Consider the following 56,619-nt stretch of genomic DNA (forward strand, 5'->3'; position numbering starts at 1 on the left):
GACGTTCGACTGCCAGAATGCATGCTCGTCGGGCCGGAGTTGCTTATGGGTGGTGTCGGGCATCGGCATAGTCATGGAGCAGGGAGATAGCTGCGCGTCCGGGCGTGGGTGTCAGAGTTCCAGCAGGAGGAGGGCGGCGATGTGGGCGCCTGGGTGTTCGACGCAGTCGAGGCCTGCTGTTTGGATGTAGAACTCACGGGTTTGGCCTGTGGTGGGGTTGCGGAGGGATTGGGTTCGGGTGGGTGGGGTGAAGTCGACTTCGTGGGCGGACCACATGTGGCGGAATTCGGGGTAGGCGGCGAGGGAGTGGATCAGGTCGGTGTAGACGGTGGGGGTGTCGGTTCGGCCTAGGGCGGCTCGGAGCCATTGGACGTATTGGCGGGCTTCGGAGTGCCAGTCGGTTTGGACTTGGCGGGCTTGGGGGGAGCCGAAGAGCCAGTGGAAGAGGTTGCCTGTTTCGGAGAGGCCGGGGAGGACCTCGGTCCAGGCGTTGTTGGCGGCCAGGATGTTTGCGCGGACGTCCAGGTAGGCGGCGGGGTTGGGGTCGTGCAACTCGAGGGCGTGGAGTTGGTCGGGGGTGAGGGCGGCGCGTAGTTCTTCGGTGGTTGGCACGGCGGCGGACGGGGATAGGCCGGCCAGGTCGAGGAGGTAGCGGCGTTCGGTGGCGGTCAGCGGTTGCAATCGGTCCAGGCAGCGGACCAGGGCGTCGACGACGGGGGCCGCGGGGTTGGCGCGGTCACCCTTTTCCAAAAGGGTTACGTAGCTGGCGCTTACGCCGGCGGCATAGGCCAGGCGTTCGCGGGAGATGGCGCGGTCGTCGCGCAGGCGGCGGAGGGCGTGGCCGAAGGTTGGGATCGCGATCTGCCATGCGGCGTGCGCGAGTTCCGGCTCCGTTGACACGTCCGACAGCTCCTCCCCGAATGGCCGTCGTGTCCGCCCTGCAACGCAGGACACGAACCAGCCGATCCGGATAGCGATGCTGCCACAAGATTGCGGAGGCGTTCGCTATTCGGGTGTCACGGGCTCGAATTCGCCATGAGGCCGAGAGTGAACACGTCGACTCCGAGGAGTTCACCGGCATCGGCTTCGGACAGACCCTGGGCGATCATCGCCCGGGCGGCGCGCAACAGGGTGGCATACTCGTGGGCCGTGGCGCGGGCGCGAGCGTCCCGGGCGAGTTCCACCGCCCCGACCAGCTCGCCGACGGATTCGACGTACACCTCGATATCCCCGGTATCGCACGGGATTCCGGTGACGGTGGCCGCCAGCTCCGCGACGGCGGCGCGCGCGGCCGACAGGGTGGCGGAATGGAAGGGGTCGACCTCGACGGGTAGGCCGATGACGGCGATCGTCCACCCGCCCCGCACCGGCGTAGCGGACGCGATACATGTGGTCATCGCAGGTAACTCCTTTGTTTCCGGCGGTCTGACAAGGGCCGGCGGATACGGAGTGTCCATGGCGCGACCGACTTGACGTGTCATAGCAGTGTTACCCCGGTCGCACGGCTGGACGCTCACGCCGTGCGTGATTTCGCTCATAGCCGGACCGCGGTGCGGCCGAAGGGGTCGGCCGCACCGCGGGATTCGGATGCTGTCGGTCAGGGAGCGATCGGCAGATCCAGGTGGGCCGCGCCGTTGGCGTCGGAAAGGGTGATGGTGGAGCGGGTATCGACCTGGTCGGAATAGAAGGGGTCGGCGCTGTCTATGACCAGGACCAGTTTGTGGAAGGGATCGACCTCGTAATCGGTGGCCTGGAGCGGGAACCGGAGCGGGGTCGGTTGGGCGGGATCGCGGTTGGCGACGGTGGCCGCCGCGTGGGTGATGATGCGGAGGGTGCCGGTGAAGGGCTCGAGGTCGAAGAGATAGGCGATCAGGGTGACCGTCGTGCCGGAAGGGGTGACCGTCAGCTCGAGTTCGGGTGTGCCCGCGATGTGGTGGCGTTTCAGGAATACCCGCGGGGTGGTCCAGACCGCGGCGCGGTTGCGTCCGATGTCGGCGAAACTCTGGCGATTCGGCATGAGGAGGCGCTCGAACATGCCGTCGAAGACCAGGGTTTTCGCGACCACGACCTGCTCGGGGCCCGACTGGAAGGTCTGGCTGACGGCCGCGGGCTTCTCGAGCGTCAGTGTGCCGTCGGGGGATCCGGTGGCGGGGGCCTGAAGGTGATAGCGGCGCACGGCTTTCGGCCAGGACGCCAGATCGGGGGAGGCCGTCAGGGTGAAGTTGTGCATGGATTCGGTGTGCACCTCGCCGTCCCGGTCGATGCCGTTGTCCACGCCGAGGAGGTAATGGTCGAACCAGTCGTAGGCGGCCTCGGTGGTGCGGGTGTAGACGCCGAGCAGCAGCCCGGGGATCTCGACCGCGCCGTGGTCGCCGATCGCCATGTCCAGGCGCTTGGGGCCGGGGTAGCGCTCGAAATATCTCAGCAGCTGATTCTGCGGGAAGATGGTCTCGTGCCAGAAACTGGTGAAAAAGGTTGGCACGGGACGGATCTCGGTGGGGTCCAGCTGCGCGGGTGACCTGGGTTTCGCGTAGTCGAGGACGCCCTCGATATTGGTGTTCGCGTTGAACCATTCGAGCACCTTCACCAGCTCGTCACTGGGATGCTCACTGACCTTGGCCAGCGCCGCCGCGGCCGCAATGTGCCGGGTGCCGTTGTCGTAGAGGGCCTCGCCGAGATCGGCCCAGGTGCTCAGCGCGACAACGGCTTTGACCTTGGGATGAGCGTTCGCGACCAGCTGGCTGATACCGGAGCCGTAGGAGATTCCCGCCATGCCGACGCGTTCGGGATCGGCGCGCATCTCGTGGTGCCGCAGCGCCCATTCGATGACCTCGTACCCGTCGGCGACATCCTCGGGACCGGCGACGGTCAGGTCGCCGTCGGATCCGGGCAGACCGCGTTCGGTGTAGGCGACGACCGCGTAGCCACGCATGAGCAGCCGGATCACGGCTCCGCCGTACATCTTCCATCCGGTCTTGTCGAGACCGGCCGGCATGACGATCATCGGATGCGGCTCGTCCGTACGCGGGTAGGCGATGAGCGCATCGAGCGAAACATTCTGGTGGCCGGGAATTTTCACGTTCTGGATAACGCATCTGCCGCGCACCGCGTCGACGTCGGTGGTGGCGTAGGTGGACACGCCCGTGGCATCACCGGTGAGCAGGTCGTTCACCAAGGCGAGCGCACTGGCTTCCTGATCCGGAGTCAAGAGGCGCAACTGACCCGGAATTGCTTGCGACATGTCAGATTCCCTTCATTGCATAAAGGGAATTCGCGAATTCACCAGGGGTGGAAGGCTTTTGCCGATCCTGTTGTATGTCAGATCGTACAACGGCCGCAGGGTGGTTGTGGGTGAATTCGGAATGCGCGAGTTCCTTTGCCTGCCAGCGCTTTTGGCAAAACGACTTGTCGGTATTCCAGATTCATCGAGGTGAAACGCGTCAAATGTGATCGGCCGGTTGCTGAATTTCACCGAGGATTTCGAGGATGGCCGGGCGGTCCGGCGCGCCGAGCAGGCGTTCGCGGAAGGCCGGATCCATGAGCTTGCGGGCCAGCAGGGCGAGGATGCGCAGATGCTCGTCGCCCGCGGCGGCCGGCGGGACCGCGATCATGAAGATGAGTTTGGCAACATTGCCGTCGGGGGAGTCCCAGTCGATGCCCTGCGGCGCGCGGGCGAAGGCCACCACGGGTGCGGTGACGGCGTCGGTTTTGGCGTGGGGGATGGCGATTTCGTCGCCCAGGCCGGTGACGCCCTCGGCCTCGCGGCGCAGGGCGGCGGCGAGGAGCTCGGCCTCGTCGGTCACCTTGCCGCTGCGGGCAAGGAGCGCCACCATTTCGCGGATGGCGGACGGCTTGTCGGTGGCCTCCAGGACCGGTTTCACCGTGCGCTCGGTGAGAGCGCCGTCGAGGATCTCCGGTTCGGTTGTTCCGGAGGCGGTTTCGGTGCCGGCGCCGGCTTCGGTGACGGCCGCGGCGGTTTCGTGCTGCGACGGTGCTTTCCGCCGCGCCCGGAACTCGATCAGCACGATCGTGAGCACAGCGGTCACCACGGTCCCCGCCACCACGGCGACGAAGAACATCGGAATCCCCTTGATCGCACCCAGCAACGCCACGATCGGCCCGCCGTGCGGCACCGCGTCCCCGACCCCGGCCAGCCCGGCGATCGCGCCCGCCACCGCGCCGCCGATCATGTTGGCCGGAATCACCTGCGCTGGACGGGAAGCCGCGAATGGGATCGCGCCCTCGGAGATGCCGAAGAACCCCATGAACATCGACGCCAGCCCGGCCTCGCGCTCCTGCTCGTCGTAGAGCGGACGCCGCAGCAGCGTGGCCAGGCCCTGACCCAGCGGCATGACCGGGATCGCGGCGGCCGCCATGCCCATGACCGACAGATTGCCGGTGGCGATGAGGCCCGCGCCGAACAGGAAGGCGGTCTTGTTGACCGGCCCGCCCATGTCGAAGGCGATCATCAACCCCACGATCGCGCCGAGGGCGATGGCGCTGGTGCCGGTCATCCCGCCCAGCCAGCTGGTGAGGTGCTCGAAGATGTAGGAGATCGGCCGCCCGATGGCGTAAATGAAGAACAGCCCCACCGCCAGCGTCGACACGATCGGCACCACGATGATCGGCATGATCGGCTGCGCGAACTTGGGGACCTTCACCTTCTTGATCCCCAGCACCAGATATCCGGCCAGGAACCCGGTCACGATCGCGCCCAGGAAGCCCGCACCCGCCTTGGAGTCGTAGAGCGACCCGGTATTGGCGATCCACCCGCCGATCATGCCCGGCACCAGCGCGGGCCGGTCGCCGATGGCGTAGGCGATATAGCCCGACAGGATCGGCACCATGAGGGTGAACCCGATACTGCCGATCTGATTGACGCTGTACCAGATCGAATCCTTCGGAATGACCAGCCCGCCCGAGGGATCGGTGTGCCCGCCCAGCGACAGCGAGATGGCGATGAGCAGACCGCCCACGGCCACGAACGGGATCATGTAGCTGACGCCGTTCATCAGCGCCTTGAGGGCCACGCTGCGTTCACTGTCACCCGGGCCCGAGTCCTCGGCCGTGCCTTCGTGAATGGGTGCGGAACGCACGTCCTCGATGAGCTTCTCGGGATGCCGGATGCCCTCCGACACCGGCACGATCAGCACCCGCTTGCCCGCGAATCGCCCCAGATCCACATCCTTGTCCGCGGCGATGATGACCCCGTCGGCGGCGGCCACATCGGCGCGGGTGATCGCGTTCTCGACGCCGATCGAGCCCTGCGTCTCGACCTTCATCTCGACCCCGAGCGCCGCGGCGGCCTGCCCGAGTTTCTCGGCGGCCATATACGTGTGCGCGATCCCCGCCGGGCACGCGGTCACGGCCACCAATTTCCGGTGCCGCGATTCGCCATTCACTTCGGATTCAGCCTCGACAGCACCGCCCACGCCGCGATCTCCTTTGAACGCACGCACAACGCTCCGACGCCTTGCATTCTGCTCGACCTACCACACGGGCATCGAATCGGGTACTGGGAAGCTGCTGGGTATCGGCATACAGTCCGCCCAGAATCCGGTTCCGGACCTCGCCGAAGGATATTGCGCGGCAGTACTTTTCGATTCGTCTCCGACAAACGAAATTCGAAAGGTCCTGAAATGTTTGCTCTCATCCTCGCCGCGGTCGGACTGATGACGGGAAGCGCGGTCGCCGCGGGCGCGACCGGTAGCGCGGCCATGGGGGCCGGGAATATCTGAACTATTGCTGCGGGTCCGCGGCCATCGCGTCGCGGACCGAACTTTCCTGCCTGCCACGGAAAGTGGGCTCGGGACGGAACAGAATGGAATAGACGGCCTTGGTATCGGCCAGCTGTTCGCGCAGCCAATTCTTTCGATAGACGTCGCCGTGAACCTGCGTGTCGTCGCCGACCGCGGTGGCGTCGATGCCCGCCGCGCGGCACAGGGCGATGGTGCGGGGCAGGCTGAAATCCTGGGTGACGGCGATGGCCGAGGTGACGCCGAAGATGTCGTGGGCGCGCACGCAGGACTCGTAGGTGCTGAAACCGGCGTAGTCCAGGGCGATCTTGGCGGCGGGGACGCCGTGGTCGATCAGGTAGGCGCGCATGGCGGTCGGCTCGTCGTAGCTGGCGCGGCCGTTGTCGCCGGTGAGGAGCAGGGCCTTCACCTTGCCCGCCTCCAGCAGTTTGCGGCCGAGGTCGAGGCGCGCGGCGAGATAGCTGGACGGCTTGCCATTGGCCCAGACCTCCGCGCCGAACACGATCGCGACATCCGCGGGCGGGGCGGTCTCGACGCTGTACTCGTACTTGCGGTGGGCCATCCGGATCCACAGGTCCGAGCCGATGCCGACGACCAGGCCCAGCACGATCACCGCGAGACAGATCTTCACCACGCGGCGTGCGGGAAACCAGGTGGCGACCCGTTTGCGGGCGGAGCGGAGGGCGGCGCGGTACTGCATGATCGCCAGTCTGCCGGACCCGCTCGGATTATCCGAAGACGTTTTCGTGGAGATCCTGTGTGATTCAGACCGTCTGCACGCCGATCATCGGCAGCACCGTCCGGCGCGCGAACTCCCGTGCCGCGGTCTCATCGGTCAGCGGGATCAGCCCGTCCGGCGTCAGCACCAGCGACTGCCCCAGCCGCGCCAGCACCTCCGCCACCAGATCCGCGTCGAAGGCGGGCACATCGCCGGATTCCTGTAGCGTGCGCAGCTTTTCGGCCAGATAGGTGCGCCCGACCGCGAGCACCGGACCGGCCTCGGTGGTCAGCCGCGGCAGGATGGTCTCGGGCTCGGTGCGCAGGAGTCGTTGCAGCAGTTTGTTGTTCGCCAGCTGGGTGATGAATGCGACGAAGATCTCGACCAGCTGATCGTTGGCCGCCGAGCCGCTGCTGGTGGCCTCCTGCACCCGCTTGTCGATCTCGGCGATGAACCGCTGCGCCTCGCGCACGCCGACCGCGGCGACCAGATCGTTCTTGGATTCGAAGCGCCGGTAGAGCGTGGCCGGGCTGATGCCGGCGCGACGCGCTATCTCCCCCATACTGGTTCGGCGAATCCCGAAGTCGAGGAAGGCCGACAGCGCACTCTCGAGTAGCTGTTCGCCTTCGGTCCGCGGCTTCTCCAGAATGCGTTGCAGGATGGTGGGCACGGACGGCATCGAGTCTCCAGTCGATCGGGTGGCGACCGCGACATTGCGGCGAACGGCCTTGGCGCTCTTGTGGAGTACCGGCCGTGCCGCATTATCGCAAAGACGGATCCTAGCGATACGCCCCGCATCCGATCAGTGGACGTTGAGCGCCGCCATTTCCCATTCGATGGCATTGGCCGCGAAATCCCGGCCGTTGGAACGTAACTCGTGGACCCGGCGCTGCAGCGCCTCCATCCCTCCGGGTTGCGCGGCGATGTCGGCCACGCTGATCCGGCGTCGGTGCATACTGTCGTGCTCGTACAACACCGTGGAAAACCTCCTGCTAGCCCCGAGCGCGCACCCGGCTTGCGGCGGCACAGCCCGGGCCGCCGGGAACGCTTCGCACGATGCTAACAGCGGCCTTTATGGTCGCTTGTTCAGTGTGGGGATTCTCACACACCCCGTTCAGTCACGCCTCTTGACCCTGGCGGTGCAGCGCCGTGTTGTGCAGGTACGCAGCGGCATTCAAGCGAATGTGATCACGCTCCGCCTCACTCAGCTCCCGCCGCACCTTGCCGGGCACTCCGGCCACCAGCGAACCCGGCGGAATCTGCGCGCCCTCGGGCACCAGCGCATTCGCGGCGATCAAGCTCCCCGCCCCGATCACCGCGCCGTTCAGCACCGTCGCGCCCATGCCGATCAGCACATCGTCGCCGACCGTGCAGCCGTGCAGGATCGCATTGTGGCCCACCGAGACTCCCTCGCCCACCGTGCACGGGAAGCCCGGATCGGCATGCAGCACACACCCGTCCTGGATATTGCTGCGCGCCCCGACGCTGATCTCGTCCATGTCCCCGCGCAGCACCGCCGAATACCAGACGCTCACTTCGGCTTCCAGCCGCACCCGCCCCACCACGGTGGCATTCGGCGCGATCCACGCGTTCTCATCGACCTGCGGCGCATGCTCACCCAGCTGAATCCTCATGGCCCGAACCTAGCGCCGGAACTGGGCGCGGTGAGCGGCGGGGGTGGTGCCGAGCAGGCGGTGGAAGTGATGGCGCAGATTGATGCTGGTGCCCAGGCCCGCGTCGGTGGCGATGCGATCCATGGTGTCGTCGGTGGATTCCAGCAGCAGGCGGGCGTGGTCGACGCGCTGCTGCAGCAGCCACTGCTGCGGGCTGGTGCCGGTGCGGTCGCGGAAGCGGCGGGTGAAGGTGCGCCGCGACATGAGGGCGGTGCGGGCCCAGCCGTCCAGATCCACCGGTTCGTCGAGATGCGTTCGCGCCCAGACCATCGCCTGTTCGATCGGGTCGTGATCGATGGATTCGGGGACGGCGACCGGGATGTACTGGGCCTGAGAGCCGCTGCGATGCGGGGCCAGCACCAGGCGGCGGGCTAGCTCGGCGGCGACGCGGCTGCCCTGATCGGAGCGGACCAGATGCAGGCAGCAGTCCAGGGCGGCGGCGACGCCCGCGGAGGTGATGAGGTCGCCGTCATCGGACCACAGGGAATCGGCGCGGACGCGGACGGCCGGATACGCGCGGCCGATCTCGGCGGCGGCAGACCAGTGCGTGGTGATCTCGCGGCCGTCGGCCAGACCGCTGGCGGCGATCGCCCACGCGCCCAGGCACAGGCCGACGATGCGGGCGCCGCGGGCGTGGGCGCGGTGCAGCGCGTCGCGAATGGGTTCGGGCAGTGGGCGATCGCGCTCCCAGCTGGGGATGACGACGGTGTCGGCAATCTCGGTCGCCTCCAGGCCGTGGTGGATGACGAGGTCGAAACCCGCCGGGGTGGAGACGGTTCCGGGGTTTTCGGCGCAGACGATCACGCGGTAGGGGTTGCCGTCCGCGCCGCCCGCGCCGATGCGGCCGAAGACCAGGGTCGGGACGGAGAGGTGGAACGGGCTGATGCCGTCGAAGGCGAGGACGGCCACGGTGTGCGTGGCTGCCACTGCGTGCGGGGCGGCTGCGACGGAATCGACCATGGCCCGATCTTATCGATAAGCGGCCTTCGGGCCACTGTCGGGAGCGCGTCGAGATCGCGAAACTCATTGGCATGACGAACACGATCGACACCGCAGCAGCCGCCACCACCCTCGAGGTGCTCCACATCGGCGGGCCCACAGTCCGATTCGCTTACGGCGACCTGACCTGGCTGACCGATCCCACGTTCGATGAGCCCGGCAATTACCCCGGCCCGGTGACCCTCTACAAGCTGACCGGTCCCGCCGTCTCGGCCGCCGAGGTCGGCCCGATCGACGTGGTGCTGCTGTCCCACGACCAGCACAAGGACAACCTCGACGCCGCCGGGCGCGCCCTGCTGCCGAGCGTCGAGCACGTGCTGTCCACCCCGGATGCCGCCGAGCGCATCGAAGGCGTTCGCGGACTGGCGAACTGGGAATCGGTTCGGATCGGCGCGGTGACCGTCACCGGCGTCCCCGCTCAGCATGGGCCGGACGGGTGCGAGCCGTTCACCGGCGTGGTGACCGGATTCGTGCTGCAGGCCGACGGTCTGCCGACCGTGTACGTCTCCGGCGACAACGCCTCGGTGCCGATCGTCGAGCGGATCGCGGAACGCTTCGGCCGCATCGACATCGCCATCCTGAATGTCGGCGCCGCCAACACCGACCGCTTCGGCGACGCCGACCTGACCCTCAACGGCCGCACCGCCACCCAGGCCTCCGCCGCCCTCGGCGACGCCCTGATCGTCCCGGTCCACGCCGAGGGCTGGGCCCACTTCTCCGAGCACCTCGACTACCTGACCCACCGCTTCACCGTCACCGGCCGCGACCACCTCCTCCGCATCCCTGTCCCCGGCGAGGTCCTGTCCCTCGCCGCCGCGTCCTGACCGCCGCGCTGAGTGGCACACCGGTGAGGGGATTTGCCCGATTCCCCCTCGCTGGTGTGCCACTCAACGGTTTTGCTGAGGCGTAGCCGGACGGGAAATCGGGTCGTGGCGGTCGTGGCGGCGGCCGCCGTGCGGGGCCACGATGGCGGTATGAGAATCGGGGTTCCGCGGGAGGTCAAGGAGCAGGAGTATCGGGTCGCACTGACCCCGGCCGGTGCCGGGGAACTGGCGCGGCACGGGCACGAGGTGCTGATGGAGGTGGGGGCGGGGGTCGGATCCGGGTTCGTGGATGCCGACTACGTCGCCGTCGGGGCGCGGATCGTGCCGACGCCGGAGGAGGTGTGGGCCGCGGCCGAACTGGTGCTGAAGGTGAAAGAGCCCATCGCCGAGGAATATTCGCGGATGCGGGACGGGCAGGTACTGTTTACCTTCTTGCATCTGGCGGCCTCGCGGGAGTGCACCGACGCGATATTGCGGTCCGGGATCACCGCCATCGCCTATGAGACCGTGCGCGCCGGCGACGGATCGCTGCCGCTGCTCGCGCCCATGAGCGAGGTGGCGGGCAAGCTCGGCAGCCAGGTGGGCGCGTATCACCTGATGTCGCCGCAGGGCGGGGCGGGCGTGCTACTGGGTGGGGTGCCCGGCGTGCGGCCCGCGGATGTGGTGGTGCTCGGCGGCGGGGTGGCGGGCAGCAACGCCGCGGTCGTCGCCATGGGGATGGGGGCGCGAGTCACGGTGCTGGACACCAATATCGCGCGCTTGCGGGAGCTCGACGCGCGGTTCGGCGGGCGGGTGGCGACCATCGGATCCAATGCGGCCGAGGTCGAAAAGGCGGTGCTGGCAGCGGATCTGGTGATCGGGTCGGTGCTGGTTCCCGGGGCGCGAGCGCCGAAACTGGTGCCCGACAGCCTGGTCGCGCACATGCGGCCCGGCTCGGTGCTGGTGGATATCGCCATCGATCAGGGCGGATGCTTCCAGAGCTCGCATCCGACCACGCACGCCGAACCGACGTTCCGCGTGGCGGATTCGCTGTTCTACTGCGTGGCGAACATGCCGGGAGCGGTGCCGCACACCTCGACGGTGGCGCTCACCAATGTGACGCTGCCGTATGCGCGCGCCATCGCGGATCTCGGGTGGCGGGACGCGTGTGCCGCCGATCATGGTCTGGCGCAGGGCCTTACGGCGCACGCCGGTCAGCTGTATTCACCCGAGGTCGCAGCCGCCCACGGACTCCGGCCGGTAACCCGCGTCGCCTCCTGAAAACGCGACGGGCCCGCACTCACCCCCCCGTCATCCCAGCATGCTTTTGGCTGGGATCCATTGGTGGATTCCGGCCAAAAGCACGCCGGAATGACGAAGGCGATTGTGGGCCCGTAGCTTTCGTGGTTCAGGCGTTGTCGCTGCCCTGCTCGCCCAGCGGCCAATCCGGCTCGCGGTCGTCGGGCAGGTGGATCTTGTCGGGGTTGCGCACCACGTCGATCTTGGTGATGCGGCCCTCGTCGATGGTGAACGAGAAGACGCCGGTGTTCTTGCCGTCGAACACCACCAGCCCCGGGCGGCCGTTGACCAGCACCGAACGACCCCACGCGCCACCGACCTTGGATGCGAACCCGAGGAAGCCGAGCAGCGTCTCGGCCACCTTCTCCGCGCCGTGCATGGGATGCAGGAACGCCTGCACCTTGCCGCCGCCGTCGGAGGTGAAGGTGACATTCGCGTCGAGCAGGCCCAGCAGGGCGCTCAGATCACCCGAACGCCAGGCGACCGCGAAGGCGGAGACCACCTTCTCGTGCTCGTCCGGGCTGGCCGGGAAGCGGGGCGTGCCGTTCTCCACGTGTTTGCGGGCGCGCGAAGCCAATTGGCGTACGGCGGCCGGGGTGCGGCCGACCACCTCGGCGACCTCCGGGCCGGACATGCCGAAGACCTCCTGCAGCACGAAGGCGGTGCGCTCGGCCGGGGACAGCGACTCCAGCACCACCAGCAGGGCGGTGGTGACGCGCTCGTCCTGGGAGACACGGTCGGCCGGATCGTCCCAGGTGGTGATCTCCGGCTCCGGAAGCCATTCGCCCACATACTGTTCGCGCCGCGCCCGCGCCGAGCCGAGGTAATCGAGCGCGAGCCGCCCGGTGACGGTGGTCAGCCAGGCGCGCAGATTCTCGATATCCGCACCTTCCGGACTGGTCTCGTAGTACCGCACCAGCCGCAGCCAAGCCTCCTGCACCACATCATCGGCATCGCTCAAACTGCCGAGCGTGCTGTAGGCGACCCGCCGCAGATACCCGCGATGCTCCTCGAACTGCCGCGCCAACTCCGCCTGATCGGGCCCGCCGCGCCGCTCTCCACCACTCATCGCACCCTCACTGCTCGCTCACGCCCGCCCGATCGGGCAGGCCGTCCACAGAACCGACGAAACCGATCGCCGGACTGTGACATTCCCGCCGAATCTACCGGTCAGCGTCGCGGCGTCCGCGTCGCAGCAGCCAGGCGGCCGCCGCGGCGGCGAGGGCCGTGGCGATCTGAACGGCTTCGGAGAGGCGAACCGCGCGGCGCAGGTCGGGGACGCGCGGGACCGGGCCGTCGCCGAGGGTGGGCCGCATCTCCACGCCGTGGCGGTATTCGGTCTTGCCGCCGAGCATCACGCCGAGCGCACCCGCCATCGACGCTTCCGCCACACCGGCATTGGGACTCGGATGCTTCGCCGCATCGCGCCGCCAGGCCCGCCACGCATCCGCGGGCCGCCCGCCTACCACGGGAGCCAATGCGACGGTGATCAATCCGCTGACCCGCGCCGGAACCAGATTCGCCACATCATCGGTCCGCGCGGCCGCCCACCCGAACCGCCCGTACCGCTCGTTCCGATACCCCACCATCGCATCCAACGTGTTCACCGCCCGATACGCCAACAACCCCGGCACCCCCGCAACCGCCCCCCAAACCAGCGGCGCCACAGTCGCATCCGAGGTGTTCTCCGCAATCGACTCCACCGCGGCCCGCGCCAGCCCATCCGCATCCAGCAAATTCGGATCCCGCCCACACAACGACGGCAACAACTCCCGCGCCCCCTCGATATCCCCCGCCTCCAACCGATCCGCCATCTCCCGCCCGGTCCGCGCCAGCGTCGTCCCACCGAGCACGGTCCAGGTAGCCGCAGCCGTCAACACCACGTCGCCCAGCCTCAGGCCGACTGCGCCGGGCCCCCGGCCGATCGCGCGATCGCCCTCGATCCCCGTGCACCGCCGCGCGGTCCGCCCGCTCGTACTCCGCCGCCCCACCATTCGCCGAGCCGCGATCCCGAGCCCTGCCACCGCTCCAACCAGTACGACTTCGTGAACCACCCCGGCGGCCCGGCTGTCGCGATAGGTGAACTCCTCCACCTTCATCGCCGCCGACCCGAATCCAGCCACCGGATGCCCGCGCCGTGGATCCCCGAACACCCGGTCCATCGCGAACCCGAGCACCAGTCCAGCCGCCGCAGCAGTCCCCATACGCACCCGCCGAGGCTATCCGACCCGCATGTTTCGCCGAGTGGCACATCTTGGAGGCGAGATTAGGGAGCTTTCGGACATTTCCCCTCCAGGATGTGCCACTCGATGGAGCTGGCGTCGTGGTGGCGGGTCGCGTCAGCGGCGGGTGCCGCCGTAGCGGTCGGCCAAGCGGGCCTCATTGGCGGTCGGCTTGCGGGTGGGGGCGGGGTCGTTGGGCCTCGTTGTGGTTGCGGGGGAGGCGGATTCGGGGGTGGCCGGGCCGTTCGGGGTGGGTGTGCTGTCTGGTCGGTCGGAGGCAACCGGCGTGACAGAGCTGTCGGGCTGAGGTGTGCTCGGCTCGGTGTCGGCGGCCGGGTTGGTGGCCGAGGCTGGTTCGGGTGTGGCTTCGGCCTTTTCGCGGCGGCGGGCTCGGATTTCGGCCCAGACGAAGTAGCCGAGGCCCAAGGGGGCCATTACGCCGAAGGCGAGCCATTGGAGGCCGTAGGAGAGGTAGGGGCCTGCGTCGAGTTGGGGGAGGGGGTCGGGGGTGAAGGCGCCGGGCTGGTTGGCCTCCAGCTGCAGGTAGCCGCCCAGGCCGTCGGTGGGGATGGGGGTGAGGGGGAGGCCGAGGACCGTGGATTCCTGCTGGGTGTCGGTCGAATAGACCTGGCGGTAGCCGTCTTCCGTGGTGGGGGGTTTCTTCTCGATGATGCCTTCGGACGCGCGGACTCGGGCCTCGAGGTGTTGGGGGCCGGTCGGGGGCGCGGGGATGGCGGGCGGGTGGGTGCCGCCCTCGGCGGCGGCGATCTGGCCGCGGTCGACGAGCAGGGTCTGACCGTCGTCGAGGCGGAAGGCGGCGAGGACGGTGTAGGCGGGCTGGCCGTCGAGGTGGCGCAGGCGCACGAGGACGGTCGAGTCGGGGACGTAGGTGCCGTTCGCGGTGACGCGTCGCCATTCGGTGTTCTTGCCGGTGCCAGACAGCATGGTGGTGACGTCGACCGGGTCGGCCTTCACCGAATTGCTGATCCGGTCATTGCGTTCGGAGGTGCGGGTGTTCTTGCCCAGCTGCCAGGGGGCCAGGATCGAGAAACACAGGTACGCGAATCCTGCCACCACGACAGCGAGGATCACCCAGCTCGGCCGCAGCAAGAACGTCAGGCGCCGCAGCCACGAAGTCTTCGAGCTCATGCGGTGCGGCCCCCGGTCTCCTCGGTCTCCCCGAGTTGCTCGCGCACCCAGTCCAGCAGTCCCGGCATGGCGGCCTCGATCTGCTCGCGCACCAATGCGAAATCGGACTGATCCCCGTAGTACGGATCCGGCACCGACCGCCCGGTGGCGTGCGGATCGAAACTCCGCAACAGCCGCCGCCGATCCGACGGCACCCCCATCCGCGCCAGATCCCGCTCATGCCCGGTATCGAGCGCGACGAGCAGATCGGCATCCCGATGGTCGGGCCCGATCACCGCCGCCGCATGCCCGGTCGAATACCCGTGCGCCCGCAGCTCCTTGTTGGTCCGAGAGTCGGCCTCGTCCCCGACATGCCAACTTCCGGTCCCAGCGCTGCTCACCCGCACCCGATCCGCCAACCCCGCGCGCTCCAGATGCGCGGCGAAGATCTTCTCGGCCATCGGGGACCGGCAGATATTGCCGGTGCAGATGAAGGTCACATGCAGGTCGCCCACGACAGCCATTCTGGCCGGTGGCCGAGTGCGGCGGCCACGTAGGGTGGACGGCTGTGCTGGATGACACCGGGTTCGAGGGTTTCGACCATGCCAGGCTGCGGCATCACGGGGACGTGGAGGCGCGGCCGGGGATGGTCGACTTCGCGGTGAACGTTCAGGGGAGTGCGCCGCCGGAGTGGTTGCGGGAGCGGTTGGCGGGGCGGCTGGGGGAGCTCGGGCGGTATCCGGGGGAAGCGGATGTGCGGGCCGCGCGGGCGGCGGTGGCGGCTCGGCACGGGCGGTCGATCGACGAGGTGCTGTTGCTGGCGGGGGTCGCGGAGGGGTTCGCGATGCTGCCGCGGCTGGGGTCGGAGCTGGCGGCGGTGATCCATCCGTCCTTCACCGAGCCGGAGCTGGCGTTGCGGGAGGGCAGGGTGCCGGTGACGCGGGTGATTCTGGAGCCGCCGTACACGCTGGATGGGGTTCGGATTCCCGAGCGGGCCGATCTGGTGGTGGTGGGCAATCCCACCAATCCGACGTCGGTTCTGCATGGGGCCGAGAGCATTCGGGCGCTGCGGCGGCCGGGGCGGATCGTGGTGGTGGACGAGGCGTTCGCGGATGCGGTGCCTGGGGAGGCGGAATCGCTTGCGGGGGAGAGTCTTCCGGACGTGCTGGTGTTCCGGAGTCTCACCAAGACGTGGGCGCTGGCCGGATTGCGGTGCGGGTATGTGCTGGGTGCGCCCGAGGTGCTGGCGCGGCTGAATCACGGTCGCGCGCACTGGCCGTTGGGGACGTTGCAGCTGGAAGCCATTGCGGCGGTGAGTGAACCGGCGGCCGTCGCCGAGGCGCGGCGCAAGGCCGAGGTCATCGCGGCCGATCGCGCGGCCATGATTCCGCGGCTGCGGGATCTCGGCATCGAGGTGCACGAGCCCGCTCACGGGCCGTTCCTGCTGATCCGGGTGCCGGATGCCGAATTGTTGCGAAAGAAGCTCGCCGACAAGGGGATCGCGGTGCGGCGCGGTGATACGTTCCCCGGATTGGAGACGGGCTTCCTGCGCGTGGCGGTGCGTCCGGCGGCGGAGGTTGATCGGCTCGTCGAGGCGGTGCGCGAGGTCGGGTTGTGACGCGGTCTGGACGGCTGTGACGTGGTTGGGGTTTCAGGGGCAACGCCCTGAGAGCTCCGAGAGTTGGTAACTCAGGCGAGGAGGTTGGGTTGTGGTGACGACGGTGCGGTTGGCGGATCTCATCGCGGCGATGGATGCGGCGTACCCGCCCAAGCTGGCCGAATCCTGGGATTCGGTCGGGCTCGTATGCGGTGACCCCGACGAGAAGGTGTCGCGGGTGCTGTTCGCGGTCGACGCCACCGAGGCGGTCGTGACCGAGGCCATCGAATGGGGTGCGCAGGCGCTGATCGTGCACCACCCGTTGCTGCTGCGCGGCGTGGATACCGTCGCGGCCAGCACGCCGAAAGGCGCTCTGCTGCACCGGCTCATCCGCTCCGGCTGCGCCTTGTTCACCGCACACACCAACGCCGACTCCGCCGATCCCGGCGTCTCGGATGCGCTGGCGCACACCATCGGACTGACCGTCACCGGCCCGCTGGACCCGAAACCCCTGACCGCACTGGACAAGTGGGTAGTGGCGGTCCCGATCACGCACAGCGGTGAGGTCCTCGACGCTCTGTTCGCGGCCGGAGCCGGAACCAGCGCGAACTACTCCGACGCCGCCTGGACGGTCGCGGGCACCTCCCAATTCCGCCCGCTCGACGGCGCGAACCCGGCCCTCGGCGCACCCGGTGAACTGCACGAGGTCGCGGAGGACCGCCTCGAAGTAGTCGCCCCGCCCTCCCGCCGCGCCGCGATCCTGGCCGCCCTGCGCGCCTCCCACCCCTACGAGGAACCCGCCTACCACGTCACCGAACGCGCGACCCTGCCCTCGGCCCTGGGCATCGGCCGCGTCGGCGAACTCCCCGCCCCGGAATCCTTGCGCGCGTTCACCGCCCGCGTCCGCGCCGCCCTCCCCACCACCACCTGGGGCGTCCGCGCCGCGGGTGATCCCGACCGCGTCATCCGCACCGTCGCCGTCTGCGGCGGCGCGGGAGATTCCTTCCTGGGCAAGGTCTCCCGCCTAGGTGTCGACGCCTACGTCACCTCCGACCTGCGCCACCACCCCGCCGACGAACACCTCCGCGCGGGTGGCCCGGCCCTCATCGACGCCGCCCACTGGGCCACCGAGTTCCCCTGGTGTGGCCAGGCCGACATTGTGGTCCGCACCGCACTTCCCGGCCTCGAAACCCGCGTCTCCACCCTGCGAACCGACCCCTGGACCCTCGGCGCGGCCGACGGCCACTGACCATCGCGAGCGAATGCCCAGCTCGACGCCGCGTTGGCAAATTGCGCCCGCCGATGCGGGTACGGTGGGAGTCTTGAGTGCTCTCCCTGCCACTAGGGGTTCCAGGGCTTGCCCTGACGAGTCTCGAGAGTTTGAACCGTCCATAGCGTCCAGGAGACCCTCGCGTTGAATGCCGAACCATCGATCCAGGCCAAGCTGCTCGACCTCGCCGCCGTCGACGCCGAGCTGACGCGGATCGAGCATCGCCGCAAGGTGCTGCCCGAGCAGCAGGAGGTGGCGCGGCTGGAGGGCGAGCGCACCACTCGCAAGGACGCGGCGGTGAAGGTCGAGATCCAGATGGACGATCTGGACCGCGACATCCGCAAGCTGGAATCCGAGATCGAGGCCGTCCGCAAGCGTGAGGAACGCGACCGCGGCATGCTCACCTCCGGCTCGGTCGGCGCCAAGCAGCTCTCCGAACTGCAGCACGAGCTGGGCAGCCTGGAACGCCGCCGCAAGGTGCTCGAGGATGATCTGCTCGAGGTGATGGAGCGCCGCGAGGCCGCCGCCGCCGACCACGATCACGCCGGCGCCAACCTGGACAAGGCCGAGGCCGACCTGGTCGACGCCGAACGCCGCCGCGACGAGGCCCTGGCCGATCTGGCCGTCGCCCAGCAGCGCTGCGAATCCGATCGCAAGGCCCTGTCCAACGCCTTCCCCGCCGACCTGCTCGCCGCCTACGACAAGCAGCGCACCCAGTACGGCGTCGGCGCGGCGTTGCTGCAGGCCCGCCGCTGCGGCGCCTGCCGCATCGAACTGGACCGCGGCGAGATCTCCCGCATCACCCAGACCGCCCCCGACGTGGTCGTGCGCTGCCCGGAATGCAGCGCGATCCTGGTGCGCACCAAGCACTCCGGGCTCTGACCGCACGGCGGGCAGACAGAGCGGACCCGGCGGGCCGAAAAGGGTGGCCGCGGCGGGCCGATACGGCGGCCGTGCGGCCGTGGTGCACGATAAGGCTGGCGTTTGGCCATGCCGCGGCGACGGCCGGGCTACGAGCGGCGTTCCGGATGAACACGGAAGGTGAACAGCGTTGGTGGACATGGTGATCGTCGAGGCTGACGGTGGCTCCCGGGGGAATCCGGGGCCGGCCGGATACGGTGCGGTGGTTTATGACGCCGACCATGTGCGGGTGCTGGCGGAGCGGCGTGAGTATCTTGGGGTCACCACCAACAATGTCGCCGAATACCGTGGTTTGATCGCGGGGTTGGAGGCGGCGGCCGAGCTGGGGGCGCGCGAGGTCGCGGTGCGGATGGACTCCAAGCTGGTGGTGGAGCAGATGTCCGGGCGCTGGAAGGTCAAGCACGAGAGCATGATTCCGCTCGCCGATCGGGCGCGGCGGCTGGTGGCCGGATTCGATCGGGTGAGCTTCACCTGGATTCCGCGCAAGGAGAACAAGCACGCGGACAAGCTCGCCAACGAGGCCATGGATGACGCGGGCACGGTGGCCGAGGTGCGCGACGCGCTCGCGGCGGAGACCGCGGCGATGGAGGCGGAGTTGGCCGGATCGACCGGCACGCCCGACCTGCGCGGTGTGCTGGCGCCGGAGATCGCGGCGATGGAGGTGGAGCTGACCGGATCCGTCGAGGAGCCCGGGTCCGTCGAGGAGCTGCCCGGGTCCGGTGAGAGCCCGGCCGAATCCGACGAGGCGATCGAGCCGACCGAAGCCGCTGCGGCCGAGACCGTTTCGGCCGCGCCCGGGTGGACCGGGGCGGTGGGGCGGCCGACTCGGTTGCTACTGCTACGGCACGGGCAGACGGAACTTTCTGTGCAGCGCCGCTATTCGGGGCGGGGTAACCCGGCGCTCACCGAACTCGGGCGTGAGCAGGCCGCGAAGGCCGCGAAAATGCTTGCGGCCAAGGGCGGTATCCAGGCCATCGTGTGTTCGCCGCTAGGCCGGGCGAAGGAGACCGCCGAGGCGGCGGGCAAGGCGCTGGGGCTGCCGGTGCGGGTACTGGACGGCCTGATCGAGACGGATTTCGGTGCGTGGGAAGGGATGACCTTCCTGGAGGCCCGCGAGCAGGATCCCGAACTGCACGCGCGCTGGCTGGGTGACCCGTCGGTGCCCGCACCCGGCGGCGAGAGCTTCGATCAGGTGCGGGAGCGCGTCGAGGCCGTGCGCCGGGACCTGGTGGCGCTGTACCCGGGCGCGAATGTGCTTGTGGTCAGCCATGTGACGCCGATCAAGACGATGCTGCAACTGGCGCTGGGCGTGGGTCCGTCGCTGCTGTACCGGCTGCACCTCGATCTCGCCGCGCTGTCCATCGCGGAGTTCTACCCCGACGGGGGCTCCTCGGTGCGCCTGGTGAACGACACCTCCTACCTCTGAGCGACCTCGTCATCCCGGCGTGCTTTTGGCCGGGATCCACTGCCACAGGGTGGATTCCGGCCAAAAGCACGCCGGAATGACGGGCGGGCTGTCAGGGGCGCAGCGTCGCCATCAGGAATTCGGTCTGGTCGTAGACGGCCTTCTCGAACCAGTCGTCGAAGTAGATGTCGAAGTGCCCGATCGGGTAGCGCTTCACCGTGGCGTGCTTGGTGCGCTCGGCGGCCTTCAAAGTCGGGCCGGCCGGGGCCACCGTGTCGTTGTCGCAGATCGCGTACAGCACAGGCGCTTTGATGTCCTTGACATGCCGGACCGGATTGTCGAACAGCGTCGACAGCCCGACGCGCGCGGCCACCTTCGGCCGGTACTGGGTGCTCTCCTCGGCCAGCCGTCCGAATCCGGCGGGGACGTCGGCGGCGCTCATGAGGGCGGAGGAGTGCTTCTTGCCAGCCAGCCGGGCATTGATCGGACGGCGGATGATCGGACCCAGCAACTGGTCGGTGACCGCGATGGTGCCGGTCTTGAACAGGCTCAGCGGCCCCTTCGCCAGGGCGGAGGCGCGGCCGCTGGTGAACGGGCACTGCGCCACCACCGCCGCGATGTAATGGTCGTCGGGCGCGACCGCCAGTACATGGCCGCCGCCGAAGGAACTGCCCCACAACGCGATCCGCGTGGCATCGATACCGCGAATGGTGCGCGCGAACGCGATCGCGGAATGCCAGTCCTCGCGCTGCTTGGCGATATTGATCACCTGTCGCGGCTCACCGCCGCTGGCCCCGAAATGCCGGTAATCGAAGGCCAGCGCCGCCATCCCGGCCGACGCGAACCGCCGGGCATAGCGATCCAATCCCATTTCCCGGTCCGCCCCCAGCCCGTGACCCATGACCACCAGCGGGCGCGGCTTGGGCGGTCCATCCGGGAGATACAGCCATGCGGCACACTGCTCGCCACCCGAAGGGAACCCCACCTCGACACGCTCCATGGCCCATTACCGTACCCTGGTGGCCGCGGACGAGTCGGTCGGGCGGCCGCGGCGAAGGGAACGGGGCACGGATGTGCCGCAGCCCGTCGCCGAGGAAAGTCCGGACTCCGGAGAGCAGGGCGGTTGTTAACGGCAACCCGGGGTGACCCGCGGGACAGTGCCACAGAAAACAAACCGCCGGTGGGCCGCACTTCGCGAGAAGTGCACCGCCGGTAAGGGTGAAACGGTGCGGTAAGAGCGCACCAGCGCGCCGGGTGACCGGTGCGGCTAGGTAAACCCCGCCCGGAGCAAGGTCGAAGGTCGGACTCGTGAGAGTGCGACTGCGCAGGTGTCCGAGGGCTGCTCGCCCGAGCCTGCGGGTGGACCGCTCGAGGCACCCGGCAACGGTGTGTCCAGATGGATGGTCGCCACCCCGCGTTTCGACGCCGGGGACAGGATCCGGCTTACAGACCGACTCGTCCGCCCAGTACGCCTGGAGAGTTGCTCAACTCTCGAAACTCTCAGGGGCGAGCCCCTGAAACCCCAATGGGGAGGGGGCACAGGGGCAAGCCCCTGAAACCCAAGGGGCGTGGCACGGGGCAAGCCATGAACCCCCAAAGCTCTGCGACGTGGCCCGTCGCGCTAATCGATGTTGCGGGGTTGTTATCTCGCCGCAGGGGCGATCTTTCGGGTGCATGATGGAGCTACACCATCGGATTTCCGGTGGCGCGGAAATACTTTCGCGGAGTGAACAATGGATGTTCTGTATCTGTTGATCGGCTGGCTGGCGGCGATTGTCGTGATCGCCGGGGTGGCGCTGGCTTCGGGGGTTCGGGTGGTCGCCCAGTACGAGCGCGGGGTGGTTTTGCGGCTCGGGAGAGTGCGGGCGGTGCGGGAGCCGGGGATGCGGGTGCTGATCCCGGGGGTGGACAAGATGCAGAAGGTGTCCATGCGGGTGGTCACCATGCCGGTGCCGGCGCAGGAGGGGATCACGCGGGACAACGTCACCGTTCGAGTGGATGCCGTGGTGTACTTCCGGGTCGTCGATCCGGTGCGGGCCATCATCGAGGTGCAGGATTATCTGTTCGCGGTGGCGCAGGTGGCGCAGACTTCGTTGCGGTCCATCATCGGTAAGAGCGAACTCGATGATCTGCTGTCGAATCGCGAGCAGCTCAACAAGGGCCTCGAATTGATGATCGACAGCCCGGCGTTGAACTGGGGCGTGCACATCGATCGCGTGGAGATCAAGGATGTGGCGCTGCCGGATGCGTTGAAGCGCTCCATGTCTCGCCAGGCCGAGGCCGAGCGGGAGCGGCGGGCGCGCGTCATCTCCGCCGAGGGCGAACTGCAGGCCTCGGCGAAACTGGCTCAGGCGGCGGCGAATATGTCCGAGGCCCCGGCGGCATTGCAGCTGCGATTCCTCGAGACTGTGGTTCAGGTTGCGGCGGAGAAGAATTCGACGCTGGTGCTGCCGTTCCCGGTGGAGCTGCTCAGATTCCTGGAGCGCGGCGGCAACCATCCGCAGGCCGGGCAGACGACCTTCGGGCAGCCCGCGAATTCCGGTGACGCTGCGAGTTCCGAGCCGGCCGCGCTGACCGGGCAGGCCGCGATGCCGGATCAGCCCGCCACCCTCGACCCCAAGGCCGTCCATGAACTCATGGCGACTCTGGCACAGCCCGCCATCCAGGAGGCGCTCGCCGAACTGGAGCGGCGCGGCGGCGAGCAGGCGCTGCCGGATTCCGGCAAGCGCGATGCGCTCACCGCGCCCGAGAACCCGACTGCGGCCGGGACGCAAGGGGCGCAACGAAAGACGAACGCGTCGGGAGAGCTCGGCGCGGGCTAGGAGTCGGCGCGGCGCGGGCACCGGGCCCGGGCGCGACCGGCGGATTGAAGATGAGGAAGAAAGTCATGGCGGGTCTGGTTCAGCCGGCGGCGATCGTGGTCCTGTTCGCGATCGCGTACGGATTCAAGTTCTTCAGCGCCAAGTTCCCGGGCGGCTTGCGCGGCGAGTAGGAACGAGACCGGGGCGGACGAGCGGCGTGACAGACACCGCTCGTCCTACCCGTGCGTAGACCCCGCGGTTGGATGAGAATTGCGGCGCGCCACCTTGCGTGTATCGGCGCGGCTCGGCGTGTCGAGCGGGTTATCTGCTCCGAACTGGCACCGAACGTGATCGACGTCATAAAGTGTTGCGCGTTGGAAAGTTCCGTTGCGGTCCGCAACGGGCGAAGGGCTCAACAAACGTCGGAAAGCAGGTCTCGTCTAAATGCGAATTGCTCGCAAACTGGCAGTGGGTGCGCTTCTTGCCGCTGCCGCTTCCGTTTCGGTTGTGCTGGGTTCCGGGTCCGCCTCCGCGGTCGCGGTGACCCCGCTGCCGGGTGGGGTGCAGGTGGATCTCACTCCGGCGGATACCGCTTGGGTGGCTCAGAACCATTTCGGTCAGGTCATCGCGGGCCTGCCGCACCCCTCGGCCGCTTCCTTCGGTGAAGCGCTGGATTCGGCGGCGGCGTTGTCGTCGCAGTATCCGGATGGCCGGGTGGTGTTCACCGTGTACGGTCCGTTCAACGAGCTGAACGGAACCATGCTGGCCCTCCAGTAGGGCTAGCCTTTCGCGGTGGAACTGCATCAGCGGATCGTCTCGGCGCCGGTGGACTTCGGCGCTGTCCGAACCGAATTCGGATTGGCCTCGGACTATCCCTCCGAGGCCGTCTCGGAAGCCCGCGACGCGGCGGACGCGTTCGCGGGTGCCCGAGTCGACCGGCGTGAGATTCCGCTGGTCACCATCGATCCCCCGGGCGCCATGGATCTGGATCAGGCCTTGTGCCTGACGCGCACCGAGAGTGGATTCCTCCTCTACTACGCCATCGCCGATGTGGCCGCCCTCGTCGTCCCCGACAGCGCGCTGGCCCGCGAATCCCTGGCCCGCGGCCAGACCTTCTACTTTCCCGACGGCACGGTCCCGCTGCACCCGCCGGTGCTGTCCGAGGACCGTGCGAGCCTGCTGCCCGACGTGGATCGGCCCGCCGCGCTGTGGACCATCGAATGCGATGCGAACGCGGTGCCGCTGCGCTACTCGGTGACCCGCGCCCTGGTCCGCTCCCGCGCCCGACTCGACTACTCCGGTGTGCAGGCCGATACCGACGCCGGTCGCCTGCACCCCTCCATTGCGGCACTGCCCGACTTCGGTCGCCTGCGCATCGAGGCCGGAATTCGACGTGGCGCGATCACCTTGCGTCTGCCCGCCCAGACCGTTATCCGTGACGACGAGCAAACGGGTATCGATCATTGGCAATTGGCGATCGAACCGCGCACCGAAGCCGACGATTGGAATGAACAGGTCTCCCTGCTGACCGGCATGTGCGCGGCCCGAATCATGCTCGATGGCAATAACTCGAACGGCTCCGGCAACCATGCGCACGGCGGCGAGAATCCCGCGCATGTGGGTTTGCTGCGCACCATGCCGCCGCCCGCACCCGCCGCCATCGAGTCCATGCGCCGCACCGCCACGGCTGTCGGCGTGACGTGGCCCGCCGATGAATCCGCGGGCCGCATGCTCGCGGCGCTGGACTGCAACACACCTGCCGCACTGGTCCTCATGTCCGAGGCGACCGGCCTGCTGCGCGGCGCCTCCTACACCATCCTCGACGGCCAGGCGCCGGATACCTTGCAGCACAGCGCGATCGGCGCTCCCTACGCGCACGTCACCGCGCCGCTGCGCCGCCTGGCCGACCGCTACGCCACCGAGATCTGCCTGGCCCACTGCGCGAACACCGAAGTCCCGCAATGGGTTCGCGACGGCCTCGTCCCCGTGGTCGACACCATGCGCCGCACCGACGCCCTCGCCGGCAAGGTGGAACGCGCCTGCGTGGACCTCACCGAGGCCACCATCCTGTCCCCGCGCGTGGGCACCGACTTCGACGCGGTCGTCCTGCGCGAGGCCAATGGCACCCGCCCGGCCGAGATCTTCATCGACACCCCGCCGGTCCTGGCCAAATGCACGGGTGGCCCGCCCGAGGGCCAGCACGTCAAGGTCCGCCTCGATGTCTCCGACCCCGCCACCCGTACAGTCACTTTCAGCTATCCGCCGGAGCAGCAGTAGGGGAGTCATGGCGATTCAGCGAATGGACAACGTCCTCATCGTGGTCGAGGACCTCGACGCGGTCATCGCCTTCTTCGTCGAACTGGGCATGGAACTGGAAGGACGGAGCCCCGCCGAGGGCGCCTGGGTGGAACGCATCATCGCCCTCGACGACGTCCGCCAGGAGATCGCCATGCTCCGCACCCCGGACGGGCACGGCAAGATCGAACTGGCGATGTTCCACAACCCCAAGCCGATCCGGCCGGACCCCGCGCCCGCCCCGGTGAACACCCTCGGCCTCCGCCGAATCATGTTCGCCGTCGACGACATCGACGACACCATCGCGCGTCTGCGTTCCCACGGCGCCGAATTGGTCGGCGAGGTCGAGCAATACGAGCACCTCTTCCGCCTCTGTTACCTGCGCGGCCCGGAAGACATCATCGTCGGCCTTGCGGAACAGCTCAGCTGAGGGCCCGCCCGCAATCAGTGCTCGCAGAGGGAGAATTCGCGTTCGTAGAGGGCTTCGTTGTGTTCGGTGATGAAGAACTTGCGTTCGTGCATCAGTTCTTCGCGGAAGGATTTGGCCTGGTCGAGGGTCATGGTGGAGGCGGGGGACCAGGGCTGCTGGGGTGGGATGTCGGAGGTGGAGGGGATTCTCACCGACGGGTCGATCAGGAAGAAGGCCAGGATCTTTCGATGGCCCGGACGCGTCGGGTCGGCCAGGCGGAAGGGGGAGACGCGGTGCTGGAGGATATTCGGGAAGGCGAGGCAGCGGCCCGCGGAGGTTCGGACCGAACCCAGTACCTGGTTCAAGGGGTCCTCGTCTGATATCCCGTAGACGTCCCGCATGCCGGTGCTGTCGTTCTGTTCGTAGTCGGGGTCGTCGATGGCGGCGCGGAAACTCAGTTGGCTGTCGGTGATGTTGTCGGTGTCCCAGTAGTAGATCGCGGTGGACACGATGCGTTCGTTCATCATTCCCTCGACATGCCAGCTGCCGCCCGGATATTCGGGGTTGTCGGGGGTGAGGTGGATGTTGGCCAGTTTGACGATCACCTGGAGAGGTCGGGCGCGGAGGTCGACGCGGGTGGAGTCGTCGGGACCGGGCGGCGGAGTGAAGTCGGGGGCGTCGGGGACCACGGGTCGGCGGTTCTCCCACCAGTCGTCGAGGGCTTCCTCGTAGGCGTCCTGGGCCGCCTGGGCGGCTTCTTCATCCTCATCGCCGTCCTCGTCGGTGGGCTCCTGCGGCTCGTCGACGTACCAGGAGTAGGGATCGGGCGTGATTCGCAGGGGGCGTGGGTGGCGCAGATCGGTGAGTACGTTCTCGAACAGCGGCCGCATACGGGTGAAGAGCAGCGGGAGGAGAGCTTCCAGGTCGCGGTGGATCTCGGGGTGGACGTTGTTTACGTAGGAAAGGAAAGCGGCATTGCCGTCGGCGTCGACCTCGACATCGGTGGGCAGCCACTGGAACTTCTCCGAAACCGCATACCGCGCATCGTCTTTGCCCGCCTGCGGCCAGGCCGAATCGTCGATCCCGCTGACCCCGCGCACAAGGCAGAACAGCGACGGATGCACCAAATCCAACACCCGCCCCTCCGACCCCGGATGCCAATCCCGCTCGCCCTCGGGCACCTCCTCCAACCCCCGAACCGCCTCCCGCAGCCGACCCCTCAACTCCTCCTCGATCAAGCTGTCCGACTGCCACACCCCGTCCACGGCCGCCACCTCGATCCCCGTCCCCGCATCCCGCAGCGAGGCGTAATACTCCAATTCCGCCAGCACATAACGAATCTGAGCCTCGGTCAGCCCCTGCTCACCCGCCTCCCGAGTCCACCGGGCGACGACCTCCCCATCCCGCATCTTCTCGACCCACCGCGCCTTCGTCCGAATCTCACCACTCAGCCGCATCATCTCCAACTCCCGCAACGTCCGCACCGGCGCAACCGGCACCCGATGAGCAGCAAGAAAAGGCAGAGGAAACGCAGTCAAATAAATCATTCCTTCTCAAAGCGGCAGTTCGCGTATCTCACAGAAACTCTCATCGCCGTGTCCCGCTCGAACAGATCCTGGAACTACCGCAATTCTATTGGGGGACACCGACAGAAAGCGGGGGTCAGGCGGGGGTGTCGGTGCGGCGGGCTCGGCGGGTGGAGACGGAGGTGAAGGTTTCTCGGTCGGCTAGGAAGCCCTCGAGGGCGAAGGTGGCGGCGCCCAGGCTGGAGGGGTTGTGGGGGAGGGTGTCCAGTTCGAGGGTTACGGCGGAGAAGGGGGCGGACATGGCGTGGTGGGAGGCGGAGCGGCGGGTGGAATCGAGGAGGGGGGCGCCTAGTTGGCGGGCTACGTGGTCGCCGAAGACCATGCGGCGGGGGTTGAAGAGGTTGACCAGGTTGGCTATGGCTACGCCGAGATAGTGGCCGGTTTTTTCGATTACGGCGGTGGCCACCTGGTCGCCGTGGGCGGCGGCCGCGGCGATGGCGGCGATGGTGGTGGCGTCGTCGTCTGCCAGAAGTGTGCTGGTGGGGTCGAATTCGCGGAGGGTGGCGGTGATGCCGGGGGCGCTGACGTAGGCCTCTACGCAGCCGTTGCGGCCGCAGGAGCAGGGGCGGCCGTCGAGGACGAGGTTGGTGTGGCCCCATTCGCCGGCGCTGTTGGTGACGCCGCGGTAGAGCATGCCGTCGATGACGACGCCGATGCCGACGCCGGCGCGGAGGGTGACGACGATCAGGTCGTCGACGTCGCGGCCCGCGCCGAACCAGAGTTGGGCCGCCGTACTGGCTTTCAGCGGATTGTCCAGGTAGAGCGGGTGGGGCAGGCGTTGTTCGAGCAGGGTTTTCAAAGGGACGTCGTGCCAGTGCCAATACGGTGAGAAGACCGACTTTCCGGTCTCGGGCTCGACCAGGCCGGGGACGCTGAGGCCGATGCCCAGCACCTTTTCGGCATCGCCCGCGATCACCTCGTCGATACCGCGCACGATCAACTCCACGATGTCATCGGGCGTGGTTGCCGCGGGATCGACCGGGATCTCGCTGGACCGCAGCACCGTCATGGTGAGATCGAAAACGTCCACGTGGATACTGGTTTCGGCGATATCGACGCCGATCAGCCGCCCGCGCTCCGGATTGATGGCGAGCTGGGCACGCGGCCGACCGATCCCGGCCGCCTCGTAGCCGAGTTCGGCGAGCACACCCACCTCGAGTAGCTCGGCGATCATATTGCCGACCGTCGCGAACGACAGTCCGGTCGCTGCGGCAATCTCCTGGCGACTGGTATGACCAGCCGCCGCGTACACCGCCTGCAGCACGCAGAATCTGTTGCGGCGCCTGATATCCCGCGCGGTCAGCTGGTACACGGCCCCGCCCACTCCTTCCATCCGTTGCCGCGAAGATACCGGAGCCCTCCGCGAGATGACTTCTGCCAACAGTATTTACAACAGTTATAAGAAGTCCTACTGTAACCGGCATCACTACCGAATGCCTACTGTGTGGCAGATCACCTAGGAGTGCTCATGTCCTGGACCCACCGACGCCGATGGACCAGCGCGCTGATATGCGGAGCCGCTGTCGCGCTGGCCGCGACGGCCTGCTCGTCGGGCAAGGATTCCGGCTCGAACAATGCTGGCCCACAGCATGAATCGGGCACGGTCAGCCTCGTCTACGCCCAGAAGCAGGGCGATCAGGAGTACTTCATCGGTGAGGCCGACGGAGCCAAGGCCAAGGCCAAGGAGCTCGGCGTCGACCTGAAGGTGGTCAACCTCGGTAATGACGCCAACAAGGCGGTCACCGAGGTGCAGAACGCGGTGAACCAGAAGGCCAATGGCGTCATCGTGGTCGTCCCGGATCCCTCGGTCGGCCCGCAGGTGGCGACGCTCGCCAAGTCGGGCGGCCTGGCCCTGCTCACCTCCGACGATCAGGTCTGCACCAACGGTCCGGACCCGTCCTCATGCGCCAAGGACAATCTGGTGCCGCGCGTCGGATTCAGCGGCACCCAAATGGGAACCGAGGTCGGCACCCGCGCCGGGCAGGACTTCAAGAAGCTGGGCTGGAAGCCGGAGGAGACCGCCATCGTCGACGCCTGGAAGCAGGACGTCACGGTGTGCACCGACCGGGTGAAGGCGAATCAGAAGGCGTTCAAGGAGGCTTCGGGCGCGGACGTGAAGGTGATCGAGGTCGGCACCGACAACACGCCGTCGGATGCGCAGAACAAGATCTCCGCGACGGTCGCGGGCAATCGGTCGGTGAAGAACTGGATCGTCATGGGCTGCAATGACGAGAACGTCAGCGGCGGCGTCGCGGCCATCCAGAACGCCGGCTACGCGGCCGACAATGTGCTCGGCGTCGGCCTCGGCGCGTACCTGGCCTGCAAGGAATGGCGCGGCGGCAAGCCGACCGGCTTCAAGGCGGCGCTGTTCATCAATGGCAAGGACGTCGGCGCGCTGGCCGTGCAGACCATGTACGACTTCCTGAAGAACGGAAAGTCCATGCCCACCGAGGCATTCGCCCCCACCAAGATGGTGGACGCGAGCAACTGGCAGCAGGCGGGCGTCACGTGCAGTTGACGGGACTGCGGGTCTCCGGGCTCACCAAGGGTTTCGCGGGCGTGCCCGCGCTGCGCGAGGTGAGCCTGGACTTCCCAGCCGGAATGGTGACCGCGCTCATGGGGGAGAACGGCGCGGGGAAATCCACGCTCATCAAGATCCTCGGCGGTGACCATCGGCCCGACGGCGGCCGCATCGAACTCGACGGTGCGGCACTGGAATTCGCGAGTCCCGCGGATGCCCGGGCGGCGGGGATCCGGGTGATCGCGCAGGAACCGGAGATCGTGCCGCACGTGTCGGTGGCCGAGAACGTGTACCTCGGTGCGCTGCCGCGGCGTGCGGGTCGCATGCTGGATCGTGCGGCGCTGCGGGAGCGGGTGCGGGCGGATCTGGTCCGGCTCGGCTTCGACCGGGATCTGGATCCGGACACGATCGGGTCGAAATTGACCGCGGCGCAACGGCAGTTGGTGGAGATCATGCGGGCGCTGACCACCGATGCGAAGGTCATCGCGTTCGACGAGCCGACCTCGTCGCTGTCGGATCACGAGACCGAATCGCTGTTCGCGCTGATCGGGCGGCTGCGCGATCGCGGGCTCGCGGTGATCTACGTGTCCCACCGGATGCGCGAGATCTTCCAGCTGGCCGATCGCGTCGCCGTGCTGCGCGACGGCGCGCTGGTCGGCGTGCGCGACACCGCCGACACCGACGATCAGGAGATCGTCCGCATGATGGTCGGCCGCGATCTCTCGACGGTGTTCGCGCGCAAGCATTCCGAGCTCGGGCGGGTGCTGCTCGAAGTGGACCACGTCACGACCGACGATGTTCGTGACGTGAGTCTGCGCGTGCACGCGGGCGAGGTGGTGGCGCTGGCCGGACTGGTCGGCGCGGGCCGCTCCGAGCTGGCGGGCGCGCTCGCGGGCGATCTGCCGATCCGCTCCGGCGAGGTGCGGGTGGACCGCAAGCGGGTGCGGTTGCGCCAGCCGCGCGACGCGGTGCGCGCCGGAATGGGTTACGCGCCGGAGGAACGCAAGGCACAGGCGCTGCTGCTGCATCGCGGTGTGCGCGACAATATCTCGCTCGCCATGCTGGATCGGCTGCGGCGCTGGAGGTTCGTGCGCCGCGGCGCGGAACGGAAGCTGGCCTTGCAGTACGTCGAATCCCTGCGGGTGCGAACGCCTTCCATCGAGCAGGAGGTGCGCAAGCTCTCCGGCGGCAATCAGCAGAAGGTGGTGCTGGCGCGCTGGCTGGCCCGCAAGCCGACCGTGCTCATTCTCGACGAGCCCACGCGCGGCGTCGATGTCGGCGCGAAGATCGAGATCTACCACGTCATCGAGGAATTGGCCGAGTCCGGGGTGGCGGTGCTGGTGATCTCCTCGGAACTGCCCGAAGTCCTCGGCCTGGCCGACCGCATCGTCGTCATGCAGCAGGGCCGCGTCACCGGCGAACTGGACCGCGCCGACGCCAGCGAGGAGGCGATCCTCGCCCTGGCCATGGCCGACGACCTGACCGCGCAGCGCGCCTGAGCGCTGTCTCATTGAGGAATCCCATGACCGACCAAAGAATCGAAATCAGCTCGGAGGCAGCGGTTTCCGCGCCGCCCCCGGCATTCGCCCGCTATCTGAGCGGTGTGACGGCACTGACCCCGCGCAAGGTGATCCGGGCCGTCGGCACCGGCAATCTCAGCCTGATCGGCGCGCTGGTGGTGATCGTGGCCATCTTCGCCTGGCTCAACGACGGCTACCTCGACCCCCGCAATATCGCCGGAATCGGTGACGCGGTAACGGTTTTCGGACTGCTCGCCGTCGTGCAGACCGTGGTGATCATCTGTGGCGCGCTGGACATCTCGGTCGGCTCGCAAGCCGGTGTCGCATCGGTGATCAGCGCCATGGCGTTCACCTCGGCATCGGGCAACGCCTTCGTCGGCATTCTCGCCGCGGTCGGCGTCGGGCTGGTGCTGGGCCTGGTCAACGGCGTGATCATCGTCTACGGCCGGGTCAATCCCGTGATCGCCACGCTGGCCACCCTGGCCGCGTACAAGGGCCTGGCCCAGCTGATTTCGGGCGGCAAGGCGCAGGGCTTCGTCCTCGACAACGACGTGTTCATCTTCCTGGCGCGCGGCAAGATCCTCGGCCTCCCGGTGCCCGTGGTCGTCCTCGCCCTGGTCGCCTTGGGTGTCCACGTACTGCTGAAGTACACCGATATCGGCCGCAACATCTACGCCATCGGCGGGAACGACACGGCCGCACGCCTTTCCGGCATCAACATCAATAAGTACCTGATCGCCGTCTATATGCTGGCGGGCGTGGTGGCCGCCATCGCGGGCATCATCCTCACCGCCCGCACCGGCTCCGGCCAGCCCGTCTCCGGCAGCGAAGGCCTCGAACTCAAGGCGATCACCGCCGCGGCGCTGGGCGGCTGCGCCCTCAAGGGCGGCAAGGGCACCGTCGGCGGCACCCTCCTGGCGGTCATCCTCCTCGGCGCCCTCGACAACGGCCTGAACGTGGTCGGCGTCAACACCTTCTGGCAGAACGTGGCCCAGGGCTCCCTCCTCGTGGCCGCCGTAGTGATCCAACAACGCCGCAGCGGCGAACGCGCCGTAGGCCTCCCCACTTAACCGCCGCCCGGAGCTCACCATGCACCCCCTCAAGGCACACGTCTGCGCCCCGCCGCCCGGCCAACTGAGCGAAGGCCCAGTCTGGAACCCCCAAACCCAAGAACTCCTCTGGGTGGACATCCGCGCCGGCCAAATCCACCGCGCCACCCTCACCGCCACCCCCGCTCGCACCCGATCGACCGCCGGTTCCGTCGACCGGACCGATCCCGCAACCCTCACCCACGGCACCCCCGACCTCCTGCACCGCGGCACGATCAGCCTCACCCCACCGGTCAGCGCGGTCCTGCCATGCGCCTCGGGCGCGCTGCTGGCGACGATGGGGGACACCATCTTCCGCATCGACGGCACCGGCGGTAACGGCAGCGGCGCCGATCTCGCCGCCCTCGCGACCGTGGCGCTGCCGGACGACGGTGTGTACCGGCGTTTCAATGACGCCAAGGTGGATCCGCGCGGGCGGTTGCTGGCGGGCACCATGGCCGAGACGACGGACGGGGCCGGCAGCGCTGAGCTCTACCGCCTCGATCCGGACGGCACACTGACCACCCTGCGTACGGGCGTCACCATTTCCAATGGGCTCGGTTGGAGCCCGGACGGTCGCACGCTCTATTACGCCGACAGCCCAACCCATCGCGTCGATGCCTTCGACTATGACCTCGAGACCGGAACCTTCAGCGCCGGGCGCCCGTTCGCCCACTTCGAGGACGGCGAGCCCGACGGTCTGACCGTCGATTCCGAGGGACGGGTATGGGTCGCGGTGTGGGGTGCGGGGCAGGTGCGCGCGTTCACGCCCTCCGGGCAGTTGCACGCGACCATCGACGTCGGTCCGTCGCAGGTGTCGAGTTGCACGTTTGCGGGGCCGAATCTCGACGTTCTGGTGATCACGACCGCTGCTGAAGGCGAGGCGGCTCGTGAACCGAATGCGGGGCGTCTCTTCGCCTGTGTGCCAGGGGCTATCGGGCTACCCGCGACGCTCTTTGCCGATGAGAAGGTGGTGATTGCCGATGCCCGCTGATTCTCCTGAGGACGTACAGGTCTCCATTGATCCGTTGAATCCTGAGGTTCCGGTGATCGCCATTCTGCGTGCGCCGACGGCGGACAGGTTCCCCGAGGTGACTCGCGTGCTGCACGAATGCGGCATTACCGCGGTGGAATTCACGCTCAACTCGGCCGGGGCGCTGGATGCCATACGGGAGTGTGCCGGGTTCGCGCATTCGGTGGGGGCCGGGACTGTATTGACTGCCAAGGATGCGGAGCTCGCTGTGGAGGCGGGTGCCGCGTATCTGATCACGCCGGCGGTCATCGACGAAGTGATCGCCGAGGGGAGGCGGCTGGGGGTGCCGGTTATCTCGGGGGCGTTGACGCCCACGGAGATTCATCGGGCGTGGACCTTGGGCAGCAGCATGGTGAAGGTGTTTCCGGCGGCGATCGGCGGGCCGGAGTACATCAAGGCCGTTCGTGCGCCGCTGCCGGATATTCCGCTGGTGCCCACCGGCGGGGTGGGGCTCGGGGAGGCTCGCGCGTATCTGGATGCGGGGGCCAAGGCGCTGGGGATGGGGTCACCGCTGGTCGGGGATGCCTGTGTCGGTGGGGATCTCGAGGCGCTGCGGGAGCGGGCCCTCCTCGTGCGGGACCAGCTGTCATGAGGGGCGGACTGGTAACGCTCGGGGAGGCGCTCGGGGTGGTGGCGGCCACCGAGGCCGGGCCGTTGGCGCCCAGGGCGGCGATGCGGATGGATTTCGCGGGCGCGGAGGCGACCGTCGCGGTGGGCGTGCGCAGGCTCGGGCACGAGAGTGCGTGGATCGGCAGCCTGGGCGGGGATGCGGTGGGACGCATGGTCTTCGACCGGTTGCGGGGAGAGCGGGTGGACGTTTCGTCCTGTCGGGTCGACCCGGAGCTGCCTACCGGGCTGATGCTGCGCGAGCGCCGAACGGCCGATCGCACACGCGTCACCTATTACCGGCGTGGCTTGGCAGGTTCGCGGCTGGCGGTGGATCAGATCGATGCCGCGCGGATCGCGGCGGCGGGCGTACTGCACATCACCGGAATCACACCCGCCCTGAGTGATTCGGCTCGGGCCGCGGTCGATCTGGCCGTCGGGATCGCGAGCGATGCGGGCGTCCCGGTATCGCTGGACGTCAACTATCGCAGCGCCCTGTGGTCTCCGGCCGAGGCTGCCGCCGAGCTGTCGAAACTGGTGTTGCGCGCCGACCTGGTCTTCGCGGGTTTGGACGAGGCGGCCCTGCTGCTGCGGAGTGATTCCGTATCCGAGGACGTAGCGGCGGTGGCCGAATCGCTTGCCGCCCTGCGCCCTTCGCAGGTGGTGCTCAAGCTCGGCGCCGAGGGTGCCGTGGCCTGGGCCGACGGCGAGCTGTTGCGGCAGCCCGCGCTCTCGGTGACCGCAATCGACCCGATCGGAGCCGGAGACGCGTTCGTCGCCGGTTACCTCGCGGGCCTGCTCGACGGCGAATCCGTTTCGGAGCGTTTGCGATTGGCCGCGATCTGCGGCGCGTTCGCCGTATCAGTGTCCGGGGATTGGGCGGGTTTGCCGTATCGGCACGAGCTCGGGTTGCTCGACGGAGCCGATGTTCAGCGATGAGGACGAAGGGGAAGAGGATGAGTCGGCTGGTGGACAGGGTCGCGGTGGTGACCGGGGCGGCCTCGGGAATCGGGGCGGCCACGGCGTTGCGACTGGCGGCCGAAGGTGCGGCGGTGGTCATCGCCGATATCGATGAGGCCGGGGGAGAGGAGGTGGCGGAGAAGATCAGGGCGACGGGTGCCCAAGCGGAATTCCAGCGGTGCGATGTGACGCTGGAGGAATCGTGGGACGGGCTCCGGGCGCGGGTCAACGAGCGCTTCGGGCCCTTGGACTTCCTGTGCAGCAATGCTTCTCACCAGGAAATCATTCCGGCGCACGAGCTGAGCAGACGCCAGTGGGACGACGGCCTGGCGGTCAACCTCACGCCGCTGTTCCTGGGCCTGCGCGCCTTCATCGACGACTTGCGTTCCCGCCGAGGCAATGTCGTCGCCGTGTCCAGCGTGCACGCCCAGTTCGGGCTGCCCGGATACCCGGTCTACGCGGCCGCAAAAGGCGGGCTGACCGCCCTGGTGCGCCAGCTGGCGGTCGAGTACGGACAGGATCGGATCCGCGTGAATGCCGTCCTGCCCGGCCCCATCCTCACCCCGGTCTGGGACGACGTCGACGCCGAAGGCCGCCGATTGTCCGCTCGCGCAACAGTTCTGGATCGATTGGGCGACCCCGAAGAGGTGGCGTCGGCCATCGCCTTCCTCGCCTCCGATGACGCCTCTTTCATTACCGGCGCGAACCTGGTCGTCGACGGCGGCTGGAGCGTGCGAAAGGAATCCCGGTGAAAATCACCGCACTCACCACGTATCTGGTCGCGCCCCGCTGGTGCTTCCTGCGCATCGACACCGATGAGGGCGTCACCGGCTGGGGCGAACCCGTGATCGAGGGCCGCGCCCACACCGTCGCCGCCGCCGTCGAAGAACTTGCCGATTATCTGATCGGCAAGGACCCGATGAGCATCGAGGCGCACTGGCAGACCCTCACCAAGGGCGGCTTCTATCGCGGCGGCCCGATCCTGTCGAGCGCGGTCGCGGGCATCGACCAGGCGTTGTGGGACATCACCGGCAAGGCCCTCGGCGTCCCGGTCTGGCAGCTGCTCGGCGGTGCCGTGCGCGACCGGGTCCGTGTCTACAGCTGGATCGGTGGCGACCGCCCCGACGACGTGGCCGCCGCCGCGAAGGAGCGAAAGAACCAGGGCTTCACCGCGATCAAGATGAACGCCTCGGCGGAACTGGAGCCCATCGACACCGCGCGCGCGACCCTCGACATCGTCGACCGGGTGGCGGCGGTGCGGGAGGCGACCGGCGACGAGTTCGATATCGCCGTCGACTTCCACGGCCGCCTGTCCGTCGCCATGGCCCGGCGCGTGCTGCCGTTGCTCGAGCCGTACCTGCCGTTCTTCGTCGAGGAACCGCTGGTGCCGGAAGCTGGTGCACGCCTGAGTGAGATCACCAGCGCCACAAGCATTCCCATCGCCACCGGTGAGCGCCTGTTCTCGCGCTGGGACTTCCTCCCGGTCCTGGAAAGCGGTGTGGCCGTCGTCCAACCGGACCTCTCGCACGCGGGCGGCATCTCCGAGGTCCGCCGCATCGCCGCCCTCGCCGAGGCCCGCGACGTCGCCCTGGCTCCGCACTGCCCCCTCGGCCCGATCGCGCTCGCCGCTAGCTTGCAGGTCGGCTTCGCCACCCCGAATCTGCTGATCCAGGAACAGAGCCTGGGCATCCACTACAACACCGGCTCGGATCTGCTCGACTATCTCATCGACCCAACGGTTTTCGACTACCGCGACGGCCACGTCGGCCCGCTCCACGAACCGGGCCTGGGCATTCGCGTCGACGAGCGAGCCGTGGCCCGCGCCGCCGAGACCGGCCACCGCTGGCGCAACCCGATCTGGCACCGCAAGGACGGCTCGCTCGCCGAATGGTGATCACCGCCCCGGCGCAAATACCGGGAACTGATTCGTCGGCCGCGCCGCGGCCTCCTGCTCGGCACGCTCCTTCGCCATTTCGACGCGATAGCCGACCACCACGGTCCCGACCAGCGCCGCCGAAATGATCCCCTCCGCAATGAAGAAAGACGTGAAATCGATGATCGACCCGATCGGCGCGCCGCCCGGCACCGCGTTACGCAACGGCACCAGCGCGAAAAGCAATGCGCCCATCATGGATACGGCCGGGAACATCAGACCGCGCCTGCCCGACAACACGTAATAGCAGGCGATCGCGGCGGCCAGCGACAGACCCAGCATCAGAACCATGATGAAGATCGCGAACACCAGCGTCGGGATGGACCGGCTGGCGTGCAGCCCGAGGTCGATACCCTCGTCGGAATTGGATTCCGGCGCCTCGCTCACCGCGAAGAGGGTGTCGCCGCTGGCCACCGTGGCCGCGGTCGGCAGCCGCTTGTCGCCGCTGAACACGTCGAAGGCCAGCACCGCGTCATAGGCGTCGAACGGGTAGTCGGTGAGCGTGCCCTCCACCACCACCTTCACCTCGGCGGCCGAGATCGGTTCGCCCGCCTTGATTTTGATCGGATCGGCCTTGAGCGCCGAGGTGTAGAGCAGCGCGTCGGAGGCGAAATGGCCGTTCTTGTCGGCCAGCGCGCCGCGCGGAGTGGCCAGCACCTCGACCGTGGCGGTCTGGGTGGTGGGATCGATCTTGCCGACCCAGATGCCCAGATCCACCCGATCCTTGACCGCGGTATTGCCGAAGGGATGCGAGGCCTCCGCCCGGGTGCGGCCGACCTCGTAGGTGGACAGCGCGAGCACCAGGCCCACGATGAGCGCCGCCGCGATCGCGACCAGCCACAGCGGGCCGCGGCGTTTCTGCTGAATTCCGTGTTGCACGCGGCGAACCTATCGGCGCGGACATCAACGATCGATCAGGAATCCATCACGGCGCGACCGGTGCGCGCGGGCATGATCGATTACTGATCGGCGCGTGATTTCGGGCGTGCTGTATTGAGTCCCATGGCTTTCCCGTACCCGTCCGCGACTCCGCCCGCGGCCGCCCAGCAGCGCAGTCTGGGCTATTTCATCTTCCTCAGCCGCTGGCTGCAGCTGCCGCTGTACGTGGGCCTGATCGTGGCGCAGGCCGCCTACGTGTGGCAGTTCCTGCGTGAGCTCTGGGAACTCGTGCACGGGCTGTTCAAGGAGGGCAATGCCGAGACCAGCATCATGCTCTCGGTGCTGGGGCTGATCGACGTGGTCATGATCTCCAACCTGCTGATCATGGTGATCGTCGGCGGGTACGAGACGTTCGTGTCGCGGCTGCGCATCGACGGGCATCCGGATCAGCCCGAATGGCTGGCGCAGGTGAATGCCAATGTGCTGAAGGTGAAGCTGGCCATGTCGATCGTCGGCATCTCCTCGATCCACCTGCTCAAGACGTTCATCTCCATCACCACCGACGCCAACCCGGGCGAGCACTCGGCGCGCTACCTGTGGCCGGTGATCATCCACCTCGCGTTCGTGATCTCGGCGGTGCTGCTGGCCTGGATCGACCGGATCATGCCGCACGCCGCGCACCGGGACAGCCACGGCGCTTCGCACGCGACGGCGCCCGGCCACGGGGTGGCACTGGCGCACGGGGCGCAGCACAACGGCGATCAGTCGGGCTTCCGCACCCACTGAGCGGATCGATCCGCTAGGTCAGCGGGTGGTGGCGGAGGAATTCGATGGCGTCGGGGTACTGCTCGAGCGCCTTGGCGGCCGCCGCTTCCTCGGCGTCGCAGAGGCGTTGGTAGCCCGCCTCGTCAGCATCGGTGGCGTGGGAGCGCAGGGTTTCGAGGGATTCGACGGCGTCGCGGTGGTCGCCGAGGACGCCCTGGAGGCGTTTGGCCTTCTTGCCGAGTTCCTCGGCGGGCTTGCCGAGGACGGCGGTGGCGGCCTCGGCGGAGTAGCGAAGTCGCTTGGCGGCCTTGCGGATGTCGTGCAGGTGCTCGACGCGTTCTTCCTCGCTGAGGCTGGGTTCCTCGCGGACCAGGCGGCGCAGTTCCCGGAAGTCGTGGCGCAGCACCGCGGCGAAGACGTCCTCGGCGGGCTTGTCGGCCTGGGAGGTGCGCAGCGGGGCGTCGCTGGTCAGACCAGCTAGCCGGTCGAGCAGGCTGCGGTAGCGGCGGGTGTCGAAGGCGTCCACCACCGCGCGATGCGCCCCGGCGTAGAAGCGGCGCTCGTCGGCCACCAGCTGCGCGCCGAAATCCTTTCGGGGCGGCGACTTCTCACCCAGCGGCACGGTCTTCTCGTCGAACGGCGCGCCGGTGTCGCCCAGCAGCGTCGCGAACCGCTCCGCCCGCACCTCGGCATCGCGCGCCACCCCGAGCAGCCCGGCCAGCCAGCGCAATTCGTCGGTGATCTCGCCGACCGGCTTGCGCCGCAGCAACCGGCGATAGGACTTCAGGATGCTGCGCAGGCGCCGGGTCGCCACCCGCATCTTGTGCACCGAATCCGGAAGGTCTTCGCGCACATCGGGTTCGGCCGTACACAGCCGGTCCACATCGGCGGCTACTGCGTCGACCAAGGCGGGACCGGCTGCGGTACTCATCTACGTCCTGTACTTGTCCGTGGCTTCCACCAGATGGTGGGTGATGCCGGTTTCGAGAGCGGCGTGGCCGGCGTCGGGCACCAGGTGCAATTCCGAACCGGGCCAGGCCTTGTGCAGATCCCAGGCGCTGGTCGCCGGGCACACCACGTCGTAGCGGCCCTGCACGATCACACCCGGAATGTGGGCGATGCGGTCGATGTCGCGCAGCAGCTGGCCCTCGTCGAGGAAGCCGTGGTTGACGAAATAGTGGTTCTCGATGCGCGCGAAGGCCAGCGCGAAGCGCGGATCGGCGGTTTCGGCGACCCGATCCGGTTGGGGCAGCAGGGAACTCGTGGCACCCTCCCAGGTCGACCACGCGACGGCCGCGTCGGTGGCAAGGGCGGCATCGGGGGAGTGCAGCAGGCGGTGGTAGACCTCGACCAGATCTTTTCCGCGTTCGGCTTCCGGCACCGGCGCCAGGAATTTCTCCCACTCATCGGGATACACGTATCCCGCGGAGCCATTGTAGTACCAATCGATTTCCTTGCGCCGCAACAGGAATATCCCGCGCAAGACCAATTCGGTGACCCGGTCCGGATGGGTCTGCGCGTAGCTCAGGGCCAGCGTCGAACCCCACGAACCGCCGAACACCAGCCAGCGCTCGACGCCCAGATGCGTTCGCAGCCTTTCGATATCGTCGACCAGATGCCAGGTGGTGTTGTGCTCGAGGCTCGCGCCGTCGGCGATGTGCGGCGTGGACCGCCCGCAACCGCGCTGATCGAACAGCACGATGCGGTACGCCTCCGGATCGAAGAACTGCCGGTGATACGGCGCGGTGCCGCCGCCCGGGCCGCCATGCAGGAACACCGCGGGCTTGCCGTCCGGGTTGCCGCTCACCTCGTAGTAGAGGTGCTGGCCGTCACCGACATCGAGCATGCCCTGCTCGTAGGGTTCGATCGGCTGGTACAGGGTGCGCATCAGCCGGCCACCAGCCCCGCGGACAGGTTCGGGATCTCGATCGCGGACAGCGCCTGATCGCGCACATCCGGGCAGGCCTGGGTGGTGACCCGGTCGGCCACGCCGCGCTCGTTGGGCAGGAACAGCCCGTTCTCCGCGGCCCACTGGATGACGGTCGCGTTCAGCGAGACCTTGTCCATGGTCGGGGTCTGCACCCGCCAGTCCGAGAGCTGCGGCCGAATCAGGTCGCACAACCGCTTGGCCGCGGCATCGGAGACGGTCAGTCCCGGCCCGGCGTTCGCCGACGTGGTCGGCGCACCGCTGGTGCTCGGCTGCCCCGTCGTCGAGCTCAACCCCGAGGACGAGCCCTTCGGCTGCGCCGATCCGGTCGAGGAGTTGTCCCCGCAACCCGCGGTCAACGCCACGACGGCCACCGCGCCCACCAGCACCGGCGCCCGTCGCACCCAGCGACTCATTCCACGATCCATGAACTTCCCTTTGGTCGATCCAGCTCGTTGGCTACCGAGTCTGCCACCAAAATCCCGTGGTGGGCCGAACGGGCAAGGGGCGAATATGCCTCAATAGCCGACCGCTATCGACAATCGACAAGAGAAACGCCCCCGCGGTTGTCCGCGGGGGCGTTCGATTCACTGCGAGGCGGGTCGGCTCAGTAGCTGTGCTCCGGGCCGGGGAACACTCCACGCCGCACCTCATCCGCGTAAGTGGCCGCGGCCGTACGCAATTGGCCGCCCACATCCGCGAACTGCTTGACGAACTTGGCGGTCTTCCCGCCGGTGTAGCCCACCATGTCCTGCCAGACCAGCACCTGCGCATCGCATTCCACGCCGGCCCCGATGCCGACGGTCGGAATGGTCAGCTTGCGCGTGACCTGCCCCGCCAGCTCGGCGGGCACCATCTCCATGACCACGGAGAAGGCTCCGGCCTCCTGCACCGCGATGGCGTCGGCGACGAGCTGCTCGGCCCCGTCACCGCGCCCCTGCACCCGGAACCCGCCCAGCGTATTGACGCTCTGCGGGGTGAACCCGATATGCGCCATCACCGGAATCCCGGCCGCGGTCAGCTTGTGAATGGTGTCGGCGACCCGCTCACCACCCTCCAGCTTCACCGCGTGCGCGCCGCCCTCCTTCATGAAGCGCACCGCCGTCGCCAGCGCCTGCTCCGGCGAGGACTCGTAACTGCCGAACGGCAGATCCGCCACCACCAGCGCGTGCGGCGCACCCCGCACCACGCCCCTGACCAGCGGAATCAGCTCATCGACGGTGATCGCCACCGTCGTGTCATACCCGTACACCACGTTCGCGGCCGAATCCCCGACCAGCAGGACCGGAATCTCCGCCTCTTCGAACAGCCGCGCGGTCGAGTAGTCGTAAGCGGTCAGCATCGACCACTTCTCACCCGCCTGCTTCATCTGCTGCAGATGCTGCACTCGCGTCTTCCGTCGAGCGGGAGTTTTCGGTGCCGCGGCCCCGTACACAGACGTTTCCGCATCGGATACGGACATCATCGTCCCTTTCGTCGTTTCCTCGAGGCCCATACCGGGTCCCCGGGCTGTCATGACGCCCCCAAGTCTGCCATTCCCCCGCTCACCTGGCCGATGCAATTGCTCACACCCGCGCTGGAGCGCGGTGACCCCCGGCTCCGCGAAGGTCTCCCGATCGACGGAGCAGGCCGAGACCGCCATCACAACTTTCCTTCTCCAGGGAAGGGGGCCTGTTCCTACGCAATCGCGCCTGTGCCGGCCGGCGTGATAGCTACACCGTTGCCGGACAATGCATTCCGAACCCGGACGCCCGCGAAACCCGGGGCTTGTCCACGAACCGCCGCGATGGTGTCGTGATCTAGGCGGAGCACGGCGAGAAGGAGTGTTGGTGGAGGGTCTGGCGCGGGACGGGGAGTGGCGAGCGGAACTGACGAAGGAGTTGCTGGGCTACTTCGGGTCGATGGCCGAAATCGAATTGTCGCCGGATGATGACATCTTCGCGCTGGGGCTGGTGAATTCGCTGCGGGCGCTGGAGATCGTGGTGCACGTGGAGAGCACCTACGGGATCACCGTGGAGGTCGATGATCTCGAGCTCGACAACTTCCGCAGCGCCGCGCGGGCGGCGGACTTCGTGACCCGCAAGCGGGGCGGGGTCGGCCCCTCGTGATAGCGGTGGACGAACTCGTGCGGGCCGCGGACCGTGACGCGGCGCGGTGGGATCGGGACGGACTGCCCGACGAGATGATCGAACTCGCGGCCGCGGGTGGGCTGCTGGGCGCGGATCGGCCCGCGTCCTTCGGCGGTGCGGGACTCGATGCCCTGGAGCTGGGCCGATTGGCCGCCACGCTCGGGCAGGCGTGCACCAGCCTGCGCTCGCTGCTGACCGTGCACGGCATGGTGGCCGCCGCGGTGGACCGGTGGGGGACGCCCGCGCAGCGCGAGGCGTGGCTGCCCCGGCTCACCGCCGGTGCGGTCATTGCCGCGCTGGCGGCGACCGAATCGGGAGCGGGAACCGAGTTGTCCGCTGTCGCCACCACTTTCGAGACCGACGGCACCGATGTCCTGGTGTCGGGCACCAAGCTGTGGGTGACCTTCGGTCAGCGTGCCGACGTCTATCTCGTGCTCGGCCGAGCGCCGGGCGGGCTGTGTGCCGCGCTGGTGGACCGGGACCGGCCCGGCGTCGGCGTGGAACCCGCGGAGAGCGGACTCGGATTGCGCGGCGCGCGCCTGGCGACCGTCCGGTTCGACCAGGTGCGCATACCCGCCGCCCAGCTGATCGCTCCCCCGGGATTCGGGCTGTCCCATGTCCTCGGCACCGCTCTGGACCACGGCCGCTACACCGTCGCCTGGGGTGGTGTCGGGCTGGCCCGCGCCTGCCTCGCCGATGCCGCCGCGCACGCGGCCACCCGCGTCCAGGGCGGCACCGCGCTGGCCGAACATCAGTTGATTCGCGCCGCGCTCGGTCGTAGCTGGGCGGAAGTGGAAGGCGCGCAGGCCCTCTGCGAACGTGCCGCCGAGGCGCGGATGCAGGGCTCGCCGCAGGCGCTGATCGCCACCATTACCGCCAAATACGCCGCCGCCGGTGTCGCGGCCGGAGTGAGCGAACGGGCCGTACAGGTGCTGGGCGCGGCGGGTTGCGCGCCGGACAGCCGGATCGGCCGGTTCTACCGCGACGCCAAGGTCTTGCAAATCATCGAGGGAGCACAGGAGGTCGCCGAGGTGACCATGGGCGAGCACGTCATGCGGGGTGCGCGGGCATGAGCGAACGTGTACTACTGGGTCCGGTCGCGACCTGGTTCCCGGACCCGATCGCCGAGGTCGCGGCGCTGGCGGAACTGGCCGAACTGCCCGCCAAACGCCGCGAACACGCGCTGGCCCTGGGCATCGACACGGTCCGCGTCGCCGACGGCATGACCGAGGTCGATCTGGCCGCCGAGGCGGCGCGCGCGGCGCTGGACGAGGCCGGTCTCGTGGCGGCCGACCTGGACGCGCTGATTCTGGTGACCGGCCGCGCGCCACAGTATCTGCTGGCTTCGGAGGCGACCCGGCTGCAGCACCGAATCGGCGCGGCCCGCGCGTTCACCACGGCGGCCGGGGACCTGGGGTGCGTATCCGTCTCCGCCGCACTGACTCTCGCCGCGGGCCTGGTGCGAGCGGACGCCCACTGCCGCAATGCGCTGGTGGTCACCGCCGCGAAGACGCCGACCCGCCATCGCTACCGCGCCCCCATGACGCTGCTCGGCGACGGCGCCGCCGCGGTGCTGGTCACCACCTCGGGTCCGGGTCGCTGGGAGTTCGTCGACCAGATCGTGCGCAGCGAAGGCAAATACGCGGACCTGTTCCGCATCGACTACCGCGATATCGGCTCCGGTGACTGGATCGAGGAGTGTTCCGACGAGTCCACCTACTCGTTTCGGCTCGCGGTCGAGAGCAAGAAGCGATTCGACGCCATCATTCCGGAACTGCTGGGCCGCAATGGTGTTCACGCGGACGCGGTGGGGCAGGTCCTCATGCAGAACCTCTCGGCGGGCGCCTTCGCCTTCTGGGAGGAGGCCCTGGATCGTGTGGTGGACAAGGTCTGCCGGGTCAATCTCGCGGCCTACGGCCACCTGGGCTCGATGGACATGCTGGTCAATCTGGAGGCCGCCGCGCCCACTCGTACGCCCGGTGACCACGCGCTGCTGTTGAACAGCAGCCCGGTCGCCGCGTGGAGCGCCGGCCTGCTGCGGAGGGTGTGATGGCGGCGATAGTGAAATGCCTGGTCTGGGACCTGGACGACACGGTATGGCCCGGCGTGGTGCTGGAATCGGACGGCGGTGCGCCGAAACCGGAAGTGCTGCGGACGCTTCGGGCGCTGGACGAGCGCGGCATCCTGCATGCCATCGCGAGCCGCGGCGAACCAGCGGCTGCCACAGCGCATTTGCGCGCGCACGGTATCGAGGACATGTTCTCGGCCGTCGAGATCGGCTGGGGTCCCAAGTCGGAGGCGGTGCGCAGGATCGGCGAGGTGCTCGATATCGGCCGGGATGCCATCGCGTTCATCGACAATGATCCCGTCGAACTGGCCGAGGTCGCCGCGGCCTACCCCGAGGTCCGGCGCTATCCGGCCGACCGGATCGCGGAACTGCCTGATCTTCCCGAATTCACCCCGTCCGCAGTGACATTCGAGGCGAGCCGGCGCCGGTCGCTGTATCGCGCCGAGCGCGACCGCAAGGCGTCGGAGGCCGAATTCGACGGCTCCAACGCGGATTTCCTGGCCTCGCTGGGCCTGGTCATGACCGTCCGCGCGGCCACCGAGGCCGATCTGGTGCGCGCCCACGAGCTGACCGAGCGCACCCACCAGCTCAATACCACCGGCGTCACCTTCGATCTCGACGAGCTGCGGGCACTGTGCGCGTCCCCGCGGCACGAGGTGCTCATCGCCTCCCTGACCGACCGATTCGGCGGCTACGGCACCATCGGGCTGGCCGTGACCGAACGACGCGGCGAGGATGCGGTGCTGCTCCTGCTGCTCATGTCCTGCCGGGTCATGTCACGCGGCGTCGGCACGGCCCTCATCGCGGAGGTGGTCCATCGTGCCCAGGCGGCCGGGTTGCGCCCGGCGGCGGAATTCCTTGCCACACCGCTGAATCGGGTCATGCTGGTGACCCTGCGTTTTGCCGGGTTCGAGGTGGTCGAGCAGGACGGTGACCGCATCCTGCTCGCCTGCGGCGTGCCCGCCGAAAGCATCGGCGGCACCGGACATGTCGAGGTCCTCCGATGAGCGTGGATCTGCTCGACGGCCTGCACCGCCAGTTCGAGCGAGTGCCCGATCGGCTCGCGATCGTGGTGGGGGAGCGCTCGCTCACCTATCGCGAACTCGACACCGAGACAGCGGCTCTCGCCCGGCGACTGCTCGCCGCCGGGGTGCGGCCCGGGCAGACGGTCGTCATTTACCAGCAGCAGAACCTGGGCACCGTGGTCGGCATGATCGCGGCCCTGCGCGCGGCCGCGGCCTGGTGCGTCATCGAACCCGGCCACGGCGGTGAATCCACGCTCGGCGAGGTGCTGCGGGCGCTGGACTGCGGCGCGGTGATCATCGACGGCTGCGATCCGCTCACCCCGGGCGATGCGGCGGCCGCGCTGTCGGACGCGGCGAACGGTCCGGCGGTGATCGACACCGCGGCACAGGCGGATTCATCGGAGACAGCGCTGCCCGGTCCGCCGCCGCGCCGAGCGCCCGCCTATGCCATCACCACGTCCGGCTCCACCGGTGTGCCGAAAGTGGTGGTGGTGTCCCGCGCCAACCTCGCCGCCCGGATCGGCTCCCGCGACGATTCACCCGCCGACGGCGAGCTGGTCACCTTCTCGGCCATGCGGCTGATCTGGGACGGTTCCCTGCTGGGCGTGGTCTGGCCGCTCGCGGTCGGCGGCACCGGCGTGTACCCCGATGCCCGGATGGCGCGCGATGTCGATGCCGTCACCGAACTCGCTCGCAGCCGGGGTGTTTCGCATTTCATCGCGACGCCGTCGTTCTACCGGCCCGCGCTGTCGCGGCTGGCGCAGCCCTGGCCGCGGCTGCGGACGGTGATCCTGATGGGTGAGGCGGTCCCGCCGCACCTGGTGGACGTGCACCGCGCGACGCTGCCCGCGGTGGCGCTGCACAACGAGTACGGTCCCACCGAGGCGACGATCACCTGCATCGGCCCGTACGTCGCGGAGATGCCGAGACCGATTGTCCCGATGGGAAAACCGGCTGCGGGCACCACCGCTCATCTCCTCGACGACAAGCTGCGTCCGGTGGAGTCCGGCACTCGCGGCGACCTCTACCTCGGCGGCGGACAGATCGCCGACGGCTACGCGGCTCGTCCCGCACTGACCGCGACGCGATTCGTGGCCGACCCGTTCGCCACCGAACCCGGTGCGCGCATGTACCTCACCGGCGACCTCGCCGTGGCCGACGCCGGCGGCGACCTCGAATTCCACGGTCGCGCCGACACTCAGGTGAAGGTCCGCGGTGTGCGGATCGAGCGCGGTGCGGTGGAGTCGGTGCTGGAACGCCATCCCGCCGTACGAGAGGCGGCCGTCCTTCCGGTCACCGATGCCGACGACTCGGTATACCTGGCCGCCTTCTGGGCGCCGCTGGACGATACGGCCGCCTCGCCGGCATCGAGCGCGCTGGCCGGACACTGCGCCGAACACCTCGTCCCGGAGGCGGTTCCGGCCCGCTTCGTTCTCGTCGACGCCCTGCCCATCACCCCGGGCAGCGGCAAGCTCGACGAGGCCGCGTTGCGCGCGCTGCTTGCCGAACCCGGTGTCGCGCGGTCGGTGTCGCGCGAGGGCTGGACCGAGACCGAGCGCGACCTCGGTGAGATCTGGTCGGCGGTGCTGCTGCACGACGAATTCGAGCGCACCGACCGCTTTCTCGACGTGGGCGGGAACTCCAATCGCCTGGTGGCCCTGCACATGCGGCTGGAGGCGCGCTGGCCCGGCGCGATCTCGGTGGGTCTGCTGTTCGATCTGGACACCGTCGCCGCGCAGGCGAACGCCCTGCTCTCGCAACCGGCTCTGCCCACGGATCCGACCCGGCCCGCCGATCCGGCACAGTCCGCCGCGGCGGACGTCCCCATGGCATTCGAGGTGTGAAGGACATCGTGACCGAACCTGCTCTACGCGACGACGATATCGCCGTCATCGGCATCGGCGCACGCTTCCCGGACGCGGCGAACCTGGCCGAGTTCCGCGAGAACCTCGCGGCCGGAAGGGATTCCATCGGGCCCATGCCCGAGTCGCGGGCCGTGGCGACCGGCCTGGACCGCCGCGTCCGCTACCTGCCCATGGGGCATCTCACCGATATCCACACCTTCGACTACGCATTCTTCGGACTGTCCAAACGCGAAGCGTCCCTGATGGATCCGCAGCAGCGCATCGCGCTCGAACTCGCGCACCGGGCGATCGAGGACGCCGGATACGCACCCGCCACCCTGCGCGCGGCCACCACCGCGGTGGTGTTCAGCGCACCGCTGCCCAGCTACCACGCCATGGCCGTCGACCCCGGGCCCCTCGCCATGCTGGGCACGCTGCCCTTCGGCGTCCCCGCGCGCATCGCGCACCTGCTCGGTTTCGACGGCCCCTGCTATGCGGTCGACAGCGGCTGCAATGCCTCCCTCATCGCCGTCCACCACGCCTGCCGCGAATTGCGGGACGGCGACGCCGATTACGCGCTCGCGGGCGGCGTCAGTGTCCGATCCCACGGCGCTCCGGACTGGGCCGCGCACACCATGACCGAGATCGGTTCACCCGGCAGCCAGGTCCGCGCCTTCGACGCCGACGCCGACGGCACGGTGCCCGGCGAGGGCGGGGCGGCGCTGCTGCTGACCACCCTCGCGCGCGCCCGCGCCGACCGCGCGCCGATCCACGCGGTCATCCGGGGCAGCGCCGTGCTGCACAACGGGCATGCCGCGGTCACCATCAGCACCCCGAGCGCGGCCGCGCAGGCCCGCGTCATCGCGCGCGCCTGGCGCAAGGCGGGCGTCGAACCGCGTGCTGCCGGATATCTCGAGGCTCACGGCTCGGCCACCCGGCTCGGTGATGCCGTCGAACTGGAGGGCCTGCGCGCCGCCTTCGCCGATCGCGCGAGCACGCTCCCGATCGGCTCGGTGAAGACCAATATCGGGCACCTCGATCACGCGGCCGGCGTGGCCGGTCTGGTGAAGGCGATCCTGTCGGTCGCCGACGGGCAACTGTTCCCCTCACTCCATTTCGACCGTCCCACCGGCGATCTCGACCTGGCGGCGGCCAAGCTCGAGGTGATCGTCCGGCCCAGACCGTGGCCCGGCGCGGGGCCGCGCCTGGCCGGTGTGAGCTCCTACAGCCTCGGCGGCGCCAATGCCCACTGCGTCGTGCAGCAGGCCCCGGCGGCGTCTCCGCGGCCGGAGGCGGATGCGGGTGAAGCCGGTCGAATGCCGCGGCTCATCGGGGTTTCGGCACGGACACCGGCCGCGCTCGCGGAGCTGTGCGGCGCGCTGGCGGAGGCCGTGCGCGAGGACGCGACCGATCTCACGGACGTGGCGTACACACTGGGCGTAGGCCGCGCGCACTTCGGCCACCGCGTCGCGGTATGTGCCGGCAGCACAGCGGAGTTGGCGAAGCTGCTCGAAACACGCTGCAGCGCCGTCGATCCGGATGGCGCACCGCCGGTGCCGCCGCGCGTGGCGTTGTTGCTCTCGCCGGGCGCCCTCCCCGCCGGACTTAGCGGTTCCGAACTGCCCGAACAGTTGCCCGCGAACGGAGAGGTCGCCGAGGTGCTGGCGGCGCAGCTCGCCGCACACGATCGGCTGTACGCCGGTGGGATTCGGTTCGCCGCGGTGCTCAGCGGGGGAGCGTCGAAGTTCGCGGCCCGCTATCTGCTCGGCGCACGGGAGCCGGTCGAGGCGGGCGAACTGGCCGCGGCCGCGCAGACACCCGCGGTGGACCGGTCGCGGCTGCTCGCGGCGGCGGAAGCGCTGTTGCGGGATGGTCCGGTGGTCTTCGTCGATCCCAGTCCGGATGGTGTGCTCGGACGCCACCTCGCCGCGGATCTCGCGGGACACGCGGCGGCGGAAATCCTCTTCGGTACCACCGATTCCGCAGCGGTACTCGGCATTCTGGGCCGACTCTACGAGCGTGGCCTGGAGTTGGACTGGGCGCGGGTGCACGACGGCGACGGTCGCAGGACGCGACTGCCCGGGCATCCGCTGCACGGCACCCGCTGCTGGGTCGATCTGCCCCATGCGGCGCAGCAGCCCGCGATCACCACCGAGGCGGTCGAGCCCGTCACCGCACCCGAGCATCCGGTCTCGGACGCGACCGAATGGCTGCGTCGTGTCCTGCGCGAACTGCTGCACGCCGAGACCGAAATCGGCCCGGATGACGACTATTTCGACGTCGGCGGCAACTCGATCATCGCGGTGCAGCTGGTCGAGCGGGTGGAGGAGGCCTTCGGTTTCCGGCCGAAACTGCTCGACGTGTACGAGCGGCCCAAGGTGGCCGAATTCGCCGACCTGCTGCGGGACCGAGCCCGCCCGGCACGCGAGGCGCGGCAGGCCTTGCCCGGCCTGCCCGCCATCACCCGTACCGATGAGCTGGTCATGTCGCCCGGGCAGGAACGAATGTGGTTCCACCATCAGCTGGTCCCCGACACGACGCTCTACAACTATCCGGTCGTCAACGTGCTGCGCGGACCGGTCGACGTGGATGCGGTCAAGGGCACGTTCGAGGATTTCGCGGAGCGGCACGAACCGCTGCGCTACAACCTCGTCGAGGTCGACGGCATGCCGGTGGTGCGCGTGCGTCCGGCCCTCGGTGAATTCTTCCGAATGGTCGATGCCTCGGATGCCGCCGATCCGGTCGCCGTGGCGCGCGGCCTGATCCGGGCGGCCGCCGTCCGGCCCTTCGATCTGGGCCGCGATCCCCTGGTGCGGGTGCTGCTGGTCAAGCTGACCCCGGATATGCATGTGCTGCAGGTGGTGTGTCATCACTGCGTCACCGACGGTCAGACGCCGGGAATCCTGGCCCGCGAGATCCCCGTGCTCTATGCCGCCCGGCAGGAGGGCCGCACCGCCGAGCTGGAACCGCTGCCGATCCGGTATCGGGACTACGCGCGCTGGCACCGCGACCTGCTCGACTCGGGCGTACTCGACCATGAGCTCGACTACTGGAGGCACCTGCTGGCCGACGCGCCGAAACTGCGGCTGCCCACCGATTTCCCGCGTCCGGCGCGCAAGACGTTCGCCGGTGAGCTGGAGCCGTTCCCGGTGTCGGCGGCGCTGCTGGCCGCGGCCCGCGCGGTCGCGAAGCGGGAGTCGGTGTCGCTGTTCGTGGTGCTGCTGTCGGCCTTCTATCTGCTGCTGGCCCGGCGCAGCGGGCAGCGGGACCTGATCATCGGCACCCCGACCACCGGCCGCACCCGCCGCGAGCTGGAAGGTCTCATCGGCTTCTTCAACAGCACCGTGGCCCTGCGCGCCAACCTGTCCGGTCCCGCGACCCTGGCCGATCTGCTCGAGCGGGTGCGCGGAATCGTGCTGGGCGCGTTGGAGAATCAGGAGATCCCATTCGAACGGGTGGTCAATGCCCTCGACGATCAGCGCGACCTGTCGCGCACCCCGATCTTCGACGTGCTCTACGTCCACCAGGATCTCGCCGGCGCCGGAGCGGTCAACCCGTTCGGCGGCGGGGACCTGGAGTTCTTCGACGCCGACCACTCCGTCCACAATGCCTTCGGCGGATTGCCGCCCGGCACAGCGAAATTCGATCTCAGCCTGATCACCTACGATCGCAGCGACGACCACGACATGCTGGCCTGCTTCGAGTACAGCACCGAACTGTTCACGCAGCGCACCGCGGCGGGGATCGCGGCGACGTATCTGGAGATCCTCACCGAGGTCGTGGAGTCGAGCCCGGATCGGTCGATCGACGAACTGCTGTCCCCCGAACCGTCGGCCGTCGCGGCAGTGTCCGCGGAAGATGCCGTGGCGCTGGATATTCCGACCGACCGCCCGCGTGGCAGCGGATCGGCCCGGTACACACACGCGGCAGTGGGTGCGCGCCTGGACACCGTCCCGAGTGATGCGGACCTGCTGGCGGCCTGGGCCGCGCTGCTGAGCTGGTACTCGGGTTCGGATGAGGTGGTGATCGGCTCGGCGCGCGGCGTCGCCCGAATGGATTTCGCCGATGAGCCCACCGGGACCGAGCTGCTGGACCGAGCCGTCGTGACGTCGGCCGCGCCGGGGACGGTCCCCTCCGTCATCTGGTTCGGTGACATGCCGCCGGACACCGCGGAACTGGGGCTGGGCCGGACGCCCGGCGATCACGCGGTCCTGCAATTGATCTATGCCACCGAACTTTTCGACGATTCCACCGCGCAGCAGATGCTCACGGATCTGACCCGGCTGCTGCGCGGCCTGCTGGAGACGCCGAACGAACCCGTGTCGGAGTTGGCGATGCGCGCCATCGCGGAAGCGGAGGTGACCCGATGACCGGAGTCGTAGCGGTGATCGGTGCGGGCACCATGGGCGCGGGCATCGCACAGTGCCTCGCGCAGGCCGGATGCGATGTCATTGTGGTCGAACCGGATCCGGCCGCCGTGGACCGCGCGCGTCGCGGACTGAACGAGGCGGTCCGGCTGGCGCTGCTGCTGGGCCGCGGCGACCGGCGCACGGCCCTGGAGGCCGCCCGCCGGGTGCGCTGGACCGACCGCATCGACGATCTCGCGGAGGTGGGGTTCGTCATCGAGTGCGCGGTCGAGCGGATCGAGTTGAAGGAGCGGCTCTTCGCCGAACTCGATCGCGTCTGCCCGCCCGAGGCCGTGCTCGCCTCCGCGACCTCGGCCATCCCCATCGCCCGGCTGGCCGCCGCGACGGGCCGTCCCGACCGCGTGCTCGGCCTGCACTTCATGAACCCGGCCCCGCTCACCGACACGGTGGAAGTCGTTCGCGGAGAACAGACTTCGGACGAAACCATGGCCCGTGCCACCGACCTGCTCGCCGCCCTCGGCAAGGAAGCCCTGATCGTCGGCGACCGTCCCGGCTTCGTCATCAACCGCCTGCTCATGCTGAGCATCGCGCAGGCCGCCGCCACCCTCGACGCCGGCACGGACGCCGCCACGGTGGACGCCCTGTTCGAACGTTGCCTCGGCCATCGCATGGGACCGTTGCGCACCGCCGATCTGATCGGCCTGGACAACGTCGCCGACACCATCGAGGTGTTGCGCCGCGAGACCGGCGAGGACCACTACCGCATTCCGCCCGCCCTCGCGACGCTCGTCGCCGCGGGCCATTTCGGTCGCAAGACCGGACAGGGATTTCATGACTATCGTTGAGCCCACCCGCATCGCGACCGTCACGCCGCGGGTGCCGAGCGATGCGCAACGCGCCGCTCTCACGGCCGGTGATCACTACGTCGATCTCTACGTCGAGTTGGTCGGCGCACCGGACGCGCGGGCGCTGCGCCGGGCGATCGACACCGTGATGACCGAATGCCCGGTGCTGCACAGTGTGTTCCGTACCGACGGCGGTGCGATCCAGGTCCACGAGAATCAGCCCGTGGTGACCGCCGCGCTCAGCGTCGACGGGACCGATCCGGACGGCGTCGTGACCGAGTGGATCACTCGGGAACGCGGGTGGCCCATGGATGTCGCACACGGGCCGCTGTACCGGCAGGCCGTCTTCGAGTTCCCGGACGGCCGTCTCGGCTGGTACCAGCGCTATCACCGGCTGGTCAACGATCAGCCGGGAACCCTCGCGCTGCTCGCCCGGGTGCGTGACGTCCTGGATTCGGAGCGGAACGACGAAGAGCACCTGGCGCCGGGCTCGAATCCGCCGTTCGGCTCGATGGCGGAGCGGTTGGAAAACGAACGCCGATACCGCGAATCGGGTGCGTGGTCCGCCGACCGGGACTACTGGGAGCAGACCCTCGCGGACGCCGTCCGGCCCGAAACTCCCGTGGCGGCTCTCGCGCCTTCCCGTTCCGGCGCTCCGGTCTGGGCGTCGGTGGGTGCCTCGGCCGAACTCGCCAGGGCCGCGCGGGTGTGCGGGGCCGGCGCGCCCGGGGTCATGCTGGCAGCGCTGGCCGTCTACGCGGCACGCCTGGCATCCACGGGGGAGTGCGTGGTCGCCCTCGATACCGGGGAAACCGCTGTGCCACTGCGAATCCAGGTATCGGCGCAGGCCGGGTTCTACTCGATCGCCAAGCAGGTCGGCAGGGAGTTGCGTAAGGCGCGGCGGCTCAGGTTCATTCCCGATATCGATGAGCCGTGGGCGGATTCGCCGGTGCACGGACAGTGGCCCCTCAGCGTGCGCATGCTCGGCGGAGCCGCCGTCGACGGTCTCGGCACCGCAAAGGTGAGCGAATGGCGCGGGGACGGCGACGAGTTCACCGTCTGCGTCGACGATCAAGCGGCCGGTGGCTGGCGAATCGCCCTTCCGGGAGCGCATCGTGCGCACCGGGATCGATTGATTCGACTGCTGGAACACCTGGTCGGGCAGCCGCATACGCCCGTCGCCCGGATCGATGTGGCCACATCGGACGAGATCGAGCATCTGGTCGGGACGCCGCCCGCCGAACCGGCCTCCACGACCCTCGCCGCGCTGTTCGCAGCGCAGGCGGCCCGGTCACCGGAGTCGTCGGCGATTGTCGGTCCAGGAGTCCAGCTGACCTATGCGGATCTCCACCGGGCATCGAATCGATTGGCGCGCAGGCTGATCGATCTCGGGGCAGGTCCGGAGCACGTGGTGGCGCTCGCCTTCGGGCCGTCGGTCGAGCAGATCATCGCGGTGCACGCGGTACTCGCCACCGGTGCCGCATACCTGCCGCTGGAGCCCGAGCATCCGCGGTCACGCCACGCTCAGGTGCTCGAGCTCGCGCAGCCGGTGTGTGTACTCACTACCGCCCGCGACGGCTTCGAGATTGCCTCGACGGAGGTCTTGCGTATCGATGAGCTGGATCTGTCCTGCTACTCGGATGCGCCTGTCACCGACGCCGACCGCAGCGCGCCGCTACGGCCGGAAAACCTTGCGTACGTGCTGTTCACCTCCGGTTCCACCGGTCAGCCCAAGGGTGTGGGCGTCACCCACGCGGCGGTGTGCGCTCATCTCGCCTGGATGCAGCACCTGCACCGGCTCGACGGCACCGACGCGATCGTGCGCAAGACCGCACTGACCTTCGATGTGTCGGCGTGGGAAGTATTGTGGCCGTTCACCGTCGGCGCCCGGCTCGTGGTCGACGAGTCCGGCGCGCACGGCGATCCGGCCGAACTGGCACAGGCGATCAGCGAATACGGCGTCACCACTGTGCAGTTCACGCCGAGCATGCTCGCGGCGTACCGGCAGACGGTGCCCGCGCCGATGGCCTCGAACGTGCGTCGCGTACTGCTCGCCGGTGAGGCGCTGCCGCCCGCCCTGGCCGCGGCCCTGCCCAGCATCGCCCCGACGGCCCGCTACGACAACCTCTACGGTCCGACCGAGGCGACGATCGCGGTCACTCGGCACGCGATCGGCCGCGAAGGCTCCGCCACGGTGCCCATCGGCGCACCCGCGTGGCAGGTCCGGGCCCATGTGCTCGACGCCTTCCTGCGGCCGGTCCCGGCGGGCGTGCCGGGCGAGCTCTATCTCGGCGGCGCGACGCTCGCGCGCGGCTATGTGCGCCGGGCGAGCCACACCGCGACGCGTTTCGTCGCCGACCCGTTCGGCGAACGGGGACAGCGGCTCTATCGCACCGGTGACATCGTGCGCTCGACCGGCCACGGCGAGCTGGAATACCTCGGCCGCCGCGACTTCCAGGTGAAGCTGCGCGGGGTGCGCATTGAACTCGGCGAGCTCGAATCGGTGCTCGCCGCACAGGAATCCGTCGCCCAGGCGGTCGCTGTGGTCGACAACCAAGCCGGTGGCCGTCTGATCGCCTATGTCACCCCGGCCGCGGGACACCGCATCGATCCGGCTGCCCTCGACGAGCGGTTGCGCACGATTCTGCCCAGACATCTGGTGCCCGCCGTGATCATCGGTCTCCCGGCGCTGCCGGTGAACCGGTCCGGGAAGCTGGACCGAAAGGCCCTGCCCGCGCCCCAGGTCGAGACGGCGGCCTTCCGGGCCCCGCGCACCGATACCGAGATCGCGCTTGCCGCAGCCTATTCCGAGGTGCTCGGCCGCGACCGTATCGGTGTGGACGATTCTTTCTTCGCGCTCGGCGGCGACAGCATCATGTCGATCCTGTTGGTGTCGCGAGCCCGCTCGCGCGGCATCGCGGTCACTCCTCAGCAGGTCTATGAGCATCGCACCGTCGCCCGCCTCGCGGTGATCGCCGAAACCGCTGGTGTGCAGGAGATTCCACTGCTCGCCGAACTACCGGGCGGCGGCGTCGGCGACATGCCGCTCAGCCCGATCCTCCGGTTCCTGGTCGAGCGTGGCGGCGACTTCCATCGCTTCTGCCAGTCCATGACCCTGGACCTGCCCGCCGGAATCGACCGGGGTGCACTGGTTTCCACGCTCACCGCGGTCATCGACCACCACGACATGCTGCGCTCTCGCCTCGACCGTGACGAGACGGGGGACTGGCGGGTGCGGGTGACTCCGCCCGGCAGCATCGACGTGGACTCCCTCATCCACCGGGTCACCTACGCCGCCGACCTCCCCACCGACGATCTCCGGGCACTCGCCGAATCCGAACTGAACGCGGCCGTCGACCGGATCGACCCCGCCCACGGCGCGATCCTGCGATTCGTCTGGCTCACACCGGATTCGGGCACCGCCCCCGGGATGCTCGTCATCGCCGCGCATCACCTGGCCGTCGACGGCGTCTCCTGGCGCGTCCTGCTGCCCGACTTCATTGCGGCCTGGGCGGCGGTCGCGGCGGGGAACACGCCGCAACTGCCCGCGGTCGGCACCTCCATGCGCCGCTGGGCGCACGCGCTCGTCGACACCGCACACACCGAGGCGCTCACCGCCGAACTGCCGCTGTGGCGCGAAATCGTCGAAGGCCCGGCACCCGCTTTCGGCGACCGCCGCTTCGATCCACGCCGTGACCTGGCCGCCAATGCCGTGCACACCCGCGTCGAACTCGACGAACGCGACACCGCGGCCATCCTCACCGCCATTCCGGACCGCTACCGGGCCCGCGTCGCGGACGCGCTGCTGACGGCGCTCGCACTGGCGGTGCTGCGCTGGCGATCCCGCCGCGGCGAGGACGAGCGGTCGGTGCTGCTGCGCCTGGAAGGCCACGGCCGCGATCAGGACGCGGTGCCCGGGACGGACCTGTCCCGCACCGTCGGCTGGTTCACCGCCATCGCCCCGGCCCGGCTGGATCTGACCGGCGTCGATCTCGACGACGCCTTCGGCGGCGGACCGGCCATGGGGATCGCCATCAAGACGGTCAAGGAACAGCTGCGGGCGCTGCCGCGCAACGGCTTCGGCTACGGCCTGCTCCGCTACCTCAACCGGGACACCGCGGCCGCGCTGCCGCCCGGCGAACCGGGCGAGATCTCGTTCAACTACTTCGGGCACATCACCGGGCTCGACCTTCCGGAGGAGCTCGCCGGAATCGGCTTCCTGCCCAA

47 protein-coding genes, 1 other RNA gene and 1 pseudogene are annotated in these 56,619 nt (G+C 68.7%); 28 read left to right on the forward strand and 21 right to left on the reverse strand.

Annotated features, from left to right (window positions below):
* Positions 1–111: 111 nt before the first annotated feature.
* From ON43_RS45520 to ON43_RS11020, 9 genes are all read right to left on the reverse strand, one after another.
* Positions 112–900: a helix-turn-helix domain-containing protein gene (locus ON43_RS45520; RefSeq protein WP_051178270.1), complete on the reverse strand. Its 789-nt coding sequence runs from the start codon at positions 898–900 to the stop codon at positions 112–114.
* Positions 901–1,016: 116 nt separating this feature from the next.
* Complete coding sequence (locus ON43_RS10990; RefSeq protein WP_157513996.1) at positions 1,017–1,397, reverse strand: hypothetical protein; 381 nt, start codon at positions 1,395–1,397, stop codon at positions 1,017–1,019.
* 200 nt (positions 1,398–1,597) lie between these two features.
* On the reverse strand, positions 1,598–3,241 hold the full coding sequence (locus ON43_RS10995) for a CocE/NonD family hydrolase (RefSeq protein WP_040806492.1): 1,644 nt from the start codon (positions 3,239–3,241) through the stop codon (positions 1,598–1,600).
* Positions 3,242–3,440: 199 nt separating this feature from the next.
* The gene (locus ON43_RS11000) at positions 3,441–5,432 is read right to left on the reverse strand and encodes a fructose-specific PTS transporter subunit EIIC (protein WP_051178271.1); all 1,992 of its coding nucleotides are present in this window, start codon (positions 5,430–5,432) and stop codon (positions 3,441–3,443) included.
* 307 nt (positions 5,433–5,739) lie between these two features.
* Positions 5,740–6,456: a SanA/YdcF family protein gene (locus ON43_RS11005; RefSeq protein ID WP_051178272.1), complete on the reverse strand. Its 717-nt coding sequence runs from the start codon at positions 6,454–6,456 to the stop codon at positions 5,740–5,742.
* Positions 6,457–6,520: 64 nt separating this feature from the next.
* Positions 6,521–7,153: a TetR/AcrR family transcriptional regulator gene (locus ON43_RS11010; protein ID WP_040806494.1), complete on the reverse strand. Its 633-nt coding sequence runs from the start codon at positions 7,151–7,153 to the stop codon at positions 6,521–6,523.
* Positions 7,154–7,276: 123 nt separating this feature from the next.
* Positions 7,277–7,450 (reverse strand): hypothetical protein, encoded by a 174-nt coding sequence (locus ON43_RS44760; RefSeq protein ID WP_157513997.1) that lies wholly within the window; start codon positions 7,448–7,450, stop codon positions 7,277–7,279.
* 142 nt (positions 7,451–7,592) lie between these two features.
* Entirely contained in the window at positions 7,593–8,108 is a 516-nt protein-coding gene (locus ON43_RS11015; protein ID WP_040806496.1) for a gamma carbonic anhydrase family protein, read from the reverse strand.
* Between the two features lie 9 nt (positions 8,109–8,117).
* Positions 8,118–9,107: a GlxA family transcriptional regulator gene (locus ON43_RS11020; RefSeq protein WP_051178273.1), complete on the reverse strand. Its 990-nt coding sequence runs from the start codon at positions 9,105–9,107 to the stop codon at positions 8,118–8,120.
* Positions 9,108–9,178: 71 nt separating this feature from the next.
* Between ON43_RS11020 and ON43_RS11025 the strand changes: the two genes are divergently transcribed.
* Both ON43_RS11025 and ald read left to right on the forward strand, forming a co-directional pair.
* Complete coding sequence (locus ON43_RS11025) at positions 9,179–9,970, forward strand: MBL fold metallo-hydrolase (RefSeq protein WP_051178274.1); 792 nt, start codon at positions 9,179–9,181, stop codon at positions 9,968–9,970.
* A 150-nt stretch (positions 9,971–10,120) separates the two neighbouring features.
* Entirely contained in the window at positions 10,121–11,230 is a 1,110-nt protein-coding gene (ald, locus tag ON43_RS11030) for an alanine dehydrogenase (RefSeq protein WP_040806553.1), read from the forward strand.
* Between the two features lie 127 nt (positions 11,231–11,357).
* On the opposite strand, the gene sigJ is transcribed toward ald, so the two are convergent.
* The 4 genes from sigJ to ON43_RS11050 form a co-directional block, all read right to left on the reverse strand.
* Positions 11,358–12,317: an RNA polymerase sigma factor SigJ gene (gene sigJ / locus ON43_RS11035; protein ID WP_040806498.1), complete on the reverse strand. Its 960-nt coding sequence runs from the start codon at positions 12,315–12,317 to the stop codon at positions 11,358–11,360.
* A 94-nt stretch (positions 12,318–12,411) separates the two neighbouring features.
* Complete coding sequence (locus tag ON43_RS11040; protein WP_040806500.1) at positions 12,412–13,452, reverse strand: cobalamin biosynthesis protein; 1,041 nt, start codon at positions 13,450–13,452, stop codon at positions 12,412–12,414.
* 135 nt (positions 13,453–13,587) lie between these two features.
* Positions 13,588–14,598: an SURF1 family cytochrome oxidase biogenesis protein gene (locus ON43_RS11045; RefSeq protein WP_040806556.1), complete on the reverse strand. Its 1,011-nt coding sequence runs from the start codon at positions 14,596–14,598 to the stop codon at positions 13,588–13,590.
* A 17-nt stretch (positions 14,599–14,615) separates the two neighbouring features.
* Positions 14,616–15,122, reverse strand: a complete 507-nt coding sequence (locus ON43_RS11050) for a low molecular weight protein-tyrosine-phosphatase (protein ID WP_040806502.1) — start codon at positions 15,120–15,122, stop codon at positions 14,616–14,618.
* Between the two features lie 44 nt (positions 15,123–15,166).
* Here ON43_RS11050 and cobC point away from each other — a divergent pair, with 44 nt between their 5' ends.
* The 4 genes from cobC to ON43_RS11070 all read left to right on the forward strand — a co-directional run bounded on the left by cobC (position 15,167) and on the right by ON43_RS11070 (position 19,812).
* Positions 15,167–16,216: an Rv2231c family histidinol phosphate aminotransferase CobC gene (cobC, locus tag ON43_RS11055; protein WP_051178275.1), complete on the forward strand. Its 1,050-nt coding sequence runs from the start codon at positions 15,167–15,169 to the stop codon at positions 16,214–16,216.
* A gap of 94 nt (positions 16,217–16,310) precedes the next feature.
* Positions 16,311–17,444 carry a Nif3-like dinuclear metal center hexameric protein gene (locus ON43_RS11060; RefSeq protein WP_040806562.1) on the forward strand — a complete coding sequence of 378 codons (1,134 nt, stop codon included), beginning with the start codon at positions 16,311–16,313 and terminating at the stop codon, positions 17,442–17,444.
* A 165-nt stretch (positions 17,445–17,609) separates the two neighbouring features.
* Positions 17,610–18,347, forward strand: coding sequence for a zinc ribbon domain-containing protein (locus ON43_RS11065; protein WP_040806504.1), 738 nt, complete (start codon positions 17,610–17,612; stop codon positions 18,345–18,347).
* Positions 18,348–18,519: 172 nt separating this feature from the next.
* Positions 18,520–19,812 carry a bifunctional RNase H/acid phosphatase gene (locus tag ON43_RS11070; RefSeq protein WP_373283437.1) on the forward strand — a complete coding sequence of 431 codons (1,293 nt, stop codon included), beginning with the start codon at positions 18,520–18,522 and terminating at the stop codon, positions 19,810–19,812.
* A 91-nt stretch (positions 19,813–19,903) separates the two neighbouring features.
* Here ON43_RS11070 and ON43_RS11075 read toward each other — a convergent pair whose 3' ends face one another.
* A complete protein-coding gene (locus tag ON43_RS11075) occupies positions 19,904–20,791 on the reverse strand; it encodes an alpha/beta hydrolase (RefSeq protein ID WP_040806508.1) in 888 nt (295 codons plus the stop codon).
* A 30-nt stretch (positions 20,792–20,821) separates the two neighbouring features.
* On the opposite strand from ON43_RS11075, the gene rnpB reads away from it, so the two are divergent.
* The 5 genes and pseudogenes from rnpB (at position 20,822) to ON43_RS11095 (ending at position 25,317) form a co-directional block, all read left to right on the forward strand.
* Positions 20,822–21,253: RNase P RNA component class A (gene rnpB, locus ON43_RS42380), an RNA gene on the forward strand.
* A 271-nt stretch (positions 21,254–21,524) separates the two neighbouring features.
* A pseudogene (locus ON43_RS11080) lies at positions 21,525–22,298 on the forward strand (SPFH domain-containing protein); the annotation flags it as partial.
* Between the two features lie 801 nt (positions 22,299–23,099).
* Positions 23,100–23,369 (forward strand): hypothetical protein, encoded by a 270-nt coding sequence (locus tag ON43_RS11085; protein WP_245568542.1) that lies wholly within the window; start codon positions 23,100–23,102, stop codon positions 23,367–23,369.
* 15 nt (positions 23,370–23,384) lie between these two features.
* A complete protein-coding gene (locus tag ON43_RS11090) occupies positions 23,385–24,869 on the forward strand; it encodes an RNB domain-containing ribonuclease (RefSeq protein WP_040806510.1) in 1,485 nt (494 codons plus the stop codon).
* Positions 24,870–24,876: 7 nt separating this feature from the next.
* Entirely contained in the window at positions 24,877–25,317 is a 441-nt protein-coding gene (locus tag ON43_RS11095; RefSeq protein ID WP_040806511.1) for a VOC family protein, read from the forward strand.
* 14 nt (positions 25,318–25,331) lie between these two features.
* Here ON43_RS11095 and ON43_RS11100 read toward each other — a convergent pair whose 3' ends face one another.
* Both ON43_RS11100 and ON43_RS11105 read right to left on the reverse strand, forming a co-directional pair.
* The gene (locus ON43_RS11100) at positions 25,332–26,843 is read right to left on the reverse strand and encodes a DUF4246 domain-containing protein (protein ID WP_083913318.1); all 1,512 of its coding nucleotides are present in this window, start codon (positions 26,841–26,843) and stop codon (positions 25,332–25,334) included.
* 115 nt (positions 26,844–26,958) lie between these two features.
* A complete protein-coding gene (locus tag ON43_RS11105; protein WP_083913325.1) occupies positions 26,959–28,194 on the reverse strand; it encodes an ROK family protein in 1,236 nt (411 codons plus the stop codon).
* Between the two features lie 156 nt (positions 28,195–28,350).
* Here ON43_RS11105 and ON43_RS11110 point away from each other — a divergent pair, with 156 nt between their 5' ends.
* Genes ON43_RS11110 through dgoD form a run of 8 tightly spaced genes read left to right on the forward strand, consistent with a single transcriptional unit; the run spans position 28,351 to position 36,504 of the window.
* Positions 28,351–29,400: a substrate-binding domain-containing protein gene (locus ON43_RS11110; RefSeq protein WP_086007928.1), complete on the forward strand. Its 1,050-nt coding sequence runs from the start codon at positions 28,351–28,353 to the stop codon at positions 29,398–29,400.
* The gene (locus tag ON43_RS11115) at positions 29,391–30,902 is read left to right on the forward strand and encodes a sugar ABC transporter ATP-binding protein (RefSeq protein ID WP_040806513.1); all 1,512 of its coding nucleotides are present in this window, start codon (positions 29,391–29,393) and stop codon (positions 30,900–30,902) included. The genes ON43_RS11110 and ON43_RS11115 overlap by 10 nt, the downstream gene beginning before the upstream one ends.
* A gap of 23 nt (positions 30,903–30,925) precedes the next feature.
* Complete coding sequence (locus ON43_RS11120) at positions 30,926–31,993, forward strand: ABC transporter permease (RefSeq protein WP_083913319.1); 1,068 nt, start codon at positions 30,926–30,928, stop codon at positions 31,991–31,993.
* Positions 31,994–32,012: 19 nt separating this feature from the next.
* Positions 32,013–33,005 carry an SMP-30/gluconolactonase/LRE family protein gene (locus tag ON43_RS11125; protein ID WP_040806516.1) on the forward strand — a complete coding sequence of 331 codons (993 nt, stop codon included), beginning with the start codon at positions 32,013–32,015 and terminating at the stop codon, positions 33,003–33,005.
* A complete protein-coding gene (locus ON43_RS11130; protein ID WP_051178276.1) occupies positions 32,995–33,636 on the forward strand; it encodes a bifunctional 4-hydroxy-2-oxoglutarate aldolase/2-dehydro-3-deoxy-phosphogluconate aldolase in 642 nt (213 codons plus the stop codon). The genes ON43_RS11125 and ON43_RS11130 overlap by 11 nt, the downstream gene beginning before the upstream one ends.
* On the forward strand, positions 33,633–34,589 hold the full coding sequence (locus ON43_RS11135) for a sugar kinase (RefSeq protein ID WP_040806517.1): 957 nt from the start codon (positions 33,633–33,635) through the stop codon (positions 34,587–34,589). Before ON43_RS11130 ends, ON43_RS11135 begins: the two co-directional genes overlap by 4 nt.
* Positions 34,590–34,606: 17 nt before the next feature.
* Complete coding sequence (locus ON43_RS11140; RefSeq protein WP_083913320.1) at positions 34,607–35,362, forward strand: SDR family NAD(P)-dependent oxidoreductase; 756 nt, start codon at positions 34,607–34,609, stop codon at positions 35,360–35,362.
* Positions 35,359–36,504 carry a galactonate dehydratase gene (dgoD, locus tag ON43_RS11145; protein WP_040806523.1) on the forward strand — a complete coding sequence of 382 codons (1,146 nt, stop codon included), beginning with the start codon at positions 35,359–35,361 and terminating at the stop codon, positions 36,502–36,504. Before ON43_RS11140 ends, dgoD begins: the two co-directional genes overlap by 4 nt.
* Here dgoD and ON43_RS11150 read toward each other — a convergent pair whose 3' ends face one another.
* Positions 36,505–37,422, reverse strand: coding sequence for a DUF4436 family protein (locus ON43_RS11150; RefSeq protein WP_051178277.1), 918 nt, complete (start codon positions 37,420–37,422; stop codon positions 36,505–36,507).
* 123 nt (positions 37,423–37,545) lie between these two features.
* On the opposite strand from ON43_RS11150, the gene ON43_RS11155 reads away from it, so the two are divergent.
* Positions 37,546–38,208 (forward strand): TIGR00645 family protein, encoded by a 663-nt coding sequence (locus ON43_RS11155; protein WP_063712527.1) that lies wholly within the window; start codon positions 37,546–37,548, stop codon positions 38,206–38,208.
* Positions 38,209–38,221: 13 nt separating this feature from the next.
* Here the strand turns inward: ON43_RS11155 and ON43_RS11160 are convergent, their stop codons facing one another.
* The 4 genes from ON43_RS11160 to panB all read right to left on the reverse strand — a co-directional run bounded on the left by ON43_RS11160 (position 38,222) and on the right by panB (position 41,576).
* Entirely contained in the window at positions 38,222–39,118 is an 897-nt protein-coding gene (locus ON43_RS11160) for a CHAD domain-containing protein (RefSeq protein ID WP_040806524.1), read from the reverse strand.
* On the reverse strand, positions 39,119–40,075 hold the full coding sequence (gene pip / locus ON43_RS11165) for a prolyl aminopeptidase (RefSeq protein WP_040806527.1): 957 nt from the start codon (positions 40,073–40,075) through the stop codon (positions 39,119–39,121). It lies immediately after the preceding gene.
* Complete coding sequence (locus ON43_RS11170; RefSeq protein ID WP_051178278.1) at positions 40,075–40,530, reverse strand: hypothetical protein; 456 nt, start codon at positions 40,528–40,530, stop codon at positions 40,075–40,077. Before ON43_RS11170 ends, pip begins: the two co-directional genes overlap by 1 nt.
* 191 nt (positions 40,531–40,721) lie before the next feature.
* Positions 40,722–41,576, reverse strand: a complete 855-nt coding sequence (panB, locus tag ON43_RS11175; RefSeq protein ID WP_040806580.1) for a 3-methyl-2-oxobutanoate hydroxymethyltransferase — start codon at positions 41,574–41,576, stop codon at positions 40,722–40,724.
* Between the two features lie 367 nt (positions 41,577–41,943).
* Here panB and ON43_RS43620 point away from each other — a divergent pair, with 367 nt between their 5' ends.
* The 8 genes from ON43_RS43620 to ON43_RS11215 all read left to right on the forward strand — a co-directional run.
* Positions 41,944–42,222: an acyl carrier protein gene (locus ON43_RS43620; RefSeq protein WP_245568543.1), complete on the forward strand. Its 279-nt coding sequence runs from the start codon at positions 41,944–41,946 to the stop codon at positions 42,220–42,222.
* 5 nt (positions 42,223–42,227) lie between these two features.
* Positions 42,228–43,316, forward strand: a complete 1,089-nt coding sequence (locus ON43_RS11185; protein ID WP_040806530.1) for an acyl-CoA dehydrogenase family protein — start codon at positions 42,228–42,230, stop codon at positions 43,314–43,316.
* Positions 43,313–44,293 carry a beta-ketoacyl-[acyl-carrier-protein] synthase family protein gene (locus ON43_RS11190; protein ID WP_040806533.1) on the forward strand — a complete coding sequence of 327 codons (981 nt, stop codon included), beginning with the start codon at positions 43,313–43,315 and terminating at the stop codon, positions 44,291–44,293. Before ON43_RS11185 ends, ON43_RS11190 begins: the two co-directional genes overlap by 4 nt.
* A complete protein-coding gene (locus ON43_RS11195) occupies positions 44,293–45,318 on the forward strand; it encodes an HAD-IIIC family phosphatase (protein ID WP_040806536.1) in 1,026 nt (341 codons plus the stop codon). Before ON43_RS11190 ends, ON43_RS11195 begins: the two co-directional genes overlap by 1 nt.
* Positions 45,315–47,180, forward strand: a complete 1,866-nt coding sequence (locus ON43_RS11200; RefSeq protein WP_040806539.1) for a non-ribosomal peptide synthetase — start codon at positions 45,315–45,317, stop codon at positions 47,178–47,180. The genes ON43_RS11195 and ON43_RS11200 overlap by 4 nt, the downstream gene beginning before the upstream one ends.
* 8 nt (positions 47,181–47,188) lie before the next feature.
* Positions 47,189–51,550 (forward strand): condensation domain-containing protein, encoded by a 4,362-nt coding sequence (locus ON43_RS11205; RefSeq protein ID WP_040806584.1) that lies wholly within the window; start codon positions 47,189–47,191, stop codon positions 51,548–51,550.
* On the forward strand, positions 51,547–52,392 hold the full coding sequence (locus ON43_RS11210) for a 3-hydroxyacyl-CoA dehydrogenase family protein (RefSeq protein WP_040806541.1): 846 nt from the start codon (positions 51,547–51,549) through the stop codon (positions 52,390–52,392). The genes ON43_RS11205 and ON43_RS11210 overlap by 4 nt, the downstream gene beginning before the upstream one ends.
* Positions 52,379–56,619: non-ribosomal peptide synthetase (locus ON43_RS11215; protein ID WP_157513998.1), on the forward strand; the 4,241-nt coding region annotated here is incomplete at its 3' end. The genes ON43_RS11210 and ON43_RS11215, both read left to right, overlap by 14 nt.

Origin of the sequence: Nocardia concava NBRC 100430, assembly GCF_000308815.1 — a bacterium.
Taxonomy (GTDB): domain Bacteria; phylum Actinomycetota; class Actinomycetes; order Mycobacteriales; family Mycobacteriaceae; genus Nocardia; species Nocardia concava.

Bases quoted from the DNA above. Each gene is read 5' to 3' on its own strand.
- ON43_RS11170 (WP_051178278.1), bottom strand. From the start codon at position 40,530: ATGAGTCGCTGGGTGCGACGGGCGCCGGTGCTGGTGGGCGCGGTGGCC.
- panB (WP_040806580.1), bottom strand. From the start codon at position 41,576: ATGTCCGTATCCGATGCGGAAACGTCTGTGTACGGGGCCGCGGCACCG.
- ON43_RS11020 (WP_051178273.1), bottom strand. From the start codon at position 9,107: ATGGTCGATTCCGTCGCAGCCGCCCCGCACGCAGTGGCAGCCACGCAC.
- ON43_RS11120 (WP_083913319.1), top strand. From the start codon at position 30,926: ATGACCGACCAAAGAATCGAAATCAGCTCGGAGGCAGCGGTTTCCGCG.
- ON43_RS10995 (WP_040806492.1), bottom strand. From the start codon at position 3,241: ATGTCGCAAGCAATTCCGGGTCAGTTGCGCCTCTTGACTCCGGATCAG.
- ON43_RS11050 (WP_040806502.1), bottom strand. From the start codon at position 15,122: ATGGCTGTCGTGGGCGACCTGCATGTGACCTTCATCTGCACCGGCAAT.
- ON43_RS11015 (WP_040806496.1), bottom strand. From the start codon at position 8,108: ATGAGGATTCAGCTGGGTGAGCATGCGCCGCAGGTCGATGAGAACGCG.
- ON43_RS11190 (WP_040806533.1), top strand. From the start codon at position 43,313: ATGAGCGAACGTGTACTACTGGGTCCGGTCGCGACCTGGTTCCCGGAC.
- ON43_RS11210 (WP_040806541.1), top strand. From the start codon at position 51,547: ATGACCGGAGTCGTAGCGGTGATCGGTGCGGGCACCATGGGCGCGGGC.
- ON43_RS11135 (WP_040806517.1), top strand. From the start codon at position 33,633: ATGAGGGGCGGACTGGTAACGCTCGGGGAGGCGCTCGGGGTGGTGGCG.
- ON43_RS10990 (WP_157513996.1), bottom strand. From the start codon at position 1,397: ATGACCACATGTATCGCGTCCGCTACGCCGGTGCGGGGCGGGTGGACG.
- pip (WP_040806527.1), bottom strand. From the start codon at position 40,075: ATGCGCACCCTGTACCAGCCGATCGAACCCTACGAGCAGGGCATGCTC.
- ON43_RS11140 (WP_083913320.1), top strand. From the start codon at position 34,607: ATGAGTCGGCTGGTGGACAGGGTCGCGGTGGTGACCGGGGCGGCCTCG.
- ON43_RS11025 (WP_051178274.1), top strand. From the start codon at position 9,179: ATGACGAACACGATCGACACCGCAGCAGCCGCCACCACCCTCGAGGTG.
- ON43_RS11160 (WP_040806524.1), bottom strand. From the start codon at position 39,118: ATGAGTACCGCAGCCGGTCCCGCCTTGGTCGACGCAGTAGCCGCCGAT.
- sigJ (WP_040806498.1), bottom strand. From the start codon at position 12,317: ATGAGTGGTGGAGAGCGGCGCGGCGGGCCCGATCAGGCGGAGTTGGCG.
- ON43_RS11010 (WP_040806494.1), bottom strand. From the start codon at position 7,153: ATGCCGTCCGTGCCCACCATCCTGCAACGCATTCTGGAGAAGCCGCGG.
- ald (WP_040806553.1), top strand. From the start codon at position 10,121: ATGAGAATCGGGGTTCCGCGGGAGGTCAAGGAGCAGGAGTATCGGGTC.
- ON43_RS11125 (WP_040806516.1), top strand. From the start codon at position 32,013: ATGCACCCCCTCAAGGCACACGTCTGCGCCCCGCCGCCCGGCCAACTG.
- ON43_RS11075 (WP_040806508.1), bottom strand. From the start codon at position 20,791: ATGGAGCGTGTCGAGGTGGGGTTCCCTTCGGGTGGCGAGCAGTGTGCC.
- ON43_RS11110 (WP_086007928.1), top strand. From the start codon at position 28,351: ATGTCCTGGACCCACCGACGCCGATGGACCAGCGCGCTGATATGCGGA.
- ON43_RS11095 (WP_040806511.1), top strand. From the start codon at position 24,877: ATGGCGATTCAGCGAATGGACAACGTCCTCATCGTGGTCGAGGACCTC.
- ON43_RS11130 (WP_051178276.1), top strand. From the start codon at position 32,995: ATGCCCGCTGATTCTCCTGAGGACGTACAGGTCTCCATTGATCCGTTG.
- ON43_RS11040 (WP_040806500.1), bottom strand. From the start codon at position 13,452: ATGGGGACTGCTGCGGCGGCTGGACTGGTGCTCGGGTTCGCGATGGAC.
- ON43_RS11005 (WP_051178272.1), bottom strand. From the start codon at position 6,456: ATGCAGTACCGCGCCGCCCTCCGCTCCGCCCGCAAACGGGTCGCCACC.
- ON43_RS11195 (WP_040806536.1), top strand. From the start codon at position 44,293: ATGGCGGCGATAGTGAAATGCCTGGTCTGGGACCTGGACGACACGGTA.
- ON43_RS11200 (WP_040806539.1), top strand. From the start codon at position 45,315: ATGAGCGTGGATCTGCTCGACGGCCTGCACCGCCAGTTCGAGCGAGTG.
- ON43_RS11100 (WP_083913318.1), bottom strand. From the start codon at position 26,843: ATGATTTATTTGACTGCGTTTCCTCTGCCTTTTCTTGCTGCTCATCGG.
- ON43_RS11155 (WP_063712527.1), top strand. From the start codon at position 37,546: ATGGCTTTCCCGTACCCGTCCGCGACTCCGCCCGCGGCCGCCCAGCAG.